The sequence below is a fragment of the Pseudarthrobacter sp. RHLT1-30-1 genome, from assembly GCF_059383415.1.
This window is the reverse complement of the sequence record NZ_JBWZCG010000013.1, coordinates 1-57,218: the sequence shown is the minus strand read 5'-3', so window position 1 is coordinate 57,218 and position 57,218 is coordinate 1. Positions and strand designations below refer to the sequence as shown.

Genomic DNA, 57,218 nt, shown 5'->3' with positions numbered 1-57,218 from the left:
AACGCCGAGCACCACACCGATGTCCGGGCGGACCATCTCCGCGAGGTAGCGGATGTGTCCGACGCCGGTGGCACCCATCTCGATCACGAGGTAGCGGGTGTCCGTGCCGGCTTTGAACACGGTCAGCGGGACGCCCACTTCACCGTTGTAGGAACCCTGCGGTGCGATGGTCGGGCCTTCCGCGGCCAGGATTCCGGCCAGCAGATCCTTGGTGGTGGTCTTGCCGGCCGAACCGGTAATGCCGATCACCGTCAGCGGCTCGCCGTTGGCGGCGCGTGCGGCGCGGATCCGCCGGACGGCTTCAGCGGCGAGGGCGCCCATCGCCAGGACCGAATCCTGGACGACGACGGCGGGATAGTTGCGCCCGGCGTCGTCGGCAACGTCGTGCTGGACCAGGGCCAGGACGGCGCCGCGCTCGAAGGCCGCGCCGACGAAGTCGTGGCCGTCGGCTGCCTCCCCGGGTTTGGCCACGTAGAGGGATCCCGGGGTGGCTTCGCGGGAGTCGGTCACCACGGAGCCGGGGGTGATCCCCGGTTCTGCGGCCAGCCGGCCGTTGGTTAGGTCGGCGATTTCCGCCGCGGTAAATGCAATCATCTCGGTTTAGGACTCTATCCGCTGGTCTTCGAGAACGGTGAATCCCCGAGCTGTCAAGGCCGAGCGGAGCTCCACCCTGTCGTCAAGGGCGAGGTTGACGCCCTTGACTTCCTGCCAAATTTCGTGGCCCCGCCCTGCGACGAGGATGGTGTCGGCCGGGCCGGCGAGTTCCACGGCCTTCCGGATGGCGGCATCCCGGGGGTAGACCTCGAGGATGCTGCAGCCCAGTCCCTCGTGGTCCCTGGCCTCGACCGCGCCGGCCAGGACGTCCGCACGGATCCCCGCGGCGTCCTCGTCGTGCGGGTCGTCGTCGGTGACAATGACGGTGTCGGCGAGGCGCGCGGCGATGGCGCCCATGGCCGGCCGCTTGCCCTGGTCACGCTGTCCGGTCGCGCCAAAGACGATGATCACGCGGGATCCCGGCTCCGGGGAGCGGACGGCTTCGAGGGCGCGGGCCAGCGCGTCCGGGTTGTGGGCAAAATCGACCACGGCCGCGGGGGCGGTGGAGACGAGTTGCATGCGGCCGGGGACGGCGACGGTGAAGGGGTCGCCCGCGTCCAGGGCGGCCTGGACGGCGCCGGCGTCGTGGCCGCCCGCGATCACCATGGCTGTGGCCAGCGCGGCGTTGGCCACATTGAAGCTTCCGGGCAGCCCGGTGTGGATCCGCAGTTCGGTGCCGTCCCGGTGGCTGAGGGTGAAGTCCGTGCCCAGCCCGCGCGGGGCCGGACTGCGGACCGTCCAGTCCGCGGTCGCGCCGGCGTCTGCGGCAGCGGCGGGGCTGGCGCCGTGCGTGGCCAGCGTCGCGACCGGGATTCCGGCGGTGCCGGCAAGCTGCACACCCCAGGCGTCGTCAACCGTCACGACGGCGCTGCGCGCCCTCCCGGGGCTGAACAGCCGCGCCTTCGTCTGGAAGTACTCCGCCATGCTGCCGTGCAGGTCCAGGTGGTCCTGGGTGAGGTTGGTGAAGCCGGCGACGTCGAACACGACGCCGTCGACGCGGTGGAACGAGATGGCGTGCGAGGAGACCTCCATGGAGGCAGCGTCGAGGCCGCGTTCGCGCATCAGGGCCAGCAGGGCGTGCACATCGGTGGACTCCGGTGTGGTGAGCAGGCTGGGAATGGCTTCGCCGCCGGCCAGGATTTCGATCGTGCCGATCAGTCCGGTCTTTTTCCCGAGGGCCTGCAGCAGGGCGTTGATGAAGTAGGTGGTGGTGGTCTTGCCGTTGGTGCCGGTTACACCGTAGAGGGCGGGAGCGGGCGCATCGTCCGGCCGGCTCCGGTAGATCAGGGCGGAGAGCCCGCCCACGAGGGTGCGCGGTTCACCGGCCAGCAGCACCGGGACGGCAATGTCGTGGGAGAAGGCCAGCAGGCGCGCGCCGGCGTCGTCGGTCAGCACCGCGGCCGCTCCCGCCTGCACGGCCTGGGAGACAAAGTCTGCCCCGTGCCGGCTCGCGCCGGGCAGGGCGACGTAGAGGTCGCCGGGCTGGACGGAGCGGGAGTTCAGTGAGATCCCGGTGACCGGGACGGAGGCGGACGCCCCGGGGACCACGACGCCGATGGCCTCACCGATGGTTGCCAGCGGCACCGGGGCGACCGCGGTGGGCCGGAATCCCTTGCTGGAACCCGGACCGGACGGCGCGGCGGAAGCGCCGGGGGCATTCTGATCTGACACGTGGGTCTCCGTTGGTGGTACTGGTGGATCCGGCGCTGCGCACGGAGTGATACTCCGGCCCGCAGGCTCAGGTTCCCGTTACAGGTTCGTGGTGGTGGTGCTGGTTCTCGGGCGCTACTTGGCGAACTGCGGCAGCCGGACGGGTTCGCCGCTGGACGGCTGGATGTTGAACGTCCGCAGCGCCTGGCTCATCACGGACCGGAACACCGGACCGTTCGAGATTCCGTAGATATCGCCTTTCGGCCGTTGCAGCACCACTTCAACAATAAACCGAGGATCGTCCATCGGCGCCATGCCCACCATCGATGCCGTGTAGCCGCAGAACCCGGCGGTGCCGTCGTCGCAGGGTGATTGCGAGGTGCCGGTCTTCGCGCCGACCCGGTAGCCGTCCAGCGCCGCTTCCTTGATCTGGCCCTCCGTGACGGCACTCTCGAGGATGTCCCGGACCTGTTTGGCGGTGTCCGGGGAAACGATCTGCCGCGGGTCCTTCACCGGCACCTTCTCCTCGGTGCCGTCGGGGTTGATGTAACTGTCGATCAGCCGCGGCTGGAGCATCACGCCGTTGTTCGCGACCGTTTGGAAGGCCCGCACCGTCTGGAGCGTGGACTGCGAGACGCCCTGGCCGAACAGCACGGTGTACTGCTGGCGGCCGTCCCACTCACTGGGCGGGGTCAGGATGCCCGCGGCCTGGGCGGGAAGCCCGATGTCCGGCGCCTCCCCGATGCCGAACTTCTTCAGCCAGTCGTAGCGCTGGTCCTTGCTGAGCCGTGAGCCGGCCATGACCGTGCCGGTGTTCATCGACCAGCCCAGGATGCCGGCCAGGGTCCGCTCCTCGGTGCCGTGGCTGAAGGCGTCGTTGAACGTCTGACCGTCCACGGTGTAGGACGACGGGATGGTGAACGTGTCCAGCGGGCTCGACTTGCCCTCCTCGATCAGGGCGGCGGCCACGACCATTTTTTGCACGGAGCCCGGTTCGTAGGCGGCCGTCACGGCCCGCACTCCGCGGTCCTTTGCGTCGACCTTGCCGGGGTCGTTGGGGTCCGGGGAGTTGGTGTCCGCCATGGCGACGATGTTGCCGGTCTTGATGTCCTCGACGATGACGACGCCCCACTCGGCGCTGAGTTTGTCCCGCTGGCTCTGGATGGCCTGCTGGGCGAAGTACTGCAGGTCGGAGTTCAGGGTGAGCTTGATGTCCTTGCCGTTAACGGCAGGCGTCAGCTGGTCCACGCCGACCGGGATGCGCAGCCCGTCGGCGCCGATTTCGAAGAGCCGTTTGCCGGGGGCGCCTTTGAGGATCTCGTTCTGGGTCTGTTCGAGGCCGGCCTGTCCGGTGGCGCCGTCCTGCAGGAAGCCGACGATCCCGCCGGCCACTGAACCGTTGGGGTAGACGCGTTTGCTGGTGCCCACGGTGACGATGCCTGGGATCTGCAGTTTGGAGATGCGGTCTTCAACGTCGGGCTTCAGGTCTTTGGCCACAATGTAGTAGGGCTGGTCCCCTGTGAGGGCCTGCCTGACGGTGGCCGTGTCCATGCCCAGCAGCGGGGCCAGCTCGGAGATGCCCTCGTCCCGGGAAACCTTGACCAGCTCCTCTTTCGCCTCGTCGAACCGGCGGAACGACTCGGTCTTGGTGTTCACGCGCTGGTCCACGACGACGTTGTAGCGGATCACGCTGCTGGCCAGGACGGTTCCGTTGGCATCCAGGATGCTGCCGCGTTCGGCCGGAAGCTCGATCGGCGTGAGCCGGTTCTGCAGGGCGGCTTCAGCCATGCCCCCGACGTCGAGGCCCTGGACCAGGAAGAGTTTTCCGCCGACCACAAGCAGCAGCGTCAGCATGACACCCAGGCCCAGCCGCAGCCGCCGGGTCGCGCTCGGCGCCTTCGGCTTGCGTGCCCTGCCGGTGTTCTTTGCCACGATGTTTCCTTGCTGCTTGCCTGGCTGGTGGTCCGTCCTGCGCTACTGTCCCGGGACCTTCTGTGCCGGCGCCGGAACCGAACCCCCGTGGAGTTCAACAGCCGGCGGCGCGGGAACCGCGGCCGGAGCTGCCGGGGCCGCCTCAGCGCCGGTGGCAGCAGTTGCGGCCCCGGGCGCGGTCCCGGCGCCGGGAGCAGCGTCCGCTGCGGCGGGAGCAGCGGCGGGCTTGCGGTTTGCGAGCGGCTCGTAGGCGGTGGCGGGAGGAACAACGCTGAGCTGGCCGGCAACGGCGGGCGCTGCGATGACGGCGCCCGGGGCGTCGCCCTTCACTGCGGGTTTGGCCTTGCCGGTGACAGTCAGGGTGGAGAGGTCGATCTGGCCCTTGGCGGTGGCTGCGACCATGCCCAGTTCGGTGGCTTTGGCTGCCAGGTTCTGCGGGGCGTCGAAGTTCTGCACCTGCTGGGTCAGGTCCTGGTTCTGCTTCGTCAGGGTGGACTGCTGGCCGCGGAGCTGCACGAGCTGGTACTGCGCGGTGGAGACGGAGATGTTAAGGACAAGCACCGCCATGAGCGCCACGGCCAGCAGGCCGAAGCAGAGCACGACGAACGGGGCACGGCGCTTGCGCGGGGCCGACCGGACCAGGGAGAGCGGCGTGCGCGTCTTCCGGGTGGGGCCGGTGCCGGGGGTCCCGGGCAGGGCGCGGGCCGTTGCGGTGGTGGCAATGGGGAATCTGCTGACAGCGGCGGTGCTCATGCGGCCCTCCTGGCTTTGATGCGTTCCACTGCGCGGAGCCTGGCGGAAGCGGCGCGTGGGTTCTCGGCGATTTCGGCTGCGGTGGGCACTTCGGTGCCCTTCGTCAGGGACTTCAGTTCGGGTTTGTGCTCTTCCAGCTCCACCGGGAATCCCAGGGGGGCGGAGGATTTGGATCCGGACTGGAAGAAGCCCTTCACGATTTTGTCCTCCAGCGAGTGGTAGGACATAACGACAACGCGGCCGCCGACGGCGATCGCGCGGATGGCGGCGGGGACGGCGCGTTCCAGGACGTCGAGTTCCTCGTTGACCTCGATCCGGAGCGCCTGGAAGGTGCGCTTGGCGGGGTGGCCGCCGGATTTTGCGGCTCCGGCCGGCACCACACCACGGATCTGTTCAACCAGCTCGCCGGTGGTGCTGAAGGGCTTCGCGGCGCGTGCGGTGACGATCCGGTTGGCGATGCGGCCGGCGAACTTCTCCTCGCCCCATTTCCGGATGATCCGGACCAGGTCCTCTTCGCTGTAGTTGTTCACGACGTCGGCGGCGGTCTGTCCGCGGCTGGTGTCCATGCGCATGTCCAGCGGAGCGTCGAAGGAGTAGGCGAATCCGCGCTCCCGCTCGTCGAGCTGGAGCGAGGACACCCCGAGGTCCATCAGGACACCGTGGACCTCCGCGAAACCGAGGTCCGCCAGGACTTCGGGGATCTCGTCGTACACCGCGTGGACCAGGTCGATCCGGTCGGCGAAGGGCTGGAGGCGGGCTCCGGCGAGGGCCAGGGCTTCCTCGTCGCGGTCGATGCCGATCAGGTGCAGGTCCGGGAAGCGCTGCAGCATGGCCTCGGAGTGACCGCCCATTCCGAGGGTGGCGTCAATGACCACGGGGGTCTCGCCGCGGAGCCGCGCCGCCTCGAACCCGGGCGCCAACAAATTGATGCACCGGTCCTTGAGGACCGGTACATGCCGTTCGGACGTGGGCTTTGACGGGTCAGGGTCTGTCATGCCTGCGTCCTTTCGTTGTCCGGCCGGTTCCTGGAGTGCGGTGCTGGCTGCGCGTGCCGCTTCTTGATCCAGATCCCCATCCGCGCCTATCCTGCGTCCGCCTGGCTCCGGGGAAGTGAGCCAGGAAAACAACCGGATGGGCGGCTGGAGATCTCGGTCAAGAATCGTGCAGTGCTGCCGGGGTGGGGCTCAAAAGATCCCCGGTATGGCGTCGTCGGTCTCCGAGAAGGCCGTTTCCTTTTCGGCGAGGTACTCGTTCCAGGCCTGGGCGTCCCAGATCTCAGCGCGGGTTCCTGCACCAATGACGGCGAGTTCCCGGCCGAGCCCTGCGTACTCCCGGAGCGCCGGCGGAATCGTCACGCGCCCCTGCTTGTCAGGTACCTCGTCGGAGGCTCCAGAGAGGAAAACCCGGATATAGTCCCGAGCCTGCTTGCTGGAGAGTGGAGCCTCCCGCATTTGCTCGTGAACCCGGCCGAATTCCGCCTCACTGAAGACGTAGATGCAACGTTCCTGGCCCCTCGTGAGGACCAGTCCCCCGGCAAGTTCCTCGCGGAACTTCGCGGGAAGGATGATTCGACCCTTTTCGTCCAGACGCGGCGAATGTGTGCCGAGAAACACGGCCCACCGCCTGTCTGTTCGTAGGAAAGCCCAACGTCCCCCGTGCTGCCACTACCCTCTTACGTCCTCCACATTACTCCACATCCCTCCACAGTCAACGACACGCCGAAGCTTTCTCCGCCGACTTCCGGGACCGGGACCGCCCGATTCGTTGTTCTGACGGGGAATCAGCCCTGGTGGTGCGCAGTGGAGGGATTGGGGAGGGCCGCGGCGTTCCGCCGTCCGGAGAGGCGCGAACCGGGGGCCGGTGCAGGCCCGGCGGGGGTGCGTGTCGGTCCGCGGGGGCTGTTGTGGGGCGTCAGATCGGTTGGCACTGCCGCGAGGAGCCGTGGTCAGCCGGGCTTAACGGCAAAAGACCCGCCGCAGCGGGTCTTTTGTGCCGCCGGCGTCGTGCCGGTGGTTGAAAGTGGAGGAACTCCAAGTGGGGTTCGGCAGGGGCCGGTCAGGACTCCCCGCGGTGCCTCTCGTCCCAGCGTTCCTCAAGGTTGCTCATGAACGAGCTCCTGGGCTTCCCGGACTTCCGGGCCGGACCGGCAGCGTTGGCTTTGCCGGCGGCGGCTCCGCGCATGGTCGCGTAGTAGACCCCGGCACCCATCACCACGAAGCCAAGGACGCCGACGAAGATGTTTTGGATCGTCACGCCAAAGAGCAGGAGAACGATGCCTGCCAGGGTGGCCAGGACGCCGATCACCAAGTGACGGGTTGACCATGAGCGTCCCGCGTCCGAGCCCATCGAGCTGGCGAACTTGGGATCGTCCTCATGCAGCTGCTTCTCAAGTTGCTCCAGCAACTTCTGTTCGTGCTCCGAGAGCGGCATCACGACCTCCTTAAGTCGGCCAACGTCCAGACTGACGCGGCCAGTGTCCCTAAACCCACAACGTGCGGGATTCCCGTGTGGTTCCCAATTCCCGTCGTTGGTCGAATTGGGTCTTCCACGGCCCCCACAGGGGAGTTCAACTGGTCCTGCATTAGTCCGAACGCTCGATCCAGTCGTTCTAAATCTACGTATAACTAAGGATAGTTTGTTGCGCCCTGTTCTGAAAGATGCCGAACGTCCCGTTGACTTCTCCAGGGACTCCGTTCACTTCTTCAACGGGTCCGGCTGCCCTCCATGGGAGGTCAGCCCGGGGTCAGCGGGAGTGTTCCCGGGGTCAGCCGGGAGGGTTCCCGGGGTCAGCCCGGAGGGTTCCCGGGGTCAGCCCGGAGGGTTCCGGGGTCAGCCCGGAGGGTTCCCGGGGTCAGCCCGGAGGGTTCCGGGGTCAGCCCGGAGGGTTCCGGGGTCAGCCCGGAGGGTTCCGGGGTCCAGCAGCCGCGCCGGCAGCACCGATTTGCTGCCGAACTTCCGGGTCACCTGGTCCAGAACCTGCTCGGCGGCACGCCAGTTGTCATCCCGTCGATCAAGGCTCAGCTGCAGCGGCGCCTCGGCTGCCTCCTCGAGCTGTTCGGCCCGGATCCCCACGAGCCGCACGGTCATGGGCCGGTCGCCGAGTGACTCCAGCAGCTGGACGGCGACGGCGTACAGCAGCTGGGCGCTGTCGATCGGGGTGCTGACGGTGCGGCTGCGTGTGATGGTGGAGAAATCCGCGTAGCGCAGCTTGAGGGCGACGGTGCGGGCGTGCATACCGGCGCCGCGGAGCCGCTCCGCGGTCCGGTGCGACAGGCGCAGCAGTTCCCGGTGCAGCAGCACCTCGTCCGCTGTGTCCACCGCGAAGGTCTCTTCCGCGCCGATGCTCTTCTCCAGCCGGACCGGGGTTACCGGGCGGGGATCGATGCCCCACGACAGGCGGTAGACATGTTCGCCGGAGGCGCCGAGCACCTTCCGGAGTGACGGCAGCGGGGACGCCGCGACGTCGGCGACGGTCCGGATACCCTTCCTCGACAGCACCTCAACGGTTTTGGCCCCGACACCCCAGAGGGCGCTGACCGGCAGGCTGTGCAGGTACGGGACCGTCTCCTCCGGAGAGATGAGCAGCAGTCCGTTCGGCTTGCACCGGGTGGAGGCAATCTTCGCCACAAACTTGCTGGCGGCAATCCCCACCGAGGCGGTGATGCCCAGTTCGCTGCGGACGCGGGTGCGGATGAGTTCGCCGATCTCCCGGGGCGGGCCCAGCCGCCTGATCGCCCCGCCGACGTCCAGGAACGCCTCGTCCACGCTGAGCGGTTCCACGAGATCGGTGATCGAACCGAAGATCTCCATGATCTGGCCCGAGACCTCGTAGTACAGCTTGTGCCTGGGCTCAATGACGACGGCGGAGGGGCACATCCGCATGGCAACCACCATCGGCATCGCGGACTTCACGCCGAAGCGCCGTGCTTCGTAGGAGGCCGAGAGAACGACGGAACGGTCGGCGGGGTAGCCCACGATGACGGGCTTTCCGACCAGCGCCGGGCGGCTGCGCAGTTCGACGGAGACAAAGAACGCATCCATGTCCACGTGCATGATGCTGCTCCGCCGGAGCTCGAGGAGTTGCGCTTCGCCGAGACGTTGGGCGGCGCCCCGCGGGGACTGCTCCCGCTGCTGTTTATTCTGGTCCGGCCCCACGACTTCAATCCTATGCCCCGGGACTGACTAAACTGGAGGCTGAATCCGGCGTCAACACCAGGAGGAAGTCCCTGTGAAGGTATTAGGACAGCGCGAACGCGCTGCGGCAGCTGTACTGGCGGCGGGAGCGCTGTTGGCTGGCCTGGCCGCGTGTACGCCCGCCAACCCCGGGACGGCCCCTTCCTCGGCGGCATCGTCCACCGCGGCTGACTCGGCTGCGCCGTCGGACCAGCCGTCCACGACGGCGTCGGCCAGCCCCTCGGCTGAACCCGGCACCTCGGCCACCGTCGGCGCCATGGTTCCCGGGTTCCCGGAACAGCTCCTGCCGGTGATGCCCGGAGCGAAGGTCGTCTCCAGCAGCTTTGACAAGACCACAACACCAGCGACCGTGGCGCTGGTGGGCAGCATCTCCGCCCCGTCGGCCCAGGTGCTCGCCTTCTATACCCAGCATCTGACGGGCCAGGGCTTCACGGCGGTTCCGGGGGAAACAGTGGGAGCAGTGCCGTCCAAGGACTTCCTCCGGGGTGACAACGAAACGGTCAATATCTCGGTGCTGGAAACCGCAGGGGTGTCCACGTTCACCATCGGCGCGAACGTCGCCGCCGAGTCCGTCAAGTGACCGTCGCGGAGCAGCTGCGGCTGGAGCAGGCTGCCTACGTGGCGGCCGTCGCCGGGAAGCTCACCGATTTCCTGACCACCCGGCAGTCGGTCATGTCCTCCATTTCCACTGACATCGACCCGCTGATGGGATCGATTTCAAACCTGGTCACCGGAGGAAAACGCCTGCGGGCTCTCATGTGCTACTGGGGCTGGCGCGGCGCCGGCGGTGAGGCCGGAGCCAACGAGATCGTGACAGCCGGTTCCGCACTGGAGCTCTTCCAGGCGGCGGCCCTGATCCACGACGACATCATTGACCGCTCCGACACCCGCCGGGGCGGCCCCAGCGTGCACCGGCGCTTCAGCGAGCTGCATCAGACGCAGGGCTGGGCGCTGGACAGCGAACGGTTCGGACACGCGGCCGCCATCCTGACCGGCGACCTCTGCCTGTCGTTCAGCGAGGAATCGTTTACCGAAATCGGGCCGAGTGCCGCAGCCGGGAGCCGCGCACGGCTGATCTTCAACCTGATGCGCGCCGAGGTCATGGCGGGCCAGTACCTCGATATCCTCGAGGAAGTCGCCGGACCCCGGCGGGACCGCGCCGGAGCTGTCAGCCGCGCCCAGTCCATCATCCGCTTCAAGTCCGCCAAGTACTCCACTGAACATCCGCTGGCGTTGGGTGGCGCCCTGGCCGGTGCCCACGACGAGCTGCTCCGGGGCTACTCGGCGTTTGCCCTGCCGCTGGGCGAGGCGTTCCAGCTCCGCGACGACGTCCTGGGTGTCTTCGGCGATCCCGTCACGACCGGCAAACCGGCGGGAGACGACCTCCGTGAAGGTAAGCGGACGGTGCTGATCGCCTTTGCCCTCGAACTGGCCGGTCCGGCCGAGTCAGCCTTCATTGACGCCAAGCTGGGCAGCCCCGGGCTGGGCGATGCCGACGTGGACGAGATCCGGCGCATCATCGCCGATTGCGGCGCTCTGAAGGCCACCGAAGTCCTGATCGAGGATTTTGGACAGTCCGCCTTCTCCGCCCTGGATCTCCTGCCGCTGGACGAACTGCCCAAGACGGCGCTGCGGAGGCTGGCCGAGGCCACGGTCAGCCGCGCAGCCTGAACCGCTGCCACAGCGGCCTGGAACCAGGGCAGGCCCCGCACCTTGTGGTCAAGGTGCGGGGCCTGCCTGGTTAAGAATGTGGATAAGGGGCCGGGTGCCCCGGTGAAGGCTACCAGGCCAGGGACTGCGCCCGGCGCCGGATTTCTGTTTTCCGCCCCTCGCGCAGGGCGTCAATCGGACGGCCGCGCAGGGATTCATCCGGCGTAAACAACCAGGTAATGAGTTCCTCGTCGGAATAGCCGGCGTCAGCAAGAACAACGATCGTTCCCTTAAGGCTCTCGACCGGATGGCCGTCCTGGATGAATTCTGCAGGAACGCAACGAATCCGGCGTTCACCAACGCGCAATGCGGCCAGGGCGCGTTCGTCAAGGAACGCATGAACCTTAGTAATCGAAACGTTCAGCAGCTGTGCGACATCGGGCAGGGGCAGCCATTCGCCCACAAGGCTTTCTACATTACTCACGGATCAAGATTGCCATGCCGGGAGCCTTGGCGCCTAGTCAGGGCCCGCCGGCACGGGGCAGACCGAGAAGCAGGTACCTGCTGCCAGAAGCAGACGAAGGCGGACAGGACGTAGCCAGCGGGCCGGGTGCCGGCCGAAAGGTCCGGACAGTGCTGCCCGTCTCCGCCCGGATACCGCGGCCGACACTCCCACAACGCCCGTTTGCTGAAGGTGAAACAGTTCTTGTGCTAAATCACAATTCGTGAGAGATTCTCATGGACCACATTTGTAACAGCAATAACATGAGTCACACTGTTAACATCACTAATGCCGGCCAGACCCGCAGCGTTCACGCGCTGAGAAGAGGACCTTTCCCCATGACGACCTCACGTTCGCCAAAGCACACTGCGAGGCCCAGCCTGCCGATGATTGCGGCAACGACGGCGGCCTTGCCCGCCGTCGTCCTTTCTTCTTTGGCGATCGCCCAGCCAGCCATGGCGGAATCGCGTCCGCGGGCCATTCCCGCCACCCTCGCTGCAGCCATGCAGGCCCAGGCCCAGAGCGCCGCGTCGCAGGCATCTGCGTTGATTCCGGCCGGCTCCGTCCCGGCGGCTGTCCCGTCCGCCTTCCGCCCCGCCCAGGTGACCGCCCCGGCCGAGTACACGATCGCCCGCGGGGACACGATCAGCGGCATTGCCGGCAAGTTTGGCCTGGATACCCGCGCCGTCCTGACGTTGAACGGACTGCAGGCGAACACGCTCATCTACCCCGGGCAAAAGATCAAGCTCGGCGGCCCCGACGCCGCCCCGCAGCCGGCTGCTCCGGCTCCGGCCGCGCCGGCTCCGTCGGCTTCTGCCGGCAGCGTCTACACCGTGAAGCCGGGAGACACCCTCAGCGCCATCGCGGCCCGCCACGGCGGCAAACTCTCCGAGGTCTTCGGCTGGAACGGGCTCAACATGGGCTCCATCATCCGCCCCGGCCAGCAGATCAAGATCGGCGGAGCGGCGGCACCTGCTCCAGCGGCACCCGCTCCGGCGGCTCCGGCCCCGGCCGCCCCCGCCCCGGCGGCGCCGGCGGCGACCCCGGTCGCCGCCTCCGGTTCCTACACCATCAAGTCCGGCGATACCCTCTCCGGAATTGCGGCCAGGAACGGCGTCAAGCTCGCCGACATCCTCTCCGCCAACCGCCTCACCATGAGCAGCATCATCTACCCCGGCCAGAAGCTGGCGCTTCCGGGTGGATCCATCGCACCGGCATCCACCCCGCCCGCCGCGACGGTGACGCCGCTGGTCCCGAGCAGCTTCCTCGGTTTCACCTACCCGGCGGCGGTCGTCAACTCGGCCAACCAGAACAAGGCCCTGCTGAACGCTTCACCGGTGCCCAGCCGGGACGAGATGAAAACGATTGTGGCGGACACCGCCCGCCGCATGGGGGTCGATCCGTCGCTGGCTCTGGCCTTCGCCTACCAGGAATCCGGCTTCAACCACCGCTCGGTCTCCCCGGCCAACGCGATCGGCACCATGCAGGTCATCCCGTCCTCGGGCGAGTGGGCCTCGGACCTCGTGGGCCGTCAGCTGAACCTGCTGGACCCCTACGACAACGTCACCGCCGGCGTCGCGATCATCCGCCAGCTCATCCGCACCAGCCCGGACCAGGACGCGGCCATCGCCGGCTACTACCAGGGCCAGTACTCGGTCAGCAAATACGGCATGTACGACGACACCAAGCAGTACGTGGAATCCATCAAGGCACACCAGAAAAACTTCGGCTAAAGCAGACCGGGACACCCGCAGCCGCGGTGTCCACCCGCTCCGGCGCAAGCCCCGGAGCATAACGATACGGGTCCGGATCGCATTTTGATTCGGGCCCGTTTCCGTGCAGCGATTAGGATCGTATAGTGCAGGATTATTCGTCGGACCCGCTCGTTGGCACCCTGGTGGATGGCCGGTACCTGATTCAGTCCAGGCTCGCCAGCGGGGGGATGTCCACCGTCTATGTGGCGACCGACCGGCGGCTGGAGCGTGATGTGGCGCTGAAGGTACTGCATCCGCACATGGCCGGCGACCCGCAGTTCCTTGACCGGCTGGGCCGCGAGGCCAAGGCCGCGGCCCGGCTGTCGCATCCGCACGTCGTCGGGGTCCTCGACCAGGGCGAGGATGACCGGTTGGCCTACCTGGTGATGGAGTACATCAAGGGCCACACCCTCCGCGACGTCCTCAAGGACCGGGGCGCCCTCCCGCCGCGCCTGGCCCTGGCGCTGATCGATCCCGTCGTCGAAGGACTCGGGGCCGCGCACGACGCCGGCCTCATCCACCGCGACATCAAACCTGAAAATGTCCTGATCGCCGAGGACGGGCGGATCAAGCTGGGCGACTTCGGACTGGCCCGCGCCATTTCGACGTCGACAAGCACCGGCGCGCTGATCGGCACGGTGGCATACCTGTCCCCCGAGCTCGTGCTGGGCCGGCAGGCCGACGCCCGGAGTGACATCTATTCGGTGGGGATCATGCTGTACGAGATGATCACCGGGCAACAGCCGTTCGACGGCGAGGTGCCCATCCAGATTGCCTACCAGCACGTCAACTCCGCCGTGGGCGCCCCCTCGGAGCTGGTGCCGGGACTGGCTGCGGAAGTCGACGAACTCGTCCAGTGGTGCACCGCCAACGATCCCGACAAACGCCCGGTCGACGGCAACGCGCTGCTGTCCGAACTCCGGCACATCCGGACGAACCTGAGCGACGCCGAACTCGACCTGCAGCCGCCGGCCGCGCGCTCCCACCTGCCTGCGGCACGTCCGCCGGTGCCGCCCACCCCACCGCCCCGCCTGCCCGCCGGTCTCCCGGATCCGCGCACCGGACACGGCGCCACCGAAGTTCTCGGCGGCCGCCAGCAGCCGACCGAGTTCATCACCCGCGGCAGCAACCCCACCACGGTGATGTCCGCGGCCCCGCGCCGCCCCGGCTACGGCCCGCTGGCCGCGCCGGATGAGGCACCGTACGCGGACTACCACCCCGGGAACGCCGCCGTGCCCAGCAAACGGGCGCAGCGCAAACACGACCGCGACGACGTGAAGGCGCGCCAGCGGGCCGCGGCCACCCCGGTCCGCAGCCTGCGCGATGGCAACCCCCGGCGCCGTGGTCTGCTCTGGATTCTGGTGCTGGTCATCGCGGCACTGCTGGCCGGCGGGGCCGGCTGGTTCTTCGGCATGGGACCGGGCTCCCCCGGCACGATTCCGGCCCTCGCAAACAAGACGGTGGCGGAGGCGCAGCAGCTGCTCCGCACGTCCGGTTTCCAGTCCACGATCAAGGACGTCTTCGACGACGACGTTGCCCCCGGGCTGGTGGTCGGGTCCGAACCCGCGGCCGGCGAGGTGATCCGGAAGTTCGTGCCGGTGTCCCTCGCGGTGTCCAAGGGCCCCGAGCTGTTTGCTCTGCCGGAGCTGGCAGGGAAGTCGCTGGATGAAGCCAAGAATGGCCTCAACGGTGCGGGCATGGCCCTGGGCAAGATCACCGAAACCTACGACGAAACGGCGCCCGCCGGCACCGTCCTGGCGCAGGCTCCGCGCCCCGGTAACCCGGTCCGGCACGGCACTCCGGTGGACCTTACCGTGTCGAAGGGACCGAAGCCCATCCCGGTACCGGACGTCCGCGGCCAGAAGCAGGCAGACGCGGTCGCTGCCATCGAAGCCGCCGGGCTGAACGCCGTGATCGCGGCTGAGAGCGTCAACGACCGGAAGGTGCCCAAGGGCGCTGTCGTGGCGCAGGATCCGGCCTCGGGGAACCTTACCCGGGGCGGCACCGTCACCCTGACTGTTTCCAAGGGGCCCAAACTCGTGGAGGTCCCCAGCTACATCGGCGAGCAGGCAGACAAGGCCCGCAAGGCCCTGGAGGAACTCGGTTTCGAAGTCCGGGTGAACAACATCCTCGGCGGCTTCTTCGGTACCGTACGGGACCAGGACCCGGTGAACAAGAAGGTTCCGGAGGGCTCCGTGGTCACCCTGACGGTGGTCTGACAGCCCTGGCTTCCGGTGTTGCCAGGCGGTGCCGGCCAACAAAAAAACTCCGCCCCGGCTGATCCAGCCGGGGCGGAGCTGTCTGCCGGCCGTTGCCCGGCAGCAGGTGTGTTTTAGTGCTTGGACAGCGCCCCGGCCACCAGGAAGGCCATCTCGAGGGACTGCATGTGGTTCAGGCGCGGATCGCAGACCGATTCGTAGCGGTCCAGGAAGGACTCCTGGTCCACCGGATCGGCACCGCCGAGGCACTCGGCAACGTCGTCGCCGGTCATCTCGACGTGCAGTCCGCCCGGGACGGTGCCCAGCCCGTGGTGGACCTCGAAGAAGCCACGCACCTCGTCAATGACGTCGTCGAAGTTCCGGGTCTTGTAGCCGTTCGGCGAGGTGACAGTGTTGCCGTGCATGGGGTCCGTGACCCAGAGGACCTGGGCGCCGGAAGCGGTGACCCGTTCCACGATCGGGGGCAGCTTCTCGCGGATGTTGCCGGCACCCATCCGGGTGATGAAGGTCAGGCGTCCGGGTTCGCGGTCCGGGTCCAGCTTGTCGATCAGGCGCAGCGCGTCGTCGCCGCTGGTGCCCGGCCCCAGCTTCACACCGATCGGGTTGCGGACCCTGGAGAGGAAGTCGACGTGGGCGTGGTCGAGTTCGCGTGTGCGCTCACCGATCCAGAGGAAGTGCGCGGACGTGTCGTACGGGAATCCGGTGCGGGAGTCGATCCGGGTCAGCGCGCGTTCGTAGTCGAGCAGCAGGGCTTCGTGGCTGGCGTAGAACTCGACCCGCTTGAGCGCCTCGAAGTCGGCCCCGCAGGAAGCCATGAACTTGATGGCGCGGTCGATATCGCGTGCCAGCGACTCGTACCGTGCGTGCGCCGGGTTCTCGGTGAAGCCCTTGTTCCACTGGTGCACCAGCCGCAGGTCAGCGAAGCCGCCCTGCGTGAAGGCGCGGATCAGGTTCAGGGTCGAGGCGGAGGTATGGTACGCCTTGAGCATCCGGCTGGCGTCGTGCGCGCGCGATTCCGGGGTGAAGTCGTAGCCGTTGACGATGTCGCCGCGGTACGCCGGCAGGGTGACGCCTTCGCGGGTCTCGTCATTGGAGGAGCGCGGCTTCGCGAACTGTCCGGCCATCCGGCCCATCTTGATGACCGGCATGGCCGCACCGTAGGTGAGGACGACGGCCATCTGCAGGATGGTGCGGACGCGGGCGCTGATCTTGTCCGCGGTAGCGGCTTCGAACGTCTCGGCACAGTCGCCGCCCTGGAGCAGGAACGCCTTGCCCTGCGCCGCGGCGGCAAGCCGCTCGCGAAGGATGTCCACTTCGCCGGCGAAGACGAGCGGCGGAAGCACCGACAATTCCTTGATGGAGGCGTCGAAGACGTCGTTATCGGACCAACTCGGCTGCTGGGACGCGGGCAGCCCGCGCCAGTGGTCCAGGCCGGGATAGTTCGCGGCACCGCTCTGGGCGGTGCTGGTCAGGGCAGAGCCCGCCAGCGGCGAACCACTCCGGGAACTGTTCAGGGGGAAGGCCGTAGCCGCAGATAGCTCAGTCACCCTCTTAGGATAGTTGCCCCGGCGGGGATCGACGGCCCGGAGCCGTCATTGACTGCGCGGGCGCCGTCACACGGTCCGCTCAGACACTCCCGGGTGCTGCCGGACCGGTGCCGGCGGAGCCGTCCTCCGGAACCTCGGTGACCTTCCCGGCGAGCCGGAGCTTCACGACGGCGGCGTACTCGTCGACGTATTCCTGGCCGGAGAGGCGCATCAGTTCGTACATGATCTCGTCGGTTACGGACCGCTGGATCAGCCGGTCGTCCTCCATGCCGTAGTAGCGGCTGAAATCCAGCGGCTCGCCGAAGATCATTCCGATGCGCCGGATGTTGGGCATCCGCTTGCCGATCGGCTGGACTTTGTCCGTCCCGATCATCGCGACCGGGATCACGGGGACGCGGGCCTGCAGCGCCAGCCGCGCCACCCCCACCTTGCCGCGGTACAGCCGGGAGTCAGGGCTGCGGGTGCCTTCGGGGTAGATGCCGAGGAGCGACCCGTTTTTCAGCACGTCCATGCCGGCATCGAGCGAGCGGGCTGACGCCGCCCCGCCGGACCGGTCCATCGGAAGCTGGTTGGTGAGCCGGAAGAACGTGGCCGTCAGCCTGCCTTTGATCCCCTTGCCGGTGAAGTACTCGGATTTGGCGAGGAACACCACCGGCCGGGGCACCATCAGGGGCATAAAGATGGAGTCGGAAAACGAGAGGTGGTTGGAGGCCAGAATCGCGGCGCCTTCGGCGGGGACGTTGTCCAGGCCCTTGACCCAGGGCCTGAACAGTGTTTTCAGGACAGGTCCGAGAACGAACGTCTTCATGAACCAATAAAACACGTGGCGAACCTCTCCGGAAGGCGTCTGGCGGGCCCCGCAGCGGAACCGGCCAGCACTGCAATGACACCCTACTCTAGTGAGTTTCGTCCGGAACAGTGACACGATGGGCTCATGACCGGAAGCAGCCCTCCCCTGGCGCCCGCAGCGTTTCGATCCCCCGGCCACGGCGCCAACGCGGGCATCGGCGTGGCGATCTGCCATGGCTTCACCGGCAGCCCCCTGAGCGTCCTCCCGTGGGCGGAGCATCTGGCCCGGCAGGGCTTTGCGGTGTCGGTCCCGCTGCTGCCCGGGCACGGCACGGACTGGCGCGATCTGGCCCGCCATGGCTGGCAGGACTGGTACCGGGCCTTCGAGACCTCCTATCTGGAGCTCGCCGCCGATACCCGGCACTGCTACGTCGCGGGTCTCTCCATGGGCGGCACCATCGCCTTGCGCACCGCGGCGCGCCATTCCGTCACCGGCGTCGCCGTCGTTAATCCGGGACTGAGCTTCTACGACCGCCGGGTGCGCTATATCGGGCTGCTGAAGCGCGTCCAGCGCACTACCGTTCCGGTCCAGGAGCCGAATCCGACGGCGGCCGTGACAGAGGACGGCGACTACTCGCTCACCCCGCTGGAATCCGTCCACCAGCTCAGCCGCCTTTTCAAGGCGGCGCTGCGCGAGCTTCCCAATGTCGCCGCCCCGGCGCTCGTGTTCAAGTCGGATACCGATATCGTGGTACCGCCCACCTCGGTCGAGCTGCTGCGGAAGCGGCTTGGGTCGCGGGAGCTGTCCGTGGTGAGGCTGCCGGACAGCGGGCATGTGGCCACCCTCGACGTCGACGCCCCGCTGATCTTCGAGCAGTCCGTCCAGTTCTTCCTGCAACACTCAGCCGCCGCGGGCCAGCCCACGACGCCACCAGGCACGCCCGCCACCCCAGCCCCGGAGAAGCCATGACCATCCCCCTGGACCACACGCCGTTCAGCAGCCCGTTCACCGGAAGCGGCCCGCGCACCGGAGTCCTGCTGTCGCACGGTTTCACCGGCAGCCCGCACGGCGTCAGGGACTGGGCCAGGTCGCTGGCCGGGGAAGGCTTCGCCGTGCGGATGCCGCTGCTTCCGGGGCACGGCACCAGCTGGCAGGAGCTGGCCCGGACGCGCTGGCCGGAGTGGCACGCGGCGCTCGACGCCGCCTACCTTGAACTTGCCGCGGACTGTGAGCAGGTGGTCGTGGCCGGGCTGTCCATGGGCGGGGCCCTGGCCCTGCGGATTGCCGCCACCCGCCCGGTTGCCGGCGCCGTGCTGGTAAACCCGGGCCTCGTCATTGACGATCCCCGCGCTCCGCTGGCCGGCATCCTGAAATTCGTGCTCAAGAGCACCCCTGCGATCGCCAACGACATCCTCAAGGAGGGCATCGACGAGGGGGCGTACTCCCGGACGCCGGTCGCCGCGGCGCACGAGCTGAACAAGATGTTCAAGGACACCTTGCGGCTGCTCCCGCGGATCACCGCTCCGGTGCGGGTGTACCGCTCCGCGGTGGACCATGTTGTCTCCGACGCGAGCATAGTGGCCCTGCGCAGAGGCCTCACCCACGCCCCGCTGGAGCTGATCCGGCTGGAAAACAGCTACCACGTGGCTACGATGGACAACGACGCGCCCATGATCTTCCGCGGCTCGGCCGAATTCATCCGGTCGCTGGTTGTGGGAGGCACCCCGGACGCCCACGCGAGCCAAAAGGACACGGCAGATGAATAGACCGGACGCCAACTCTCCGGACCCGGATTCCAGCGCCAACCAGGACGACGCCGTCTGGCTGGATCTGGTCGCCCGGCTGGAAGGCCGGGACGACGCCGCAGGCGCCGGGGCCGGTGACGGGGCCGGGGCCGGGGCCGCAGAAGGCCGGGAAGCCACAGACAGCCCAGGAGGCCCGGACGGCTCAGCCGGCACCGGCGGCACCGACGCCCCATCCGGGACAGCCGGCACCACCGCCGGGACGGATGGAGCCGCCCCGGCCGGCCGGGCCGCAGCGCCCCGTCCCTTCAGCGACTTCGACCCGCTGGGACTTTCCGTCGGGGCGCCGGTTGAACTCTCCGCCAAGGAGCGGCTGGCGCGGAGCCAGGCTGCCGCATCCGCCGCAGACGGCCCGGACGCTGTGGGTGCCCAGGCTGCGCCGGGGCCGCGGGACTACGAGGCCGCGGATGAGGACCAGTCGGCGCCGGGCGAATTCGTGCCGGAGGAACCGCCCAGCCTGGCCGGGACCGACCCGTTGACCGTGCTGGCGTGGCTGGGGGCAGTCGGCGGTCCGGTCGCGCTGCTGATGTCGGCGATGTTCTGGCGTTCGGCCCCGCTGTTGGCGATCCTCGGAATGGTGGCCGCCTTTGCGGCCTCGCTGGTGTTCCTGATCATGCAGCTGCCGGGTGAAAAGGACGAGCACGACGACGGTGCACGCATCTAGGCGCACACATCCAGCTGCGCGCCTCCCGACGCACACATCCAGGGGCACGCAGCCGGACGCACCTCAGCTGCACCCACTAAGGTGCACGCCGCCAGGTGCACGCCGCCAGGTGCACGCCGCTAACTGTGCATGCGGCTGCTGACCCGGGACAGGTCCGCAGCGCCGATCAGGCCGGCGTTCGGACCGAGCGCCGCGAGGTCGATCTCCGCCGCGGGCCGGAAGCCGCGGCCGGTCAGGTTCCGGGCGAACGCCCTCCGGGCCGGGCCGACCAGCAGTTCGCCGGCGTCGCAGAGTCCCCCGCCGATCACGAACATGCCCGGATCCAGGGCGGCGGCCAGGTTTGCCAGGCCGAGTCCGAGCCATTCCCCCACGTCCTCGAGCAGCTCCCGCGAGGTAGGGTCGCCGGCCTTGGCCAGCTCGGTGACAATTACGCCGGTGATGCGGTCCACGTGGCCGTCGACCGCCTTGAGCAGTTCCTGGGCCACCGGTGAGTTGGCGGCGGCGAGTTCCCGGGCTTCCCGGCCGAGCGCGTTGCCGGAAGCGTATTGCTCCCAGCAGCCCCGGTTGCCGCACTCGCAGCGGTGCCCGCCGGGCATGATTATCTGGTGGCCGAACTCCCCTGCCACGCCGAAGCGCCCACGTTCGAGCCGGCCGTCCATCACCATCGCACCACCGATTCCGGTTCCGAGCGTGATGCACACCAGTCGGCTCTGGCCCTGCCCGGCTCCGAAACGCCATTCCGCCCAGCCGGCCGCGTCGGCGTCGTTGGTCAACAGCACCGGCCGGCGGAGCAGCCGCTGCAGATTGTCCCGGAGCGGTTCGTTGCGCCAGGCCAGATGCGGGCTGAACAGCACCGTGCCGCCGTCGAGGTCCATCCAGCCGGCCGCACCAATCCCGACCGACCAGATCCGGTGGCCGTCGCCCAGTTCCTCGACCAGCTCCACGATCACCTGTTCGACCGCGCGGGGATCATTGCCGGGCGTGGACCGCTTGGCCTGGGCCAGGATCCTGCCCTCCGCGTCGACCACACCGGCCGCAACCTTGGTCCCGCCAATGTCGACGCCGATAGCGAGGCCCTTGCGGCCCAGCCGCAGGTGCTCGCGCAAACCCTGGCCGGCCGGCGCGGCGGCCGCGCCTGCCAGCCCCCTGCGCCGCCAGGCGGCAGTCCTGCGGTACGGTCCGGGCTGCTGGCCGGGTGGAGGTGTGTGCATGGTTCACTATCCTATTCCGCGTAAAGTTACTCGCCGGTAGGTGTGGTGGAAAACACCTGCCTTGGACCGCATACTAGTGTTAGTCGTACCCCTCGCGGGTCCATGGATATCAAAGGAGCTAACGTGCGAGAAATCATTGTCCCGCCCCTGGTCAACGTCCCCCCGGAAACGAACGTCACCGATCTGGTGCTGCGCCAGGCGGCGAAGGCTACCAACCCGGCTTTGTTCTCCCGGCTTGACGCCGCCGGAGCGTGGCAGGACATCCGCGCCACCGAGTTCCTGGCCGATGTGTCACTGCTCGCCAAGGGCCTGATGGCCAGCGGCGTCGGGGCCGGCGACCGCGTGGGCATTATGTCCCGCACCCGGTACGAGTGGGCTCTCATCGACTTCGCCATCTGGTTCGCCGGTGCCGTCTCGGTGCCGATCTATGAGACGTCCTCCCCCTCGCAGGTCGCCTGGAACCTGAGCGATTCCGGCGCGGTCGCCGCGTTCGGCGAGTCCGCCCACCACGAGGCCATCATCCGGCAGGCTGCCACCTCAGAGGGCCTCACCGAACTGGCCCACGTCTGGCAGCTTGAGGGCGCCGGCCTCGACGAGGTCCGCGCCGCCGGTGCGACGGTCAGCAACGAGGAGCTTGAGGCCCGTCGCAGCCTCGCAACCCTCGACGACCTCGCCACGGTCATCTACACCTCCGGCACCACCGGCCGGCCCAAGGGCTGCGAACTGACCCACGGGAACTTCGTCTGTCTGTCCGAAAACGCACTGGCCACCTCGCTGAACAAGATCGTCCACGAGCAGGCCCGGACCATCATGTTCCTGCCGCTCGCCCACGTGTTCGCGCGCTTCATCTCGGTACTGGCGGTCGCCGGCGGCGTCACGGTGGCACACACACCGGACATCAAGAACCTCCTGCCGGACCTGCAGAGCTACAAGCCAACCTTCATCCTCGCGGTCCCGAGGGTCTTCGAGAAGGTCTACAACTCGGCGCTGACCAAGGCCGAGGACGGCGGCAAGGGCGCCATCTTCCACCGCGCTGCGGACACCGCCATCGAATTTTCCCGCGCCCGCCAGGCCGGGAAGGTCGGCCTCGGCCTCAAACTCAAGCACACCGTCTTCGACAAGCTGGTCTACGGCAAGCTCCGCGCCGCGATGGGCGGCGAGGTCGCCCACGCCGTCTCCGGCGGCGGCCCGCTGGGCGAACGGCTGGGTCACTTCTTCCAGGGCATCGGCATGCAGATCCTGGAAGGCTACGGTCTCACCGAAACGACGGCCCCCGTTACGGTGAACACGCCCGATCTGATCAAGATCGGCACCGTCGGCGCCCCGATTCCCGGGAACGCCGTCAGGATCGCCGACGACGGCGAGATCCTCGCCAAGGGTGTGTGCGTCATGCGCGGCTACTACCAGCGCGAGGACCTCTCCGGGGAGTCCTTCACCGACGGCTGGTTCCGCACCGGCGACATCGGACACCTCGACGAGCAGGGTTTCCTGACCATCACCGGGCGCAAAAAGGAAATCATTGTCACGGCCAGCGGCAAGAATGTGGTGCCGGCCCTGCTGGAGGACCAGATCCGCGCGGACGCGCTGGTCTCCCAGGTGCTTGTCGTGGGCGACAACCGCCCCTTCATCGGCGCGCTGGTCACCCTCGACGAGGAGGCCCTGCCCGGCTGGCTGCACCGCCACGGGCTGCCCGCGTCCACGACCGTTGCCGAAGCCACCGACAACACCGCGGTCCGGGCCGCCGTGCAGGAGCTCATCAACGCCGCCAACCAGTCGGTGTCCCAGGCTGAGGCGATCAAGTCCTTCCGGATTGTGCCGGCGGACTTCACCGAGGCCTCCGGGCACCTGACGCCCTCGATGAAGGTCAAGCGCGCCCAGGTGATGAAGGACTTCGAGAACGTCATCGAGGAGATGTACGGCACCCCGCGTCCCACCGAGGTCTAACCTTCACCCGCCCCAGTGCAACGCGGGGCCACTCCAACGCGGGGTCACCTCCAGCCCGTCCCGGGCCCGCCGATGGGCCGGAAGTGACCCCGCGTTGCTTGTAGAAGAAGGGTCCTTCCAGCTTTGGCCGGAAGGACCCTTCTTCGTTGTCCTGGATGTCGTTGTTGTCCTGTGCTGCTGCCGCGGCTATTCCACGACGAGGAGCAGGTCCCCGCCCTGGACCTGTTCGATCGCGCCGACGGCGAGCCGCGCGACCGTGCCGGCCACCGGCGTCGTGATGGACGCCTCCATCTTCATGGCTTCGATCGTGGCGACCGTGTCGCCGGCCTTGACTGACTCGCCGGCCTTGACAGTCAAGGTGACGGCCCCTGCGAACGGTGCGGCCACCTGGCCCGGCTGCGAGGTGTCGGCGCGCTCGGCGGCCTTGACGTTGCTGACCACGGAACGGTCCCGGACCACGACCGGGCGGGACTGCCCGTTGAGCGTGCACATCACGGTTCGCATGCCCTTCTCGTCCGGTTCGGAGACCGCTTCGAGCGAGGCGATCAGGCGGACGCCCTTCTCGAGTTCGATCTCGTGCTCCGCGCCGCGCTGCAGGCCGAAGAGGTAGTCGCGGGTGTCCAGCACCGAGAGGTTGCCATAGGACTCCACGCTCTTCTGGTAGTCCTTGGTGGGGCCGGCGAAGAGCAGCCGGTTGAGCGTCTGCTGCACGGTCCGGGAGTCCGAGTTGAGTGCGGCGCTGTCCTCGGCGCTGAGCTCGACGTCGCGGACCTTCACCTTGCGGCCCTGCAGGGCCTTGGTGCGGAACGGTTCCGGCCAGCCTCCGGGCGGGTCGCCCAGTTCACCGGACAGGAAGCCGATCACGGAGTCCGGGATGTCGTATTTCTGCGGGTTCTCGTTGAAGTCCGCGGGATCGGCGTTGAGGCCGACCAGATGCAGGGCCAGGTCGCCGACGACCTTGGAGGACGGGGTGACCTTCACGAGCCGGCCGAGGATCCGGTCGGCCGCGGTGTACATGTCCTCGATGGCCTCGAACCGCTCCCCGAGGCCCAGCGCGATCGCCTGCTGGCGCAGGTTGGAGAGCTGGCCGCCGGGGATTTCGTGCTGGTAGACCCGTCCGGTGGGGCCCGGGAGGCCCGATTCGAACGGTGCGTAGACGCGGCGGACGGCTTCCCAGTACGGTTCCAGGGCACACACGTTCGCCAGGCTCAGCCCGGTGTCCCGCGGTGTGTGGGCCAGGGCGGCGACGAGCGCGGAGGCCGATGGCTGGCTGGTGGTGCCGGCCAGCGAGGCCGAGGCCACGTCCACGGCGTCGACTCCGGCGTCGACGGCCGCCAGCAGGGTGGCCAGCTGTCCGCCCGCGGTATCGTGCGTGTGCAGGTGGACCGGGAGGTCGAAGCGTTCGCGCAGGGCACTCACGAGGCGGGCAGCGGCGGCGGGGCGCAGCAGGCCCGCCATGTCCTTGATCGCCAGGATGTGCGCGCCGGCGTCGACGATCTTCTGCGCCAGCTCCAGGTAGTAGTCCAGCGTGTAGAGCGTCTCGTCGGGGTCCAGCATGTCGGCGGTGTAGCAGAGGGCGACTTCCGCGACGGCGGTGCCGGTCTCGCGGACGGCGCGGATCGCCGGTGCCATCTGGTTGACGTCGTTGAGCGCGTCGAAGATGCGGAAGATGTCGATGCCGGTGGCGGCCGCCTCGTTGACGAACGCGACCGTGACTTCTTCCGGGTACGGGGTGTAGCCGACCGTGTTGCGGCCGCGCAGGAGCATCTGCAGGCAGACGTTCGGCAGCGCCTTGCGCAGCGCAGCGAGCCGGTGCCAGGGATCCTCACCGAGGAACCGCAGCGAAACGTCGTAGGTGGCGCCGCCCCAGGCCTCGACGGAGAGCAGTTCCGGCAGGAGCTTGGTGACGGCCGGGCCGGCCGCCACGAGGTCGCGCGTGCGGACCCTGGTGGCGAGCAGGGACTGGTGCGCGTCACGGAAGGTGGTGTCGGTGACGGCCACGGCGTTCTGCGCGCGGAGGGCCTTCGCGAAACCGTCCGGGCCCAGTTCCTGCAGCCGCTGGCGGGAGCCGGGCCGGGCAGCGGCGTCGTCCAGGGCCGGGAGTTTGGCTGCGGGATCGCTGTGCACGGTGAGCTCGCCGTTGGGCTTGTTCACGGTGACTTCGGCCAGCCAGGTCAGCAGCTTGGTGCCGCGGTCCGCGGAGACCCGGGCCTTGAGCAGTTCGGGGCGTTCGTCGATGAAGGAGGTGGCGACGTTGCCGGCAATGAAGTCGGCGTCGTCCAGCACGGCCTGCAGGAACGAGATATTGGTGGAGACGCCGCGGATGCGGAACTCGGCGAGGGCACGGCGGGCACGGGCCACGGCAGCCGGGTACTCGCGGCCGCGGCAGGTCAGCTTGACCAGCATGGAGTCGAAGTGCGGGCTGATCTCGGCACCCGAGTAGACCGTGCCGCCGTCGAGCCGGACCCCGGCGCCACCGGCTGAACGGTAACCGGTGATCTTGCCGACGTCGGGCCGGAAGCCGTTGGCCGGGTCCTCCGTGGTGATGCGGCACTGCAGGGCGGCACCCCGGAGCTTGACGGTCTCCTGCGACAGGCCAAGGTCGGCGAGGGTCTCGCCGGCGGCGATGCGCAGCTGGGCCTGGACCAGGTCGACGTCGGTGACTTCCTCAGTGACGGTGTGCTCGACCTGGATGCGCGGGTTCATTTCGATGAACACGTGCTGGCCGGCCCGTTCCCCGACGGTGTCGACGAGGAATTCCACGGTGCCGGCGTTGACGTAGTTCAGCGCCTTGGCAAACTTCACGGCGTCGCGGTAAAGGGCCTGCCGGATGCCTTCGTCCAGGTTCGGTGCCGGGGCGATCTCGATGACCTTCTGGTGGCGGCGCTGGATGGAGCAGTCACGCTCGAAGAGGTGCATCACGTTGCCCTCGGCGTCGGCCAGGATCTGCACCTCGATGTGGCGGGGGCGCAGCACTGCCTGTTCCAGGAACATGGTCGGGTCGCCGAAGGCCGCGTCGGCTTCGCGCATGGCGGCCTGCAGCGCCTCGGGCAGGGCATCGCGGGTGTCGACGCGGCGCATCCCGCGTCCGCCGCCACCGGCGACGGCCTTGGCAAAGATGGGGAAGCCGATTACGTCGGCGGCTGCGATGAGCTCGTCAACGTCTTTGGAGGGCTGGCTGGATTTCAGTACCGGGACGCCGGCTTTGCGGGCCGCTTCAAGGGCTGCGACCTTGTTGCCGGCCAGTTCCAGGACCTCCGCCGGCGGCCCGACGAAGGTGATGCCGGCCTCCGCGGCGGCCCGGGCCAGGCGCGGGTTCTCCGAGAGGAAGCCGTACCCGGGGTAAATGGCGTCGGCCCCGGATTCCTTGGCCACGCGCACCACCTCATCGACGTCGAGGTAGGCCCGCACCGGGTGGCCTTCTTCGCCGATCAAATATGCTTCATCCGCCTTCTGGCGGTGGATCGAGTTGCGGTCCTCGTGCGGGAAGACGGCGACAGTCTTGGCGCCCAGTTCATAACCGGCACGGAAGGCACGGATCGCGATTTCGCCGCGATTGGCCACCAGAATTTTCGAAAACATACTTCTCCTGCATCATCGCGGGTGTATCGGTAATTGGTCACAGTGTCTAAGAGGTGGCCGGGCAAACACAAATTATTGTGTCGACCGTCACAGCGACGCACGTCACGTGCGCCGGTTTAGGCGCAGGCGGCTTCCGGTCCCGGCAGAAGCATATCTGTGATCTGCCCGCCCCGGCACCCGATAAGGCAGGTTTCGGCGGGGCGGCAACATATGATGAGGGGTGGGTGGCGCAGCACGCCCCGGTTCCGGAGAACGCAGGAGCCGGCAGGACCCCGTCCCGGCAACCGGCGTTAGGTATTGGTTTTTCAAGTGCAAGTAGTCAGCATCAGCAGCCTCAAAGGCGGTGTCGGCAAGACATCGGTGACCACCGGATTGGCGTCCGCGGCATTGGCCGCCGGCATCCCCACCCTCGTCGTCGACCTTGATCCGCACGCGGATGCGAGTACGGCACTTGGCGTCCGGCCGGGTGACCAGTTGGACATCGGCCGGATGCTCAAGACTCCCCGGCGTGCCCGCCTGGCCGAAAACGTGGTCCCCAGCGGATGGGTGGAGCGCGCGTCCGCCAACGGCGGAGCTCCTGCCGGCCGGTCAGCCCCTGTCCTTGATGTGGCCGTCGGTTCCGCCTACACCGGCATCTACGACCGCCCCGACCTGGGCCGCCGCGACCTGCGCCGGCTTTCCACCGTGCTGGCCGGCGCGTCCAAGTACCAGCTGGTCCTCGTGGACTGCCCGCCGTCCCTGAACGGACTGACCAGGATGGCCTGGTCTGCCAGCGACAAGGTCGTCCTTGTCGCCGAACCCGGTCTCTTCTCTGTCGCCGGCACGGAACGCACCATGCGGGCGATCCAGATGTTCCGCCAGGAATTCGCCCCGAACCTCTCCCCCGCCGGCATCGTCGCCAACCGGGTGCGCAGCGGTTCCGCCGAGCACACCTTCCGGCTCGCCGAGATGGAGTCCATGTTCGGCACGCTGCTGCTGTCCCCGCATATCCCCGAGCAGGCCAACTGGCAGCAGATCCAGGGCGCGGCGCACTCCATCCACCACTGGCCGGGAGATTCGGCCAAGAACGCCGCCGCCCTGTTCGACGCCCTGCTGGCGAACCTGGTCGGCAGCGGCGCGGGCGCCGGGGATCCGGCCGCCGCCGGCCTGGTCCGCAACCGCAGCCAGCGCTAGCGGTTTCCGCGCCCGGGCCCAGACACCGGCGCCGCGCGGCACCGCACCGCGACTCTGCGCGGAACAACACCCAAAACGACAGCAACGCGGGGTCACTAAACGCCCATCCGGCAGGCCGGAATGGGCGTTTAGTGACCCCGTGTTGCTGTTGGGGGCGGTGTTGTTAGGGCTGTGGGTGGCCTGCTGCGCTAGCTGATCTTGCGGGCGGCGCGGCGCTTGCTGAGTTCGTCGCCGGGGAAGGACTGGTCGCTGGCGTGTTCGCTGGGAAGGGCTGCGAGGCTGCCTTCCACTTCGCGCCAGACGCGGCCGACGGCGATTCCGAAGACGCCCTGCCCACCCTGGACGAGATCAATCACTTCGTCCGCCGAGGTGCATTCGTACACGCTGGCGCCGTCACTCATGAGGGTGATCTGGGCGAGATCCTCGACGCCGCGCTCCCGGAGGTGCTCAACGGCGGTACGGATCTGCTGCAGGGACACGCCGGTGTCGAGGAGGCGTTTGACGACTTTCAGGACCAGGATGTCGCGGAAACCGTAGAGTCGCTGGGAGCCCGAACCGGCGGCGCCGCGGACGGCGGGTTCGACCAGCCCGGTGCGTGCCCAGTAGTCCAGCTGGCGGTAGGTGATGCCGGCCGCCTTGCAGGCGGTCGGACCGCGGTAGCCCGCATCCTCATCCAGAACGGGGAGGTCCTCGGTGAACAGCAGGCCCTGGGCACCGCTGGCGGGCACGGCAATACCAGCCGTCGGGGGCTGCTTGAGCTCGCCCGCTTCGCCTTTCGGACTCACGTGGATCCTCCTCGTCTTGGCTCCCCTGCGAAAAATGCAGCAACAACCAGTTGTTACTAGCTAAACAAAACACGGGTGGATAAAATTCATCCGTGTAATTCTGCCGGGTCTGCACTCTCCAGTGTGACCTGAGCGGCTGTTGCGTGCAATGGGAACTTGTACTTCTGACGTTAGGCCTGCCGGGGCCCAAGGTCAAAGACGTTAGCGGTATTGCCAAGGCGTGTCGAAACTTTCATCCTCGACTTTAACCTTTGCCGGTCCCGGGGGCGTGCCCTCAGCCGGCAAAGTCCTCCGGTTCGACGTCGTCGAGGAACTCGCGGAACCGGCGCAGCTCCCCCTCTTCATCGACGGCGGGACCGGGGTGGGTGTCCTCACCCTCGTCATGTTCGGTGATCCGGACGCCTGCCTCTTCCATCACGGCGTCGGCGCACCAGATGCGGCATTTGGCCCGGAGGCCCAGGGCAAGGGCATCGGAGGCCCGGGAACTGACCGTGGTTCCGTTGTCGAACTGGAGCTGGCCGTAGAAGATGTTGTCCTCCACGGCGACGATGTTGACGCTGACGATGGCGTGGCCGAGCGCTTCGACGACGTCGATCAGCAGGTCGTGGGTCATCGGCCGCGGCGGCACCACCCCCTGCTGGGCGAGCGCGATGGCGCTTGCTTCCGGAGTGCCGATCCAGATCGGCACGTGCCGCTCGCCGTGGATCTCCTTGAGCAGGACGAGCGGCTGGTTGGACGGAAGTTCAATCCGTACGCCTACAATCTCCACCTCAATCATCACATGTCCATCCTCGAGATGCGGTCCAGGACCAGGGCCCGGTGCAGCGTGAGGCACAACTCGCTGATTTCCCGGGCTGCTTCTGCGGCGCGGGCGTGGGAAGCGGCATCCTTGCGCGAGGTCAGGGTCGCCACGGCACGCTCCACCAGGCCGAACTCGCGTTCGGCGGCGGCCTGGAACGGCCGCAGGTGCCGGGGTTCCAGGCCGTGGCCCTCCAGCTGGACGCAGGCGCGCGCGACCTGGAGGGCGTGCTCATCGAATTTTCCGTTGACGTGGCCGATCAGGCCGTAGCTCAGCAGCGACTCGACCAGCGGCACGCTGGCGCCGGACTCGGCGCGGAGCTGTTCCTCGCTGAGCCGGCGGACCCGGCTGTGCAGTTCGGACGCCAGATCCTCGGAGACGATCCGCGGCGAGACCGTAACCCCGGGCGGCAGGTTCTCCGGGCGTTCCCCGCGGTCGATGGCATCGAGGTAGTCCTTGATGACCTTCAGCGGCAGGTACTGGTCGCGCTGGAGGGACAGCACGAATCGCAGCCGCTCGACGTCGTTCTCGGCGTACTGCCGGTATCCGGCCGGGGTCCGCCGGGGGTTGATCAGGCCCTTTTCCTCGAGGAACCGGATTTTTGACGCGGTCATGCTGGGGAAGTCGTCGCTCAGCTGAGCCAGGACTTCCCCGATGTTCAGAACCTGGGGTCCGCGCCGTTCCGCTTGTGCCATGGCCACAGGCAGCTACCCCGGAATCAGACGTTGCCTGCTGCGCGGGCAGGGCTCAGGTAGAAGGTGAGGCGGAACTTCCCGATCTGCACTTCGCTGCCGGACTTCAGTTCGACACTGTCGACGCGGTCGTTGTTAACGTAGGTGCCGTTCAGGCTTCCGGTGTCCACGACTTCAAAGCTGCGCGCCGTGCGGCGGAACTCGACGTGCCGGCGGGAAACCGTCACGTCGTCGAGGAAGATGTCGGCGTCCGGGTGCCGGCCCGCCGTCGTGATGTCCGAATCCAGCAGGAAGCGGGCGCCGATGTTCGGCCCGCTGTGTGCAACCAGCAGCGCAGAACCGTATGGCAGCGCCTCAACCGCGGTCCGCTCCTCGGCCGTGAGCTTCGGAACGAAGGTCGGTTCGTCGCGGACCGGCGTGAGGTTAATCGACGTGGTCTCCGAAGCCTTCACTCCACCCGTGCCATGACCGTCACCGGTGTTGTTGCGTTCGTGCCCAAACATTGATTCCTCCATTCGCTGCAGGTGTCCCCCCGCAAACAACGCATGCCGTCCGGAAAAGCCTGGCAGATCCGGGATTCACCCTCGGAGGGGCGTTGTTTCGTTGGTTTCCCAACGGCTTAGCCAACGGCTTAGCGAACGACCCGGCCCGAATGGGCTTTAGCTTTAGCCTACCTGTTGTTCGTACTCCGATGCACTGAGCAATGACTCGACCGCGTCGGCCTCTGCCAGCCTGATTTCCATCAGCCAGCCCTCCCCGTACGGATCGGAATTGATCAGCGCGGAGTCGGTGTCCAGCGCCTCATTGCGCGAGACAATTTCCCCGGAAACGGGGGCGTAGATGTCGCTGACGCTTTTGGTGGACTCGACCTCGCCGACGACGTCGTTTGCCTTGATGGTGGTGCCGACCTCCGGCATCTGGGCATAGACCACGTCGCCAAGCGCGTCCTGGGCAAAATCGGTGATGCCCACGCGCACAACACCCTCGGCGTTCGGGGCAGTCACCCACTCGTGCTCTGCGGTGTAGGACAGCTCTTCGGGAATATTGCTCATGACGGGCCTTTCCTCGGGTCAATCACCAATGTCGTCGGCGGTCAATGGAACTGTCCGCCGGTGAAAGTATAGGCATATCCGGCCGGGCCCGGGGAGGACTCTGACATGATGGGGCGATGACAGATCAAGCCGGTAACGGCTAGGCAATGCCTGAGCTTCCAGAAGTCGCGGCGCTGACGGATTTTCTCGCCGGGCAGCTGCGCGGGGCCGTTGTCACGAAGATCCAGCTCGTCTCCTTTGCGGTGCTCAAAACGGCCGATCCGCCCTTCTCCGAGCTGGAGGGCAGGACCGTGACCGGCGTGCGCCGCTATGGGAAGTTCGTCAGCCTGGAGGCCGACGGCCTGCATTTGGTCTTCCACCTGGCCAGGGCCGGCTGGGTCCGCTTCACGGACGCGCCGCACGACATTCCGCTGAAAATGGGCAAGGGATACCTCGCGGCGCGGTTGTTGTTTTCCGGTCGGTCCGGGCCGCTGGGCCTGGACCTGACGGAGGCGGGCACCAAAAAGAGCCTGGCCGTCTATGTGGTCCGGGATCCGCACGACGTTCCCGGAATCGCCGCCCTCGGCCCCGACCCGTTCAGTCCGGGGTTCGACGTCGATACCCTCGCGGGGATCCTCGGCGGCAGTTCCCAGCAGATCAAGGGCGTGCTGCGGAGCCAGAGCGTGATGGCGGGCATCGGGAACGCCTACAGCGATGAGATCCTGCATGCCGCCAGGATCTCACCCTTCGCCGCTGCCAAGTCCCTGGGCCCGCAGGAGGTCCAGGTCCTCTACGACGCCATCCACAGCATTCTGGGCACAGCCCTGCGGGAGGCCGCCGGCAAACCGCCGCACGAGCTCAAGGACGCCAAACGGAGCCACATGAGAGTGCACGGACGGACCGGCGAGGCGTGCCCGGTGTGCGGGGACATCGTCCGCGAGGTGTCCTTTGCGGATACCTCGCTGCAGTACTGTCCGGGCTGCCAGACGAAGGGGAAGATCCTGGCCGACCGGCGCACCTCCCGCTTCCTGAAATAGGCGCAGCTGGAATTCAACGAAAGCGGCAGGCCGCAGCCTGCAGCGGCCAGGCCCGGTGGAGAGCCGATGCCTGCCGGGGGTGTTTAGGGCAGACTGGTGGCGTGAGCGGAATCCGGTGGGTGCTGCACGTCGATCTCGACCAGTTCATCGCGGCGGTCGAGGTGCTCCGGCGGCCGGAGCTTGCGGGCAAGCCGATCATTGTCGGCGGCCGGGGCGACCCCACCGAACGAGCCGTGGTGTCGACCGCATCCTACGAAGCCAGGGCGTTCGGCGTGGGTTCCGGAATGCCCCTGCGCGTTGCGGCCCGGAAAGTGCCCGACGCCGTGATCCTGCCCGTCGACCAGGAGGCCTACCTCGCAGCGTCTGAAACGGTGATGGCTACCCTGCGCGCGCAGCCCGGCGCCACCGTGCAGGTGCTGGGTTGGGATGAAGCCTTTGTCGGCATTGAGTCAGAGAATCCGGAGGCCTACGCCCGGCAGGTGCAGGCCGCTGTCCTGGCGCGAACGCAGCTGCATTGCAGCGTGGGCATCGGCGACACCCTGGTCCGCGCCAAGGTCGCCACCGGTTTCGGCAAGCCGGCAGGCGTTTTCCGTCTCACTGCCGGGAACTGGCTCGACGTCATGGGCAGCCGGCCCACCAGGGACCTGTGGGGCGTCGGAACCAAAGTGTCGGGCCGGCTGGCCAAACTCGGCATCAACACAGTCGCGGAGCTCGCCGCGTCCGACCCCCAGGACCTGGTCCCGGAGTTCGGCCCCAGGATGGGTCCTTGGTACGCGGAGCTCGGACGCGGGGACGGCGCCAGCGTAGTGGACGACACCCCGTGGATTGCCCGCGGGCACAGCCGGGAGACCACGTTCCAGCGGGACCTGACTGAACCCGCCCAGGTGGACGACGCCGTCAGGGAGCTGACAGCGCATGTCCTTGAGGATGTTGTGGCCGAAGGACGGCCCGTGGTTGGGCTGACGCTCAAGGTTCGGTACGCACCGTTCGTCACCACGACCCACGCGAAGAAGATTCCCGGGACATTCGACCGGAACGAAATCCTCGCGCGGGCCCTGGACCTCGCAGCCGTCATCGAGGCGGGCCGTCCGATCCGGCTCCTGGGCCTGCGGGCCGAAATGGCCATGCCCGACGACGCCCGAAAGGGACACACACCGACGCGCGGTGGTTGGTGACGGCGTCGGTCCCGGGCTCACCAGCGCGGATGAACCGCTTCGCGGAGAGTAGCGGTTACGGGCGGGCGCACGACTTTTGGACGTGCCCCGGCACAGTGGAGGGAGTGAGGGGGTTCCCGTAACCGCGATAGGTCGTCAAACCCCGACCCGCGGCCATCCCGGCTGCCTTCAGTCCGATAAAGGCACTTCGAACGACGTGCCCTGATCGGGAAAGGGGTGCACGATAAGAGGTACCGCAAATGGGTATCGAAACTCTTGAGGAGAGAGAAATGACGGTCATCCAAACAATTCCGGAGGGAGAGGCGTTCGGCGAAACTGCTGCCTTCTATGCCGAGGACATCCGTGACCTAGGCTATGTCGCCAGCCAGACCAAGGTTATGTCCCTGCACCCCCAGGCCTACAAAGCATGGAATTCCTTGCTCGAGGCGGTGGCGGGCCCAATGGACAAACGCCGCTACGAACTTGTTACGCTCGCCGCATCCCAAGGTGTCGGGTCCCGGCACTGTCGGCTGGCACATGGGGCAAAGTCTTTGAACTACATCGACGAAACGACCCTCATCAAGATTGCCCGCGACTACAAGAACGCGGGATTATCGGCCGCGGAAGTGGCAATGATGGAGTTCGCTGAGAAACTCAGCCGACACTCAGCCTCCATGACCGACCAAGACAGCAGACACCTGCAGGATCTGGGATTCAGCGATGCGGACATCCTGGAAATTGCCCTTGCCGCTGCCATGAGGAACTTTATCGCCCGTACGGTGCAAGCGCTCGCGGTCGACGTCGACGTTCCACCGCAACTCAGCCTGGGTCTTCAGCAAGCCCTGCTTGACCCCCTAAACCCAATCGCTGGCTGAGTGACGGCCGCACAACGATTTCAGCAAAGAAGCAACAACGGCGAGGAAGAGCTCTCGGGTGAGCATGCGCTGTGACAAACCATCGACCGGATGTCTGACGGCTACCCCAGCGCTGCTACAGCCGTTGCGGCATTCCGATTGTTAAGCAGCAAAGGCCGCCTCCGGATTTCTCCGGAAACGGCCTCTGACCTGCTGTTTCCATGGTCGGGCTGACAGGATTTGAACCTGCGACCCCTTGACCCCCAGTCAAGTGCGCTACCAAGCTGCGCTACAGCCCGCTGGTCCTACCGTTCTCCGCTCATGATGATCTTCCCTTGGATATCCAAACGATTTCATCTGAGCAGTCCGGCCGAACCACCTCCAAAAGCTTACACGATTCCGGAGGCTGCCCGTGACACTTTCAGCATGTCACGGGCAGCTGTGACGGAATTAACGCTTCTTGCCGCGCTTTTCACGCACCCGCATGTTGACCTCGATCGGCGTGCCCTCGAACCCGAAGGTTTCGCGGAGCCGGCGGGTGATGAAGCGGCGGTATCCCGGGTCCAGGAACCCGGTGGTGAAGAGCACGAACTTCGGCGGACGGCTGGACGCCTGGGTGCCGAAGAGGATACGGGGCTGCTTGCCGCCGCGGACCGGGTGCGGGTGCGCGGCCACGAGTTCGCCCAGGAAGGCGTTGAGCCGGCCGGTGGCGATGCGCTTGTCCCAGCTTTCCAGCGCGATGTCGAGGGCCGGGACCAGCCTGTCCTTGTGCCACCCGGTCAGCGCGGAGATGTTGACGCGCGGCGCCCACGCCACGTGGGCCAGGTCCTGCTCGATTTCACGCTCCAGGTAGGTGCGGCGCTCGTCGTCCAGCAGGTCCCACTTGTTGAAGGCCAGAACCAGCGCACGGCCGGATTCGATGGCCAGCTGCAGGATCCGGACGTCCTGCTCGCTGAGCACTTCGTCCACGGCGAGGAGCACGACGGCGACCTCCGCCTTTTCGAGCGCGCTCTGGGTGCGCAGCGAGGCGTAGAAGTCGGCGCCCTGTGCCATGTGCTGGCGGCGGCGGATGCCGGCGGTGTCGACGAAACGCCAGGTGCGGCCGCCGAGTTCAATGAACTCATCGACCGGGTCACGGGTGGTGCCGGCGGTGTTGTCCACGACAACACGCTCGGAGCCGGCCAGCTTGTTCAGCAGCGAGGACTTGCCGACGTTCGGGCGCCCGATCAGGGCGATGCGGCGCGGACCGCCGGAGCGCTCCAGGCCCTCGATCGTGGAGAACTCGGGCAGCGTATCCATCACGTGGTCGAGCAGGTCGGCGACGCCGCGGCCATGCAGGGCGGAGACGGGGTACGGCTCGCCGAAGCCGAGGCCCCAGAGCCTGGCCGAGTCGGCTTCCTGCGCGAAGTCGTCGACCTTGTTGGCCACCATGATGACCGGCTTCTTGGACTTGCGCAGCATCCTGACGACGGCTTCATCCGTGGCGGTGGCGCCGACGGCGGAGTCGACGACGAACAACACCGCGTCGGCGAGTTCCACGGCCATCTCGGCTTGTTCGGCGACGCGGGCGTGGATGCCGCGGGCGTCGTGCTCCCAGCCGCCGGTGTCGACGACGGTGAAGTTCCGGCCGTTCCAGGTCGCCGAGTACATCACGCGGTCACGCGTGACGCCGGGGGTGTCTTCCACCACGGCTTCGCGGCGGCCAAGGATCCGGTTCACCAGGGTGGACTTGCCCACGTTGGGCCGGCCGATGATGGCCAGGACGGGATCAAGCTTGACCGGGCCGTCGAAGTCCTCGTCGTCGTACTCACCGCTCAGGAGGGCAGCGTCGTCTTCGTCCAGTTCGTAGTCGTCCAGGCCGGCCCGGAGGGAGGCCGCGCGGACCTCTGCTTCCTCATCGTCCAGGGCGGCAAGGTGCTCGGCCACCTGGTCCGTGCCGGTGGGCGTGTATTCGTCTTCGCCGGCGCCGAACTGGCCGGAGGTTTGAGTCGTATCGCTCATTGCACATTCCTTATGGGGTGATCTGCCGGCGTCCCGGCTACTGCTTCATGACGTTCTTGCGGGGAATCCGCGTCGGGCAGGGGCTGCCCGGTTTGTTGGATCGAGTCCTGGACATGGCGGGCCAGCGCGGCGCGGATCTCGGTTCCAGCCCTGTCCATTGAAACACGCCCGGTCTCGCCGGGCCTGCGGCTGACGTTGAGGGCTCCGCCGAAGCTGACGTGCAGCCGGCGGCGGAACCGCGGAACGGTGTCGAGGTGTTCGCCGGCCCGGCGGGTGCCGAGGATGGCGACGGGAACCACGGTCGCGCCGGAGTTCAGCGCGAGCCAGGCGACCCCGTTGTTGATGGCGGCGGCTTCGCCGCTCCCCCGCGTCCCTTCGGGAAGGATCCCGACGCACCGTCCGGCGTCGAGAACGCCCTTGGCCGCAAGGAGGGCCGCCCGGTCGCCCGAACGGTCAACGGCAAGTTGGCCGGAAGCCCGGAGGACCCGGCCGAGGAAGCCGGAGAACATCTCCTTCTTGACCAGGATGTGCATGGCCCGCGGCGAGGCCCCGAACATCACCGGCCCGTCCAGGAAACTGATGTGGTTGCCGGCGAAGATCACCGGCCCGGTGGCCGGGACGTTTGACCGGCCGGTCACCGAGGTCCGGTAGAGGACATGGTCCAGGGTCCAGCCCACGGGCCGGCTCCAGAGGGTCGTCCACGGGGAAGGGATCTGGGACGGCACCTGGACCGGCGCCGGGGTCCGGACCCGCTCCCGCTGCCCGGCGTCAGCCACGGCTGAGGGACCGGTGGTTGACGATGCCGTGCACGATGCCGAGGGCGGCGTCGACGGTCTCGGCGAAGTCGAGCTCCGAGGAGTCCAGCGTCACCACCCCGTCAGCGGCCTGGGTGAAGTTCACGACGGTCGAGTCCTTCGCGTCGCGCTGGGTGACCTGCGCTGCGAGCTGTTCGGCGTTCTGGCTGCCGCCGAGCTGGATGCCGCGGCGGCGCAGGCGCGCCTCCTCGCTGGCCGTGAGCAGCATCCGCACTTCGGCACGGGGCGCGACGACGGTGGTGATGTCCCGGCCCTCGACCACCATGCGGTGGTGGTGCTTTTCGATCAGTTCGCGCTGCCGGCGGATCAGTTCGGTGCGGGCGCCGAGGGTCGTGGCAACGGCGCTGACAGCGGCTGAGATGGACGGCTCGCGGATCGCGAGCGTGACATCGGTCCCGCCGACCCGGACGTAGTCCTCCAGCGGGCTCGTGCTGATTTCCAGCGGGAGGGTCTCGGCCGCGGCCTCCACGGCGGCTGCGTCCGCCAGGTCGGTGCCACTGTGCAGGCAGAACCAGGTCACGGCGCGGTACATGGCACCGGTGTCGAGGTAGGCCAGCTTGAGCCGGCGTGCCACCTCTTTGCTGACGCTGGACTTGCCCGATCCGGAGGGCCCGTCGATCGCAACGACGAGGCTCTTGCCGGGGCGGAGAATTTCCACGGTTTCGATCAGTTCCTGGGTCATTACTGGAGTACCCGCCATCCACGGTCGTTGAGGGCTTCGATTAACATTTCGTGCTTGTTTGGCAGCACGGAGATTTCCACCATGCCCACATTCTGTCCCGAAGAGTGGTCCAGCCGGAGGTCCTCGAGGTTGACGCCGATTTCGCCGATCTCGGTCAGGAGTTTGGCGATCTGTCCGGGGGTGTCATCCACCAGGACCGTCAGCCAGGAGTAGGCCTGCGGGGGTCCACCGTGCTTGCCCGGGATGCGGGACTGGCCGGCGTTGCCTTCGCTGATCAGCTGGGCAAGGTCCAGCCGGGCACCGGGCGCGGTGGGCTGCTCGAGCGTTCCGATCACCCGGTTGAGGTCCTCGCGGATACCATGCAGGATCTCCACGACCTTTTCCGCGTTCGCGCCCAGGATCTGCACCCACAGGGTCGGATCGCTCGCCGCGATCCGGGTCACGTCCCGCAGTCCGTTGCCGGCGAGGGAGAGCGCGTGCAGCGGCGTCCCCTGCAGCCGGCTGGCCACCAGTGAGGACACGACCTGGGGCACGTGCGAGACGAGTGCCACGGCCTCGTCGTGTTCCTCGGCGCCGAATTCGGAGACAATGGCGCCGAGGTCCACGGCCAGCGCCCGCGCCGTCTGCAGGGCCTGCGGCAGGGTCTCCGCCGACGGGCACAGGACCCACGGCATGGAGGTGAAGAGCTCGCCGCGGGCAGCGACGGGGCCGGACTTTTCCCGGCCGGCCATCGGGTGGGTGCCCACGTAGCGGCCGAGGTCGGCGCCGCGGCTGCGGAGCTCGGCCTGGATTCCGGCCTTCACGCTGGCGATGTCCACGACCGTTGCGCCGGGGTAGTCCGCGAGGGCGCGTTCCACCACATCCGCGGTGACGTCCGGCGGCGCTGCGACCACAACGAGTTCCGGCTGGTCCCCGTCAAGGCGCGCCAAGGGCAGGCCCGCGCCGATGTCGACGGCGACGGCCTGGTTGGTCGGCGAGGGGTCGGAGAGGAAGACTGCCACGCCGCGGCCCCGCAGCCCCAGCCCGATGCTGGTGCCCAGAAGACCGGTGCCCACGACCACCACCGGACCGTTGAGGTGGCCGCGGCCGTGGGTGCGAAAAGCAGACATGCCTACAGCCCTACGGATGCCAGCAGGTGGCCGACTTCCTGCCTGCCGAGGTTGCGGATGCTGCCCTGGCGCTGGTCGCCCAGGCCGATGGGACCGACCTTGACGCGGACCAGGCGCAGCACGGGGAACCCGACAGCGTCGAAAAGACGCCGGACGATCCGGTTCTTGCCCGAGTGCAGCACGACCTCGATCAGCACGTGGCCCGGGGTGGAGTCCACCAGCTTGAAGGAATCGACGGACGCGATGCCGTCCTCGAGTTCGACGCCGGCCTTGAGCTCGGCGCCGATGCCCTGCGGGAACGGCCCGCGGACCTGCACGAGGTAGGTCTTGGGGACTTCGTAGGAGGGGTGGGTGAGCCGGTTGGCGAGTTCGCCGTCGTTCGTCAGCAGCAGTAGCCCCTCAGTGGCGACGTCGAGGCGTCCGACGTGGAACAGCCGTTCGCCGTGGCTGTTGCGGACGAAGTCGCTGATGCAGGGACGGCCGTCCGGGTCTTCCATCGTGGAGACAACGCCCTTGGGCTTGTTGAACACCATGTAGACCATGTTCTCGTCCAGCTGGATGCGGAGACCGTCGACATGGATCACGGCGGACTTCGGGTCGACGCGGACGCCGAGCTCGGTGACGACCTGGCCGTCGACTTCGACCCGGCCCTCGGCGATCATTTCCTCGCAGACACGCCGGGAGGCGACGCCGGCCGAGGCCATGACCTTCTGCAGCCGGGTGCCGTCCTGGTCGTGCACTTCTGACTGGGGCACGTCGGCGCGGGGTCCGCGTTTGCGGGCGGGCTTGCGCACGGGCCCGAGGTTCTGGCCAAAGCGTTCACTGCCGAAGGCGCGGGCGCCGGTGGTCCTGGGGGCGCCGGTGCGCGGTTTGGGCTTGAGCGCTCCGGGGGTGCCGGGGGCCTTGCCGAAGCCGGGCTTGCGGGCGGCCGCCTTGCGGGCCGCTTCCTTGCCGGAGGGCGCCTTGGACTTCCAGTCGCCGGAGGCAGGCCTGGCGGCGGGCGCGCCGTCGGGTCCCTGCAGGTCCGGATCAATGAAGGCCTCTTCGCGGGGCTTGGGGTGCTTGAAGGGGCGGTCTCCGCCGCCCTTGAAGCCGGCTCCCCCGCCGCGGCCCGCTGCGCCGCGGCCAGCGCCGCCCTGTGCGCTGCGGCCGGAGCCCTGCGCTGAATTTTGTCCGGCACTGTTGCGTCCCGAACTGTTACGTGGTGAACCCTGGCGTCCCGCCTGTGTCATGACCCGTCCTTCGTTTGTTGGCCAACGGCCGCTGTCTCCCGACAGCCCCCGCCGGCTGGGGCAAAAAGCCTCTGCCCAGTGAATAACCGTGCGCAGGCAGCTGGTACTGCCTACATTCTTCCTGCGTCGTAGAACTCTTCGATGCCTTCCAGCCCCGGAAGATGGGGTGAAAGGTGCGGTAATTCCGCCACCGAGCCGATTCCCATGCGTTCCAGGAAATACGACGTCGTGCGGTACAGGATGGCCCCGGACTCAGGATCAGTTCCCGAGTCCTCGATCAGCCCCCGCTGCGTCAGCGTCCGCACGACAGAGTCAACGTTGACTCCTCGAATTGCAGACACCCGCGCCCGTGATACGGGCTGGCGGTAGGCGATGACGGCGAGCGTTTCGAGCGCCGCCTGCGTCAGCCTGGCTGTCTGTCCCTCCAGCACGAAGCTGCCGACGATATCGGCGAACTCAGTGCGCGAGTAGATGCGCCAGCCTCCGGCGATATTCCGCAATTCAAAGCCCCGGGGCGTGGCGCCGAAACCGTTGAAACTGGCATCGAGCACATCCGGGGCATTAACAGTATAGCCGTTATACTCCCGCTGCAGGTCCATGAGCAGCCCCTCGACGACGTCGACGGTCAGGTTCAGGCCCGCGGCGAGCTCGGCCGCCGTCGCCGGCTGGTCGATCACCATCAGGACGGCTTCGAGGGCTGCCCGGCCTCCCCCGGGAAGGCCGCCGACGTCAGTGCCGCCCTCGTCGGGGATGCCATCGGCAGCCTCTGCCGCGCGGGCTTGACCGGCTGCCCGTGTGGTCCGGGTTTCGTTCACGGCTGCTCCTCATATTCTTCACTCAGGTTTTCGCTGTTCCAGCTGTCCCGGTCCGCGGTCCAGCGGACCGTCAGGTCCCCCAGCGGGAGCAGTTGTTCGAAGGCCACGGCCTTGTCCCGGAACAGCTCCAGCAGGGCCAGGAAGCGGGCCACGACCACGAGGGTGGACCCGGCGTCGGCGATCAGGGCGCGGAAGGTGAGCGGCCGGCCAAGCCGCAGCCGGCGGCCCAGCAGTTCGGCCTGTTCCTTGACGCTGACGGGGCTGGCGTGCAGGTGGGCGAGGCCGATTTCGGTGGGCGCGGCTTCCCTGGGCTTGAGCGCGGCCTCGGCCAGGCCGGCGAACTGCTGCGGGGTGTGCCGCCAGAGGAGTTCCGGCAGCAGGGCCGCGAAGTGGCCTTCCAGTGCGACCTGCCGCGGGTACCGGCGCGCCTCCAGCTCGAGGGTGGATCCCATCATGCCCGCCACGTGCTTGAACGCCTTGTACTGCAGGAGCCGCGCGAAGAGCAGATCGCGGGCTTCGAGCAGCGCGATGTCTTCCTCGTCTTCAACCTCGCCGGCGGGCAACAGCCGGGCCGCCTTGAGGTCGAGCAGGGTGGCTGCGATGACCAGGAATTCACTGGCTTCGTCGAGGGCCCACTCCTCGCCGAGGTTCTGCAGGCCCTTGATGTATTTGATGAATTCGTCGGTGACCGTGGACAGCGCGACTTCGGTGATGTCCAGCTGGTGCTTGGAGATCAGCCCGAGGAGGAGGTCGAAGGGGCCGGTGAAGTTCGCGAGCCGGACCTCGAAGCCGGGCTTTTTCCCGGCCGGCGCCTGCGGCTCCACCGCGGGAGCGCCCGGATCTGCCACGGTCCTGACTAGGGCGCGCCGCCGCGCGAAATGAGCTCTTTGGCCAGGTTGCGGTACGCGTCGGCGCCGACGTGGTTGCCGGCGTAGCTGGTGATGGGCTCGGCCGCGACGCTGGCGTCCGCAAACTTGATTGACCGCTTGATGACCGTCTCGAAGACCTTGTCGCCGAAGGCCTCCACGAGGCGGGAGATCACCTCGCGGCTGTGCAGCGTGCGGGCGTCATACATGGTGGCGAGGACGCCGTCGACCTGGAGCCTCGGGTTCAGGCGGTCCTGGACCTTGTCGATGGTCTCCACCAGCAGCGCGACGGCGCGCAGGGCGAAGAACTCGCAGATCAGCGGGATGATGACGCCGTGGGAGGCGGTCAGCGCGTTCACGGTGAGCAGGCCGAGCGAGGGCTGGCAGTCGATCAGGACGACGTCGTAGTCGTCCTCGACCTTCTTCAGGGCCCGGTCCAGCACCTGTTCGCGGGCCACTTCGTTGACCAGCTGGACTTCCGCGGCGGAGAGGTCGATGTTGGCCGGGAGCAGGTCCAGGTTTTCCACACCGGTCTTGTGGATGGCATCGCGGATGTCGACCTTGCGGTCCATCAGGACGTTGTAGACCGTGAGGTCCAGTTCGTGCGGGTTGATGCCAAGGCCGGCGGAGAGGGCACCCTGCGGGTCGAAATCAACGACGAGCACGCGGCGGCCGTATTCAGCGAGTGCGGCCGCAAGGTTGATGGTGGAGGTGGTTTTACCCACTCCGCCCTTCTGGTTGACCATGGCGATGACCCGCGCGGGTCCGTGGGATGACAGCGGTGCGGGCTCCGGAAAGTCGCGTTGAGGGCGCCCGGTGGGGCCCACGACGGCGTCTTCCAGATCGAGTTCGGTGCCTTCCAGAGTTGCTGAACCCTGTTCGCTGCTCACGTATCTATCCACACTTTCGATGACGTTGATTGTGGTGCCTGATGTTCCTGCCGCTGGTCTTCCAGCGCCGATCTTATTCTTCCCAAGGTTACAGCGCCCGACACGGTATTCGAGGGAACCTTGACAGCCGCCATTGTTTGAGCCTCAACCTTCTGGTAGAAGTCGAAGGTTGCGCTGCCGGCACGAAAAACCGCCCGGACGCTGGCGGGCGTCCGGGCGGTTTTGAGCAGATCTGGCGGTCCGGAACGGCTCAGGCGTTGGCCAGGACCGGCTTTTCCGTAGCCGGCTCAGCTGCCTGCTCGACGTGGTGGCTGGCGATCATGGTCTGCTCGTCGAACGGCTCGTGTCCGGCGAGGACCCGCTCGACCTGCTCGCCGTCGATCTCCTTGACCCAGGTGCCGACCAGCACGGTGGCCACGGCGTTTCCGGTGAAGTTGGTCAGGGCACGGGCCTCGGACATAAAGCGGTCGATTCCGACGATCATGCCGACCCCGCCGAGCAGTTCCGGCTTGTGCGCCTGGAGTCCGGCAGCCAGGGTGGCGAGGCCGGCGCCGGTGACGCCGGCGGCGCCCTTGGACGCGATGATCATGAAGATCAGCAGCGACACCTGGGCACCGAGGTCCAGCGGGGTGCCCATCGCGTTGGCGACGAACAGCGAAGCCATGGTCAGGTAAATGGCGGTGCCGTCAAGGTTGAAGGAGTAACCGGTGGGGACGGTGACGCCGACAACCGGCTTGGACACGCCCAGGTGTTCCATTTTCGCGATCAGGCGCGGCAGTGCGGCTTCGGAAGACGAGGTGGAGAAGATCAGCAGGTATTCCCGGCCGAGGTACTTCATCAGGCGGAAGATATTGACGCCGGCGACGACCTTGAGCAGGCCGCCGAGGATCACGACGATGAACAGGGCACAGGTGATGTAGAAGGCGATCATCAGGGTGGCCATGCTCACGATCGCCTGGACACCCGTGGCGCCGACGACGGCGGCGATCGCACCGAAGGCGCCGACCGGCGCGAGCCACATAACCATGATGAGGATGCGGAAGACGAGGGCCTGGCCGTAGCCGATGGCCTTGAGGATCGGAGCACCCTGCGGTCCCATTTTCTGCAGCGCGAAGCCGACCAGGATGGCGGCGAGCAGCGTCGGCAGGACCGGGATGTCGCCCGGGATGATGCCCAGCAGGAAGTCGACCGTGCTGTCCGTGGCCGCCTTCTTTGTCGGGTCGTAGGGGGCAAGCTTGAGGCCCTCGCCCGGGTGGATCAGGTTGCCGACGACCAGGCCGATGGCCAGTGCGAAGGTGGACATCACCATGAAGTAGCCCAGGGCCAGTCCGCCGACCTTGCCGACCGTGGCTGCCTTGGCGATGGAACCGATGCCGAGGACGATGGTGCAGAAGATGACCGGGCCGATCATCATCTTGATGAGTTTGATGAAGCCGTCCCCCAGCGGCTTCAGGGACTTGCCGACCTCGGGGAACATCAGCCCGACCAGGGCGCCGAGGATGACGGCCGCGATGACCGCAATGTAGAGATAATGGGATTTGTCGAGTCCCTTGCGCTTCTTGACCGGCGTTTCGGCCGACTCTCCTCGTTGAGAGGTCATGGAGTTCTCCTTGGATAGGCTGGACGTCGGTGCGGCACAGGCTGTGGGCCCATCACGTCCGTTCTGCGTGTTCCACCATCATTGGTGATGGAGTGACGCGCATCACCGTTGCGTTCATATTGGTCATGGAAGGTTGTTGATGATCCACCGCTGGAGCATCGCCCGTCGGCTGTTTGTGGCCCATCTGCTGTTCATCCTGACCCTGACGGCAGTCGTGGGCACAGCCACGTTCGTTGATGCGCGCGACCAGGCCTATCACGAGGCCGGGCGCCGGATGGCCGCCGTCGCGACCTCGGTGGCCGACAGCCCCCTGGTGCTGGACGCCGCAGGCAGCGCGGATCCCTCGGCCCGGCTGCAGCCCTACGCGCTGAAGGTCATGGCGGATGCCGATGCGGATTTCCTGACGATCATGGCTCCGGACCGGACCCGGTGGACCCACCCACGGGATGAGGAGCTGGGCAAACCCTACATCGGCTCCATCGAGGCGGCCCTGAACGGCCAGGTCTTCACCGAGATCACCGCCGGCACCCTCGGGCCCTCCGTCCGCACCATCGTCCCGGTGCAGGACGCGGACGGCACCGTCCGGGCCCTGGTCGCCGCCGGGGTGACCGTCCGCACCGTGGACATCGCCGTCTCCGGCCGGCTGCCGGCGCTGGTGGCCATCGCGCTGGCACTGCTGATGGCCGGATCGCTGGCATCCTGGCTGCTGGGGCGGTATCTGCGGGACGTGACCCGCGGCTGGGGCCCGGAGCAGCTCGCCCAGCTCTTCGCCTACTACGAATCGGTCCTGCACTCGGTCCGCGAGGGTGTCATCCTGATCGATCCCAGGGGCAAGGTGGTGATGTACAACGACCAGGCCGCCGAGCTGCTGGGACTCACCCCGCACTCGCCCGACGGCGAAGGTACACCTGCCCACGTCGAACGTACGGCCGTTCGCGGCTCCGTTCGCGGCTCCGTTCGGCGCGGCGGGTCCGTCCGCAGGTCCGTCCGCTGGTCCGCCCGGCGCGGCGGGTCCGGCGCCGGGCAACAGGACGCGCCGTCGCTCAAGACGCTCCCGCTGGCTCCCAGCCTCCGGGATCTGTTCGAATCGGGCCGGACCGCCCTGGACGAGATCCACCTGACCGGCTCCCGGATCCTGGTGGTGAACCAGGGCCCGGCCGTCGGTCCCGGTTCCACCGGCGGGCGGACGAATGCGGCTGTGTACGGAACGGTGGCCACGATCCGCGACCGCACCGAAATCGAGTCCCTTGGCAGCGAGCTGGAAACCATGCGCACCCTCTCCGACGCCCTTCGCGCCCAGACCCACGAGCATGCCAACCGGCTTCATACCATCGTCTCCCTGATGGAACTCGGACGCGGGGTGGAAGCCCTGGACTTCGCCACCCAGGACCTTGAACTCAGCCAGCGGCTGACCGACGACGTCGTGAGTTCCGTCGACGAGCCCGTACTCGGGGCACTGATCATGGGCAAGGCGGCCGAGGCCCACGAGCGGGGCGTCGAGCTGACCCTCAACACGTCCGGGGACGGGCAGCGTCCCACCGCCGTGGCCGGGCTGGCCGTGCAGGACCTCGTGGCGATCCTCGGCAACCTTTTGGACAACGCCATCGACGCCGCCGCCGAGGCGCCCGCACCGAAGCTTGTGGAGCTCACCGTGGAGACGTCCCCCGGGTCGCTGGCAATCACCGTGGAGGACAGCGGTCCCGGGATTGATCCGCAGGATGTGGAGGAGATCTTCCGGCACGGCTTCAGCACCAAATCCCCGGGCCCGTTCGGACGGGGCCTCGGCCTGGCCCTGGTCCGCCAGGCCGTCCAGCGGCTCGGCGGTACGATGACAATCTCGAGCCCGGCCGGGGCGCTGTTCCGTGTCACCCTGCCAACATCACCGCCCGCGGCACCGCTGACATCATCTGCTCCGGCGCCGCCGGCACCTCCTGCAGTATCGCCGCCGGCACCACTGACTACCGAGGGAAGCCAATGAGCGACATCCGCGTCCTCGTCGTCGAAGATGAGCCGATCGCGGCGGCCGCGCACGCCGCCTATGTGGGCCGGCTGGAAGGGTTCAGCGTGGCCGGATCGGCCCTGGATGGACAGTCCGCGCTCCGGCTGATGACGGAATTCGCGGCTGCAGGCGCCCCGGTGGACCTGGTGCTGCTGGACATGAACCTTCCGGACCTGCACGGCCTCGACATCGCCCGCCGGATGCGTGCCGCCGGGCTGTTCGCCGACATTATCGCCATCACCGCCGTCCGGGAACTGAACATTGTCCGCAGCGCGGTGGCCATCGGGGTGGTCCAGTACCTGATCAAGCCCTTCACCTATGCCACGTTCGCGGACAAGCTCACCAGCTACCGGCACTTCCGGGAGCAGCTGGCCTCCCCCGCCGCCGGGCCGGCCGGTCCCGGGGCATCCCAAAGCGACGTGGACCAGGCCTTCGCGAGCCTGCGGACGCCGTCGGATCTGCCGCTGCCCAAGGGGCTGGCAGCGTCCACGCTGGATGCCGTGCGGGACTTCATGAAGCTGCAGTCCGGGGCCGTATCCGCCAGCGAAGTGATGGACGCCCTCGGCATGTCGAGGGTGACGGCACGCCGCTACCTGGAGTACCTCGCCGACGCCGGCACGCTCACCCGGACGGCCCGTTACGGCGCGCCCGGCCGGCCGGAGAACGAATACCGCTGGGCCCGGCCCCGGCCATAGGGGCTCGCGCCAGCGCAGGCTGCATCCACCACCCGTTGCTTCACAAGAGGATCGTATGGCAACCTCAAAGCGATCCCGCCGCCGGGCGACGACGGGCGACAGCGAAGGAGCACGGCATGGGACTCATCCATATCGACCTGTTCACCACGCTCGACGGCGTCGCGCAGGCGCCCGGCGGGCCGGACGAGGACACTGACAACGGTTTCGCATTTGGCGGCTGGCAGGCGCCCCTCCTGGACGATGTGGTCGGCGGGCAAATCGACTCCGGGATGGCGGGAATGGACGCGCTGCTGCTGGGGCGCCGGACCTACGACATTTTCGCCGCGTACTGGCCGCACGCGGACGGCGGCATCGCGCGGCTGTTCAACCGGATCCCGAAATACGTGGCCTCGCGCCAGACGCCGGCCCTTGAGTGGGCCGGCTCCACACTGCTCGGTCCCGATGCCGCCGCCGCGGTGCGCGGACTGCGCGACCGGCACGCGAACATCCACGTCATCGGCAGTCTCAACTTCGTGCAGACCCTGTTCGCCGAGCGGCTCTTCGACCGGCTCAACCTCTGGGTGTATCCGATCCTCCTCGGCGGGGGAAAGAAGGTCTTCGCCGACGGCGTGGTTCCCACGAACCTCAGACTCATCGAACCGGTCGTCGCCTCACCGAAGGGCGCCGTGATGCAGCGCTACGCGCTGGCCGAGGGCACGCCGGGCGTCGGCGACATGTCCGCGGGCATGCCGGCCGACACGCCGGCCGAAATACCGGCCGACATACCGCCGGGTGACACCCCGGCGCGCTAAGGCATCATCGACGGTCCGGAGCCCACAGCACCGGGGCGCAGGCTTCCGATCAGCTGGTCGATCACCCCGGCGTCCTCAATCGTCGAGGGCACCACGTAGTCCTCGCCATCGGCAATCTGGCGCATCGTCTTGCGCAGGATCTTTCCGGAGCGGGTCTTCGGGAGTGCCTCCACCACGGTGACATGCTTGAAGTCGGCCACGGCGCCGATGTCGCGCCGGACCAGCGCGATCAGGTCCTTGACCAGGATGTCCTCGGGCACGTCGACGCCAGACTTGAGCACCACGTAGCCGCTGGGGCGCTGGCCCTTCAGCGGGTCCGCGAGACCGATCACGGCGCACTCGGCAACGGCCGGGTGCTGGCCGATCACCTGTTCCATGGCCCCGGTGGAGAGCCGGTGGCCGGCAACATTGATGATGTCGTCGGTGCGGCCCATCACAAAGAGGTAGCCGTCCTCATCCCGGTAGCCGGAATCGCCGGTGGCGTAGTAGCCCTCGAACGCCCGCAGGTAGGAGGAGATGTAGCGCTCGTCGTTGCCCCAGAGCGTCGTCAGGGTCCCGGGCGGCAGCGGGAGTGCCAGGACAATGTTGCCCTCCGTTCCCGCCTCGACGGCCTCCCCCGTTCCGTCGACGATGTTCAGCTTGAAGCCGGGCATCGGCACACTCGGCGAGCCGGCCTTGATCGGGAGTCCGTCCAGCCCGCGGGGGTTGGCGCAGATGGCCCAGCCGGTCTCGGTCTGCCACCAGTGGTCCACCACCGGGACGCCCAGGATCCGCGAGGCCCAGTGGAAGGTGTCCGTGTCCAGCCGCTCGCCGGCGGCAAACAGGGTGCGCAGGCTCGAGATGTCGTAGTCCGCGAGGAGCGTTGCCTCGGGGTCGGCCTTTCGGATGGCGCGCAGGGCGGTGGGGGCGGTGAACAGCACGTTGACCTTGTGGTCCTGGATGACCCGCCAGAAGGCGCCGGCGTCGGGCGTGCCGACGGGCTTGCCTTCATAGATGACGGTGGTGGCGCCGGCCAGCAGCGGCCCGTACACGATGTAGGAATGTCCCACGACCCAGCCGACGTCGGAGGCGGTCCACATCACGTCGCCCGGGCCAATGTCGTAGATGTTCTCGAGGGTCCAGCTGAGCGCCACCGCGTGGCCGCCGTTGTCCCGCACGACGCCCTTCGGGGCGCCGGTGGTTCCCGAGGTGTACAGGATGTAGAGCGGGTCCGTGGCCCTGACGTGGACCGGAGCGGCGGGCACGGCGGTGGCCATCGCGGTGTCCCAGTCCAGCCAGCCGGCGTGGTCGGCCGCCGAGGAGGCGAAGCCCTCCCTGGCTTTGACGAGGACCGGGGTGTCGGGCGCGCTGGCCAGGCCGAGGGCCTCCTCGACGGCGGGGAGGTATTCGATCCGGCGCGAGGGTTCGATGCCGCCGGAGGCCGTGACCACGGCCGCGGGGGCCGCGTCGCGGATCCGGGCGGCGAGTTCCTTGGGGGCGAAGCCGCCAAAGACGACGGAGTGCACAGCGCCGAGCCGGGCCGTGGCGAGCATGGCGATGGCCGCCTCGGGGATCATCGGCATGTAGATCACCACGCGGTCGCCCTTGCCCACGCCCTGGCTGCGCAGCACTCCGGCGAACCGGGCGACGAGGTCGGTCAGCTCCGCATAGCTGTAGCGCTGCTGGGTGCCGAGCATGGCGGAGTCATAGATCAGGGCGTCCTGTTCGCCGCGCCCCTCCGCCACGTGGCGGTCCAGGGCGTTGTAGCAGGTGTTGAGGACGCCGTCCGGGAACCAGCCGTAGAGCGGCGCCCGGCTGGAATCGAGGGCGTGCTGCGGAGGGGTGGTCCACGAGATTCCCCCTGCGGCCTCCAGCCAGAATTCTTCGGGCGTCTCCAGGCTGCGTGTGTAGCTGTCCCGGTAGTTCTTGGTAACCATGAAAATGAGTCCCGTCCACGACGATGTGATGGTGCTCATGGTAGCCCCGCCCGGGCTTCCGGCACAAGGCTTCTGTATACACAGATGGGGTAAAAGAGGTGAAATGCCGGAAGAATACCGTAAATACTGGGCAAATACCCTTGGCGTGTATACACTGGAGATCGTCAGCCAATGAAGGAGGCAGGATGCGCGCCAGCGACAAGGCCTATGCGGCCCTGCGTGAGGACATCATTGAATGGCGCCTCCTGCCCGGGACGGTGCTCGCGGAGGTGGAGCAGTCCGAGCGGCTCGGCATCTCCCGCACCCCGCTGCGGGAGGCCCTCAGCCGGCTCAGCGCGGAGGGCCTGACGACGACGGCCGGCGGGCGCGGCGTCGTCGTCACCGACATCTCGCTGGAGGACATCGACGAACTCTTTGAACTGCGCGAAACCCTGGAGGGCAAGGCCGCGGCGCTGGCCGCCGAGCGTGGCGACGCCGCCACCTTCGAGCAGCTCCGCAACGAACTGCGCCGGGCGCCCGAGCTGATCAGCGCCGGGGACCCTGCCCGGCACGACTACTACCGCCTGGTCGGACGGCTGGACGCCGAGATCGACGCCGCGATCCACAACTCCTACCTCGCCCAGGCGATGCGCAGCCTGCGCGTCCACCTGGTCCGGGTGCGCCGGCTGGCAGCCGACGACGCCGAACGGCTCACCGCCGCGGCCGCCGAGCACGCCGCCATCGCCGAGGCGATCGCAGCCGGCAATCCCCGGCTGGCAGAGGCCGCCACCACGCTTCATCTGCACCGCAGTCTTTCCCACGTCAAAGCCACACATACACCTCACTAAGAAGGAGCACCATGGTCAAGGAACACCACGTCCGCGTTTACAAGAGCGAGGAAAACCTGCCCCGCGAGGACCAGCTTGCGTTCAAAATCGCGCAGGTCGCCGCGGATCCCGTCGCCGTCTCCGCGGAGGTCACCGACATGGTGATCAACCGGGTGATCGACAACGCCTCAGTGGCGATCGCCTCGCTGAACCGCGCCCCGATCGTCGCGGCCCGCGCCCAGGCACTGACCCACGGCCCCACCACGGGCGGCAAGGGCTCGAAGGTCTTCGGCATCGAGGAACGGGTGGCCCCCGAATGGGCTGCCTGGGCCAACGGCGTCGCCGTCCGTGAGCTCGACTACCACGACACGTTCCTCGCCGCGGAGTACTCCCACCCGGGCGACAACATCCCGCCGATCCTCGCCGTGGCACAGCACGTGGGTTCCAGCGGCCAGGACCTGATCCGCGGCATCGCCACCGGCTACGAGATCCAGGTCAACCTGGTCAAGGCCATCTGCCTGCACAAACACAAGATCGACCATGTCGCGCACCTCGGCCCCTCCGCCGCCGCCGGCATCGGCACCCTGCTCGGACTCGACGTCGAGACGATCTTCCAGTCCATCGGCCAGGCCCTGCACACCACCACCGCCACCCGGCAGTCCCGCAAGGGCGAAATCTCCACCTGGAAAGCCCACGCCCCGGCGTTCGCAGGCAAGATGGCCGTCGAATCCGCCGACCGCGCCATGCGCGGCCAGACCTCACCGGTGCCGATCTACGAAGGCGAGGACGGCGTCATCGCCTGGATGCTGGACGGCCCCGACGCCTCCTACACCGTGCCGCTGCCGACCCCGGGCGAAACCAAGCGCGCCATCATGGACACCTACACCAAGGAGCACTCGGCCGAGTACCAAGCCCAGGCGTGGATCGACCTCGCGCGCAAGCTCCACGGCGAGCACCCGGAGGTCACCGACCCGGCGAACGTGGCGTCCGTGCTGATCAAGACCAGCCACCACACCCACTTCGTGATCGGCTCCGGCGCCAACGACCCGCAGAAGTACAGCCCCACGGCCAGCCGCGAGACGCTGGACCACTCCATCCCGTACATCTTCACCGTGGCCCTGCAGGACGGTGCCTGGCACCACGTCGATTCCTACGCACCGGAACGCGCGGCACGCCCGGACACGGTGGAACTCTGGCACAAGGTCAGCACCGTGGAGGATCCGGAATGGACCCGTCGCTACCACTCCCTGGACATTGCCGAGAAGGCCTTCGGCGGTACCGTGGTCATCACGCTTAACGACGGCACGGTCATCACCGACGAGATCGCCGTCGCCGACGCCCACCCGCTGGGCGCCCGGCCGTTCGCACGGGAACAGTACGTGAACAAGTTCCGCTCGCTCGCCGCCGGCCTGGTCGCCGAGGAGGAAATCGAACGTTTCCTCGCCGCCGCCGCCCGGCTGCCCGAACTGGCCGCCGGCGAACTGGACCAGCTCAACATCCAGGCCGCGGCCGGCGTGATCGACCTGGCCGCCGCACCGAAGGGACTCTTCTGATGCTGTACTCGAAGGTCACCCCGGAGCAGAAGCGCCTCCGCTTCCGCGAACTGCTGGCCTCCGGCACGATCCAGCAGTTCCCGGGCGCGTTCAACCCGCTCTCGGCCCGCCTGATCGAGGAAAAAGGCTTCGCCGGGGTCTACATTTCCGGTGCGGTGCTGGCCAATGACCTGGGCCTGCCGGACATCGGCCTGACCACGCTCACCGAGGTGGCCACCCGCGCCGGACAGATCGCCCGGATGACGGACCTGCCCAGCATTGTCGACGCCGACACCGGCTTCGGCGAGCCGATGAACGTGGCCCGCTCGGTCCAGGAACTCGAGAACGCCGGCCTCGCCGGACTGCATATCGAGGACCAGTTCAACCCCAAGCGCTGCGGCCACCTCGACGGCAAGAACGTGGTGGACCTGGACACGGCGACCAAGCGCATCCGCGCGGCGGCCGATGCCCGGCGTGACCCGAACTTCCTGATCATGGCGCGGACCGACATCCGTGCCACGGACGGTCTGAAGGCCACCCAGGACCGCGCGAAGGCACTTGTGGAGGCCGGGGCCGACGCCATCTTCCCGGAGGCCATGAAGGACCTCAGCGAGTTCCAGGCCATTCGGGACGCCGTCGATGTGCCGATCCTGGCCAACATGACCGAGTTCGGCCAGAGCGCGCTGTTTACGGTCGAACAGCTCGCCGGCGTCGGGGTCAATATGATCATCTACCCGGTGACCCTGCTCCGTAGTGCCATGGGCGCTGCGGAGCGTACGCTGGAAGCAATTAAGGCTGATGGCACCCAGGAGGCCCAGGTCGGTAACATGCTGACCCGGGCGCGATTGTACGACCTCGTCGATTACCAGGCGTACAACAGCTTCGACACCGGGGTTTTCAATTTCCAGATCCCGGGTCAGTAAGCCCCGCATCGGACGTCCGGCTCCGGCCGGTTTCAACAGGCGACAGGAACAAAGGAGTTTCAGCATGGCTGAACAAGAGATCAAAAAGGGCCTCGCCGGCGTCGTGGTGGACTACACCGCGGTCTCCAAGGTAAACCCGGACACCAATTCGCTGCTCTACCGCGGCTACCCTGTGCAGGAGCTGGCCGCCAAGTGCAGCTTCGAGGAAGTCGCGTACCTGCTCTGGAACGGCGAGCTGCCGACGGCGGAGCAGCTGGCGGAGTTCACGGCGCGGGAACGCGCCGGACGCACGCTGGACCCCGTGGTCAAGCAGGTCATCGACGCGTTGCCGACCACGTCCCATCCGATGGACGTCTGCCGCACGGCAGCCTCCGTGATGGGCGCCCGGCACCCGCTCGCCGAGGATTCGTCCCGTGAGGCCAACCTGGCCAAGGCCGTGGACCTGTTCGCCGCGATGCCGGCAGTGGTTTCCTACGACCAGCGCCGCCGGCACGGCCAGGACGTCGTGGAACCGCGCGACGACCTGGGCTACTCCGCCAACTTCCTCTGGATGGCCTTCGGCGAGGAGCCGGTCCAGGAGGTCGTCGAGGCCTTCAACGTCTCGATGATCCTGTACGCGGAGCACTCGTTCAACGCCTCCACGTTCACGGCACGCGTCATCACGTCGACGCTCTCGGACCTGCACTCGGCTGTGACCGGGGCGATCGGCGCACTCAAGGGTCCGCTGCACGGCGGCGCGAACGAGGCCGTCATGCACACCTTCGACGAGATCGGCATCCGTCCGGAGGAGTCGCTGGAGGAGGCCCACACCCGCGCGAAGGCGTGGATGGAGGACGCCCTGGCGCACAAGAAGAAGGTCATGGGCTTCGGCCACCGCGTCTACAAGCACGGCGATTCCCGCGTGCCCACCATGAAGGCCGCCCTGGACAAAATGATCGCGCACTACGGCCGGCCGGAACTGCTGGGGCTGTACAACGGCCTGGAAACGGCGATGGACGAGGCCAAGGCGATCAAGCCGAACCTCGACTACCCGGCCGGGCCCACGTACCACCTGATGGGCTTCGACACCCCGACGTTCACTCCCCTGTTCGTTGCCAGCCGCATCACGGGCTGGACCGCGCACATCATGGAGCAGCTCGACTCGAACTCCCTGATCCGGCCGCTGAGCGAATACAACGGCGTCGAGGAACGGCACATGGACTAGTTTCCAGACCGTACGACGGCGGGCCGGTCACCTCTCGGAGGTGGCCGGCCCGTTTTTTGTGCCGCGGTGATTGCGCCAGGGTGATTGAGCCAGGGAGATTCAGCTGCGGTGTTTGAGCCAGGGGGCCCTTAGCCCGCGGTAATCTTCAGCGAGGTGATCATGCGCTTCGCGTTCAGGTACTCGGGGGTCTGCATGTAGGCCCGGGCCGCGTCCAGCGAAGCGAACGTCTTGGCTCCCCGTCGGTTGGCGACCTCCTCCGCGCCTCCGGCGTTGACCTGGAACGCATCGGCGAACGAGTACATCGGCGTCTCGGCAGGGCCGTTGACCACGTTGTAGAACATGCAGGTGGTGCCGTCCTGCCCGGCAAGGGTGCTGGTCAGCCCGTAGGACGCGGTGACGCGGTCCGTTTCCTGCAGTGCCCGGAAGGCGAATCTTGGCGTGACCGACCCTTTCGAGGGCTGGTACGGAAGGTCGACTTCGACCACATCCAGCACCGTGTAGGGAACCGCGCCCTGGCACGCGCCGCCGAGCCCGCCGTACGGGCCGAGGTGCAGCGACGCCACCACCACACCGGATTCGTTCGCGACGTCAACATCCACGGCCCCGGCACCGAACGCGCCGGCGGGAGTGGAGACAGTCCAGGTGGCCGGGTGCTCGAAGCTGACCTTGGCGTCGGCGCTGGTGAAAGTCCGCCATGCTCCGGTGGATGGTGTGGGGGCGGGTTTTGCTGCCTCGGACGGTGCGGGCGCAGCAGCGGGCGGAGGTACGGGGGCCGACGTCGCGAGCGTTGGCGACGGCGACGTCGTCGCCGCTGCGGACGCTGTCGGCGCCACCACTCCGACCGTCGCAGCGGGGGCGAGGGCGGCGGACCCCAGGTTGCCGGCCACGGCAATGCCCCCGGCGGCCGCCATTGCGGCCAGAGCTACGAGGGCAACAACCCAGGGCCAGCGCCGTCGCGTCCGGGGGTCGTTCGTCGTCCCTTTGTCCTCCGGGTCCCTGCTGAGAAAGTCGTGATCCTTGGAGTCCATGCCGTGCTCCCAAAATGGTTCGTGTGACGCTTGCCGGTGGGCCACCGGGAAGTGCCAGGATCGGCGCGGTGCCCTGTTCGAGCCCTAGGCTACCGGCCCGGCCGCGGCATTCTCTGCAACACTATTCGAGTCCCGGAATGTTTTTCGTGGGGGCTTGGCTCACCGCGGCGCGGAGGGATACCGGACGGAGGCCACCGTTTCGTTGTCCTCGTTCAGGACCACGACGACGTCGATGCTTTCCCCAGCCAGCGCGGGAGGCAGCCAGTGTTCCGCGTCCTGCCACATCCGGGCCAGCGGAAGCGCCCCAACTTCGAACCACTCCGGCGTTATTTCCGGGCTCTCGGCGGGTTCGCCGTCCCACTGCCGGGTGGTGAAGAGGCGGCACGACATGTTCCATTCGGGCCGGGCGGGAAAGATGAACTCGACGACGCCGGCGTGGGCCAGGTCCTCCTGCAGCACCACGACGCCGGCTTCCTCCCGGACTTCACGGACCACGGCCTCGGCGTCGCTCTCCCCCGGCTCGACGTGGCCGCCGATGCCCACGATCTTGCCGATCCCGAAGCCGGTCCGTTTCAGGCCCAGCAGTACTTCGGTGCTGGCGCCCGTTTCGCGGAGCAGGAAGCAGAGAGTGACTGGTGTGAGCTTCATGGGATCCACCCTATAGCTGCCGCAGGAGACCCCAGTTATCCGGCTGGCGGGCCTTCGCCCACGAGCCGGGGCCGCAGTTCGACCGGAATCCCCTTTTCTGCGAACTCTTTGTCCATCGCCTGCTGCGGCGTGAGCTGCTGGTTGTTCAGCGCCTGGAACTCCCAGTTGAACACGCTGGCCCACTCCTGCCGGAAGTCGGAGAGGAAACGCCCGTTCTGCAGTCTGGCGAGCTGGTACCAGGCGTTGCCGCCGTCGAGCTGGAGCGCCCGGACCCCCTCATCGGAAATTGAGTAAGCGATCCAGCCGTCGGCACAGCCCAGCACTGTGTAATAGGCCTGCTCGCCGGCGGGAACCGCTGTGATGGCCCGTTTCTGGTCATTGCGCTGCTGGTCGACGTTTGCCATGGTGCACTCGACACCGCCGGTGCTCAGGACTGCCCCTGCGGTGCCGGAGGGATTTCTGGTGGGGGCACTCGGGGAGCTCAGCGCGGGGCTGACGGAGTCCGTGGGCGTCGGGGTGCCGGTTTGGGCCGGCCCGGGCGCTGGTTGCGGCATCAGATTGCCGCCGACAAGAATGGCGCCAACGACGGCGGCACCGGCCAGGACGGCCGCGGCCGCAGTCCGTGCGGCACTGCGCCGTGCCGGGGCGCGCCCGGGACGGCGGACAACGTCCGGGTCCGTGGAAAATACGATCGAGCGGGCAGAATCACTTCCCGGCGCCGCTCCCGGCACTCCCGCCCGCGGTTTGGCGGCTTTCATGAGCTGTTCGATGCGGTCCATGGCTAGTCCTTCCGTGCGGTCATGAGCTGAGCGGGTGCGGCATTCGCGAATGCCCGCCGTGCCCGGTGCAGGCGGACCGCCGCGGCCGAAGGGGAACATCCCAGCGTCTGGGCCAGTTCGGCGGTGGTCAGCTCGTCCCAATAGCTCAGCATCAGGACCTCGCGGTCCCGCTCCCTGAGCTTCACCAGCACCCCTGCCACGGCAGTCCGTTCTTCAGAGTTCGACTCGGAGACCTGGCTCCGGGCCTCATCTTTCAGCCGGTCAGCAAGTTCCTGGCGGCGCCGGCGGCCCTTGTACTCATTGCCGATCACATTCCGTGCGGTCGCCAGCAGCCAGCCAATGCCGGGCGGCTCCGCCGGCTGCTTCTGCCATGCGATCCTAAAAACATCCGCCGCAAGTTCCTCGGCCCGGTGCCGGTCATTGATTCGGCAGGCAATGTACTGGTAGACCCGCGCGGAATGCTGGTTACGTCCCGTGGAGTGGTGTAGATCTCAGCAGTTGCGCGTTGCTCCGGTGACGTAGTGAGCCATCGTGCGATGGTCAGTGAGAACCGATCAAAGAACTCACAAAGGAC

At 67.6% G+C, this 57,218-nt stretch carries 49 protein-coding genes, 1 tRNA gene and 2 pseudogenes (1 of these 52 running past the window's edge); 19 read left to right on the top strand and 33 right to left on the bottom strand.

Going from position 1 to position 57,218, the window contains the following annotated elements:
* The 8 genes from AC50YM_RS11245 to dinB all read right to left on the bottom strand — a co-directional run.
* A protein-coding gene (locus AC50YM_RS11245) for a UDP-N-acetylmuramoyl-tripeptide--D-alanyl-D-alanine ligase (RefSeq protein ID WP_494957028.1) crosses the window boundary here: on the bottom strand, window positions 1-594 show its 5' portion. It extends 948 nt beyond the left edge of the window; the window shows 594 of its 1,542 coding nt (coding positions 1-594); the start codon lies at window positions 592-594; its stop codon lies off the left edge, out of view.
* 6 nt (window positions 595-600) lie between these two features.
* Window positions 601-2,265: a UDP-N-acetylmuramoyl-L-alanyl-D-glutamate--2,6-diaminopimelate ligase gene (locus AC50YM_RS11240; RefSeq protein ID WP_494957027.1), complete on the bottom strand. Its 1,665-nt coding sequence runs from the start codon at window positions 2,263-2,265 to the stop codon at window positions 601-603.
* 114 nt (window positions 2,266-2,379) lie between these two features.
* A complete protein-coding gene (locus tag AC50YM_RS11235) occupies window positions 2,380-4,176 on the bottom strand; it encodes a peptidoglycan D,D-transpeptidase FtsI family protein (RefSeq protein WP_494957026.1) in 1,797 nt (598 codons plus the stop codon).
* A gap of 42 nt (window positions 4,177-4,218) precedes the next feature.
* Entirely contained in the window at window positions 4,219-4,929 is a 711-nt protein-coding gene (gene ftsL, locus AC50YM_RS11230; protein WP_494957025.1) for a cell division protein FtsL, read from the bottom strand.
* A complete protein-coding gene (gene rsmH / locus AC50YM_RS11225; RefSeq protein WP_494957024.1) occupies window positions 4,926-5,924 on the bottom strand; it encodes a 16S rRNA (cytosine(1402)-N(4))-methyltransferase RsmH in 999 nt (332 codons plus the stop codon). Before rsmH ends, ftsL begins: the two co-directional genes overlap by 4 nt.
* Before the next feature lie 189 nt (window positions 5,925-6,113).
* Entirely contained in the window at window positions 6,114-6,542 is a 429-nt protein-coding gene (mraZ, locus tag AC50YM_RS11220) for a division/cell wall cluster transcriptional repressor MraZ (protein WP_226761014.1), read from the bottom strand.
* Window positions 6,543-6,984: 442 nt separating this feature from the next.
* Window positions 6,985-7,359 carry an SCO2097 family morphological protein gene (locus tag AC50YM_RS11215; RefSeq protein WP_494957023.1) on the bottom strand — a complete coding sequence of 125 codons (375 nt, stop codon included), beginning with the start codon at window positions 7,357-7,359 and terminating at the stop codon, window positions 6,985-6,987.
* Window positions 7,360-7,758: 399 nt separating this feature from the next.
* On the bottom strand, window positions 7,759-9,084 hold the full coding sequence (dinB, locus tag AC50YM_RS11210) for a DNA polymerase IV (protein ID WP_494957022.1): 1,326 nt from the start codon (window positions 9,082-9,084) through the stop codon (window positions 7,759-7,761).
* 73 nt (window positions 9,085-9,157) lie between these two features.
* On the opposite strand from dinB, the gene AC50YM_RS11205 reads away from it, so the two are divergent.
* Together AC50YM_RS11205 and AC50YM_RS11200 are read left to right on the top strand one after the other, a co-directional pair.
* Window positions 9,158-9,703 carry a hypothetical protein gene (locus AC50YM_RS11205; RefSeq protein WP_494957021.1) on the top strand — a complete coding sequence of 182 codons (546 nt, stop codon included), beginning with the start codon at window positions 9,158-9,160 and terminating at the stop codon, window positions 9,701-9,703.
* On the top strand, window positions 9,700-10,794 hold the full coding sequence (locus AC50YM_RS11200; RefSeq protein WP_494957020.1) for a polyprenyl synthetase family protein: 1,095 nt from the start codon (window positions 9,700-9,702) through the stop codon (window positions 10,792-10,794). Before AC50YM_RS11205 ends, AC50YM_RS11200 begins: the two co-directional genes overlap by 4 nt.
* 109 nt (window positions 10,795-10,903) lie before the next feature.
* Here AC50YM_RS11200 and AC50YM_RS11195 read toward each other — a convergent pair whose 3' ends face one another.
* Window positions 10,904-11,257: an Rv2175c family DNA-binding protein gene (locus AC50YM_RS11195; RefSeq protein WP_494957019.1), complete on the bottom strand. Its 354-nt coding sequence runs from the start codon at window positions 11,255-11,257 to the stop codon at window positions 10,904-10,906.
* A gap of 356 nt (window positions 11,258-11,613) precedes the next feature.
* Between AC50YM_RS11195 and AC50YM_RS11190 the strand changes: the two genes are divergently transcribed.
* Window positions 11,614-13,008, top strand: coding sequence for a lytic transglycosylase (locus AC50YM_RS11190; protein WP_494957018.1), 1,395 nt, complete (start codon window positions 11,614-11,616; stop codon window positions 13,006-13,008).
* A 125-nt stretch (window positions 13,009-13,133) separates the two neighbouring features.
* Entirely contained in the window at window positions 13,134-15,248 is a 2,115-nt protein-coding gene (locus AC50YM_RS11185) for a Stk1 family PASTA domain-containing Ser/Thr kinase (RefSeq protein WP_494957017.1), read from the top strand.
* 113 nt (window positions 15,249-15,361) lie between these two features.
* On the opposite strand, the gene AC50YM_RS11180 is transcribed toward AC50YM_RS11185, so the two are convergent.
* Window positions 15,362-16,795, bottom strand: a complete 1,434-nt coding sequence (locus AC50YM_RS11180; protein WP_494957016.1) for a class II 3-deoxy-7-phosphoheptulonate synthase — start codon at window positions 16,793-16,795, stop codon at window positions 15,362-15,364.
* Between the two features lie 79 nt (window positions 16,796-16,874).
* Complete coding sequence (locus AC50YM_RS11175) at window positions 16,875-17,618, bottom strand: lysophospholipid acyltransferase family protein (RefSeq protein WP_494957015.1); 744 nt, start codon at window positions 17,616-17,618, stop codon at window positions 16,875-16,877.
* 111 nt (window positions 17,619-17,729) lie between these two features.
* Between AC50YM_RS11175 and AC50YM_RS11170 the strand changes: the two genes are divergently transcribed.
* The 3 genes from AC50YM_RS11170 to AC50YM_RS11160 are packed head-to-tail and all read left to right on the top strand — an operon-like array spanning window position 17,730 to window position 20,051.
* Window positions 17,730-18,554, top strand: a complete 825-nt coding sequence (locus AC50YM_RS11170; protein ID WP_494957014.1) for an alpha/beta hydrolase — start codon at window positions 17,730-17,732, stop codon at window positions 18,552-18,554.
* Window positions 18,551-19,351: an alpha/beta hydrolase gene (locus AC50YM_RS11165; protein ID WP_494957013.1), complete on the top strand. Its 801-nt coding sequence runs from the start codon at window positions 18,551-18,553 to the stop codon at window positions 19,349-19,351. The genes AC50YM_RS11170 and AC50YM_RS11165 overlap by 4 nt, the downstream gene beginning before the upstream one ends.
* The gene (locus tag AC50YM_RS11160) at window positions 19,344-20,051 is read left to right on the top strand and encodes a hypothetical protein (protein ID WP_494957012.1); all 708 of its coding nucleotides are present in this window, start codon (window positions 19,344-19,346) and stop codon (window positions 20,049-20,051) included. Before AC50YM_RS11165 ends, AC50YM_RS11160 begins: the two co-directional genes overlap by 8 nt.
* Window positions 20,052-20,170: 119 nt before the next feature.
* Here the strand turns inward: AC50YM_RS11160 and AC50YM_RS11155 are convergent, their stop codons facing one another.
* Window positions 20,171-21,262 (bottom strand): ROK family glucokinase, encoded by a 1,092-nt coding sequence (locus AC50YM_RS11155; RefSeq protein WP_494957011.1) that lies wholly within the window; start codon window positions 21,260-21,262, stop codon window positions 20,171-20,173.
* 123 nt (window positions 21,263-21,385) lie between these two features.
* Here AC50YM_RS11155 and AC50YM_RS11150 point away from each other — a divergent pair, with 123 nt between their 5' ends.
* A complete protein-coding gene (locus AC50YM_RS11150; protein WP_494957010.1) occupies window positions 21,386-23,206 on the top strand; it encodes an AMP-dependent synthetase/ligase in 1,821 nt (606 codons plus the stop codon).
* A gap of 186 nt (window positions 23,207-23,392) precedes the next feature.
* Here AC50YM_RS11150 and AC50YM_RS11145 read toward each other — a convergent pair whose 3' ends face one another.
* A complete protein-coding gene (locus AC50YM_RS11145; RefSeq protein ID WP_494957009.1) occupies window positions 23,393-26,788 on the bottom strand; it encodes a pyruvate carboxylase in 3,396 nt (1,131 codons plus the stop codon).
* Between the two features lie 309 nt (window positions 26,789-27,097).
* Between AC50YM_RS11145 and AC50YM_RS11140 the strand changes: the two genes are divergently transcribed.
* Window positions 27,098-27,961 (top strand): ParA family protein, encoded by an 864-nt coding sequence (locus AC50YM_RS11140; protein ID WP_494957008.1) that lies wholly within the window; start codon window positions 27,098-27,100, stop codon window positions 27,959-27,961.
* A 188-nt stretch (window positions 27,962-28,149) separates the two neighbouring features.
* Here AC50YM_RS11140 and AC50YM_RS11135 read toward each other — a convergent pair whose 3' ends face one another.
* The 5 genes from AC50YM_RS11135 to gcvH all read right to left on the bottom strand — a co-directional run bounded on the left by AC50YM_RS11135 (window position 28,150) and on the right by gcvH (window position 31,289).
* Window positions 28,150-28,746, bottom strand: coding sequence for a MerR family transcriptional regulator (locus AC50YM_RS11135; protein WP_494957007.1), 597 nt, complete (start codon window positions 28,744-28,746; stop codon window positions 28,150-28,152).
* Window positions 28,747-29,020: 274 nt separating this feature from the next.
* Complete coding sequence (locus AC50YM_RS11130; protein ID WP_494957081.1) at window positions 29,021-29,524, bottom strand: bifunctional nuclease family protein; 504 nt, start codon at window positions 29,522-29,524, stop codon at window positions 29,021-29,023.
* Window positions 29,524-30,240 carry a transcriptional regulator FtsR gene (ftsR, locus tag AC50YM_RS11125; protein WP_494957006.1) on the bottom strand — a complete coding sequence of 239 codons (717 nt, stop codon included), beginning with the start codon at window positions 30,238-30,240 and terminating at the stop codon, window positions 29,524-29,526. The genes AC50YM_RS11130 and ftsR overlap by 1 nt, the downstream gene beginning before the upstream one ends.
* 23 nt (window positions 30,241-30,263) lie before the next feature.
* On the bottom strand, window positions 30,264-30,740 hold the full coding sequence (locus tag AC50YM_RS11120; protein ID WP_494957005.1) for an FHA domain-containing protein: 477 nt from the start codon (window positions 30,738-30,740) through the stop codon (window positions 30,264-30,266).
* Between the two features lie 162 nt (window positions 30,741-30,902).
* Window positions 30,903-31,289, bottom strand: coding sequence for a glycine cleavage system protein GcvH (gcvH, locus tag AC50YM_RS11115; protein WP_494957004.1), 387 nt, complete (start codon window positions 31,287-31,289; stop codon window positions 30,903-30,905).
* Window positions 31,290-31,435: 146 nt separating this feature from the next.
* Between gcvH and AC50YM_RS11110 the strand changes: the two genes are divergently transcribed.
* From AC50YM_RS11110 to AC50YM_RS11100, 3 genes are all read left to right on the top strand, one after another.
* Window positions 31,436-32,305: an Fpg/Nei family DNA glycosylase gene (locus tag AC50YM_RS11110; protein ID WP_494957003.1), complete on the top strand. Its 870-nt coding sequence runs from the start codon at window positions 31,436-31,438 to the stop codon at window positions 32,303-32,305.
* Between the two features lie 101 nt (window positions 32,306-32,406).
* The gene (locus AC50YM_RS11105; RefSeq protein ID WP_494957002.1) at window positions 32,407-33,480 is read left to right on the top strand and encodes a DNA polymerase IV; all 1,074 of its coding nucleotides are present in this window, start codon (window positions 32,407-32,409) and stop codon (window positions 33,478-33,480) included.
* Between the two features lie 239 nt (window positions 33,481-33,719).
* Window positions 33,720-34,334 (top strand): carboxymuconolactone decarboxylase family protein, encoded by a 615-nt coding sequence (locus AC50YM_RS11100; RefSeq protein ID WP_494957001.1) that lies wholly within the window; start codon window positions 33,720-33,722, stop codon window positions 34,332-34,334.
* Between the two features lie 201 nt (window positions 34,335-34,535).
* Here AC50YM_RS11100 and AC50YM_RS11095 read toward each other — a convergent pair.
* From AC50YM_RS11095 to AC50YM_RS11050, 10 genes are all read right to left on the bottom strand, one after another.
* Window positions 34,536-34,612: transfer RNA gene (locus AC50YM_RS11095), tRNA-Pro, on the bottom strand.
* A 151-nt stretch (window positions 34,613-34,763) separates the two neighbouring features.
* Window positions 34,764-36,314, bottom strand: a complete 1,551-nt coding sequence (gene der, locus AC50YM_RS11090; RefSeq protein ID WP_494957000.1) for a ribosome biogenesis GTPase Der — start codon at window positions 36,312-36,314, stop codon at window positions 34,764-34,766.
* Complete coding sequence (locus AC50YM_RS11085; protein ID WP_494957080.1) at window positions 36,311-36,991, bottom strand: lysophospholipid acyltransferase family protein; 681 nt, start codon at window positions 36,989-36,991, stop codon at window positions 36,311-36,313. Before AC50YM_RS11085 ends, der begins: the two co-directional genes overlap by 4 nt.
* A gap of 91 nt (window positions 36,992-37,082) precedes the next feature.
* Window positions 37,083-37,811, bottom strand: a complete 729-nt coding sequence (gene cmk / locus AC50YM_RS11080) for a (d)CMP kinase (protein WP_494956999.1) — start codon at window positions 37,809-37,811, stop codon at window positions 37,083-37,085.
* Window positions 37,811-38,920, bottom strand: a complete 1,110-nt coding sequence (locus AC50YM_RS11075; protein WP_494956998.1) for a prephenate dehydrogenase — start codon at window positions 38,918-38,920, stop codon at window positions 37,811-37,813. The genes cmk and AC50YM_RS11075 overlap by 1 nt, the downstream gene beginning before the upstream one ends.
* Before the next feature lie 2 nt (window positions 38,921-38,922).
* Window positions 38,923-40,152 (bottom strand): pseudouridine synthase, encoded by a 1,230-nt coding sequence (locus AC50YM_RS11070; RefSeq protein WP_494956997.1) that lies wholly within the window; start codon window positions 40,150-40,152, stop codon window positions 38,923-38,925.
* Between the two features lie 110 nt (window positions 40,153-40,262).
* Window positions 40,263-40,904, bottom strand: a complete 642-nt coding sequence (scpB, locus tag AC50YM_RS11065; RefSeq protein WP_494957079.1) for an SMC-Scp complex subunit ScpB — start codon at window positions 40,902-40,904, stop codon at window positions 40,263-40,265.
* A 59-nt stretch (window positions 40,905-40,963) separates the two neighbouring features.
* Complete coding sequence (locus AC50YM_RS11060) at window positions 40,964-41,815, bottom strand: segregation and condensation protein A (protein ID WP_494956996.1); 852 nt, start codon at window positions 41,813-41,815, stop codon at window positions 40,964-40,966.
* An 8-nt stretch (window positions 41,816-41,823) separates the two neighbouring features.
* A complete protein-coding gene (locus tag AC50YM_RS11055; protein WP_494956995.1) occupies window positions 41,824-42,723 on the bottom strand; it encodes a ParA family protein in 900 nt (299 codons plus the stop codon).
* Window positions 42,724-42,973: 250 nt separating this feature from the next.
* On the bottom strand, window positions 42,974-44,323 hold the full coding sequence (locus AC50YM_RS11050; RefSeq protein ID WP_494956994.1) for a cation:dicarboxylate symporter family transporter: 1,350 nt from the start codon (window positions 44,321-44,323) through the stop codon (window positions 42,974-42,976).
* A gap of 139 nt (window positions 44,324-44,462) precedes the next feature.
* Here AC50YM_RS11050 and AC50YM_RS11045 point away from each other — a divergent pair, with 139 nt between their 5' ends.
* The 3 genes from AC50YM_RS11045 to AC50YM_RS11035 all read left to right on the top strand — a co-directional run bounded on the left by AC50YM_RS11045 (window position 44,463) and on the right by AC50YM_RS11035 (window position 47,808).
* Window positions 44,463-46,301 carry an ATP-binding protein gene (locus AC50YM_RS11045; RefSeq protein WP_494956993.1) on the top strand — a complete coding sequence of 613 codons (1,839 nt, stop codon included), beginning with the start codon at window positions 44,463-44,465 and terminating at the stop codon, window positions 46,299-46,301.
* Window positions 46,298-47,017: a response regulator gene (locus tag AC50YM_RS11040; RefSeq protein WP_494956992.1), complete on the top strand. Its 720-nt coding sequence runs from the start codon at window positions 46,298-46,300 to the stop codon at window positions 47,015-47,017. The genes AC50YM_RS11045 and AC50YM_RS11040 overlap by 4 nt, the downstream gene beginning before the upstream one ends.
* A 116-nt stretch (window positions 47,018-47,133) precedes the next feature.
* On the top strand, window positions 47,134-47,808 hold the full coding sequence (locus AC50YM_RS11035; RefSeq protein WP_494956991.1) for a dihydrofolate reductase family protein: 675 nt from the start codon (window positions 47,134-47,136) through the stop codon (window positions 47,806-47,808).
* Here AC50YM_RS11035 and AC50YM_RS11030 read toward each other — a convergent pair.
* On the bottom strand, window positions 47,805-49,724 hold the full coding sequence (locus AC50YM_RS11030) for a propionyl-CoA synthetase (RefSeq protein ID WP_494957078.1): 1,920 nt from the start codon (window positions 49,722-49,724) through the stop codon (window positions 47,805-47,807). The genes AC50YM_RS11035 and AC50YM_RS11030 overlap by 4 nt on opposite strands.
* A gap of 185 nt (window positions 49,725-49,909) precedes the next feature.
* Here AC50YM_RS11030 and AC50YM_RS11025 point away from each other — a divergent pair.
* The 4 genes and pseudogenes from AC50YM_RS11025 to AC50YM_RS11010 form a co-directional block, all read left to right on the top strand.
* Window positions 49,910-50,567: pseudogene (locus tag AC50YM_RS11025) on the top strand (GntR family transcriptional regulator); the annotation flags it as partial.
* The gene (locus AC50YM_RS11020) at window positions 50,563-52,083 is read left to right on the top strand and encodes an MmgE/PrpD family protein (RefSeq protein WP_494956990.1); all 1,521 of its coding nucleotides are present in this window, start codon (window positions 50,563-50,565) and stop codon (window positions 52,081-52,083) included. The pseudogene AC50YM_RS11025 and the gene AC50YM_RS11020, both read left to right, overlap by 5 nt.
* Entirely contained in the window at window positions 52,083-52,985 is a 903-nt protein-coding gene (gene prpB, locus AC50YM_RS11015; protein WP_494956989.1) for a methylisocitrate lyase, read from the top strand. Before AC50YM_RS11020 ends, prpB begins: the two co-directional genes overlap by 1 nt.
* Before the next feature lie 64 nt (window positions 52,986-53,049).
* A complete protein-coding gene (locus tag AC50YM_RS11010) occupies window positions 53,050-54,189 on the top strand; it encodes a bifunctional 2-methylcitrate synthase/citrate synthase (RefSeq protein WP_494956988.1) in 1,140 nt (379 codons plus the stop codon).
* 128 nt (window positions 54,190-54,317) lie between these two features.
* Here the strand turns inward: AC50YM_RS11010 and AC50YM_RS11005 are convergent, their stop codons facing one another.
* From AC50YM_RS11005 to AC50YM_RS10990, 4 genes and pseudogenes are all read right to left on the bottom strand, one after another.
* The gene (locus AC50YM_RS11005) at window positions 54,318-55,217 is read right to left on the bottom strand and encodes a hypothetical protein (RefSeq protein ID WP_494956987.1); all 900 of its coding nucleotides are present in this window, start codon (window positions 55,215-55,217) and stop codon (window positions 54,318-54,320) included.
* A gap of 159 nt (window positions 55,218-55,376) precedes the next feature.
* Window positions 55,377-55,865, bottom strand: a complete 489-nt coding sequence (locus tag AC50YM_RS11000) for an 8-oxo-dGTP diphosphatase (protein ID WP_494956986.1) — start codon at window positions 55,863-55,865, stop codon at window positions 55,377-55,379.
* Window positions 55,866-55,900: 35 nt separating this feature from the next.
* Window positions 55,901-56,644, bottom strand: a complete 744-nt coding sequence (locus AC50YM_RS10995; RefSeq protein ID WP_494956985.1) for a hypothetical protein — start codon at window positions 56,642-56,644, stop codon at window positions 55,901-55,903.
* Between the two features lie 2 nt (window positions 56,645-56,646).
* Window positions 56,647-57,096, bottom strand: a pseudogene (locus tag AC50YM_RS10990) (RNA polymerase sigma factor); the annotation flags it as partial.
* Window positions 57,097-57,218 lie beyond the last annotated feature (122 nt).

Excerpts from the sequence above, each read along its gene's own strand:
- ftsL (WP_494957025.1), bottom strand. The coding sequence starts at position 4,929 with ATGAGCACCGCCGCTGTCAGCAGATTCCCCATTGCCACCACCGCAACG.
- rsmH (WP_494957024.1), bottom strand. The coding sequence starts at position 5,924 with ATGACAGACCCTGACCCGTCAAAGCCCACGTCCGAACGGCATGTACCG.
- AC50YM_RS11215 (WP_494957023.1), bottom strand. The coding sequence starts at position 7,359 with ATGCCGCTCTCGGAGCACGAACAGAAGTTGCTGGAGCAACTTGAGAAG.
- AC50YM_RS11190 (WP_494957018.1), top strand. The coding sequence starts at position 11,614 with ATGACGACCTCACGTTCGCCAAAGCACACTGCGAGGCCCAGCCTGCCG.
- AC50YM_RS11170 (WP_494957014.1), top strand. The coding sequence starts at position 17,730 with ATGACCGGAAGCAGCCCTCCCCTGGCGCCCGCAGCGTTTCGATCCCCC.
- AC50YM_RS11165 (WP_494957013.1), top strand. The coding sequence starts at position 18,551 with ATGACCATCCCCCTGGACCACACGCCGTTCAGCAGCCCGTTCACCGGA.
- AC50YM_RS11160 (WP_494957012.1), top strand. The coding sequence starts at position 19,344 with ATGAATAGACCGGACGCCAACTCTCCGGACCCGGATTCCAGCGCCAAC.
- AC50YM_RS11155 (WP_494957011.1), bottom strand. The coding sequence starts at position 21,262 with ATGCACACACCTCCACCCGGCCAGCAGCCCGGACCGTACCGCAGGACT.
- AC50YM_RS11145 (WP_494957009.1), bottom strand. The coding sequence starts at position 26,788 with ATGTTTTCGAAAATTCTGGTGGCCAATCGCGGCGAAATCGCGATCCGT.
- AC50YM_RS11130 (WP_494957081.1), bottom strand. The coding sequence starts at position 29,524 with ATGATTGAGGTGGAGATTGTAGGCGTACGGATTGAACTTCCGTCCAAC.
- ftsR (WP_494957006.1), bottom strand. The coding sequence starts at position 30,240 with ATGGCACAAGCGGAACGGCGCGGACCCCAGGTTCTGAACATCGGGGAA.
- AC50YM_RS11120 (WP_494957005.1), bottom strand. The coding sequence starts at position 30,740 with ATGTTTGGGCACGAACGCAACAACACCGGTGACGGTCATGGCACGGGT.
- gcvH (WP_494957004.1), bottom strand. The coding sequence starts at position 31,289 with ATGAGCAATATTCCCGAAGAGCTGTCCTACACCGCAGAGCACGAGTGG.
- AC50YM_RS11110 (WP_494957003.1), top strand. The coding sequence starts at position 31,436 with ATGCCTGAGCTTCCAGAAGTCGCGGCGCTGACGGATTTTCTCGCCGGG.
- AC50YM_RS11100 (WP_494957001.1), top strand. The coding sequence starts at position 33,720 with ATGGGTATCGAAACTCTTGAGGAGAGAGAAATGACGGTCATCCAAACA.
- der (WP_494957000.1), bottom strand. The coding sequence starts at position 36,314 with ATGAGCGATACGACTCAAACCTCCGGCCAGTTCGGCGCCGGCGAAGAC.
- cmk (WP_494956999.1), bottom strand. The coding sequence starts at position 37,811 with ATGACCCAGGAACTGATCGAAACCGTGGAAATTCTCCGCCCCGGCAAG.
- AC50YM_RS11075 (WP_494956998.1), bottom strand. The coding sequence starts at position 38,920 with ATGTCTGCTTTTCGCACCCACGGCCGCGGCCACCTCAACGGTCCGGTG.
- AC50YM_RS11070 (WP_494956997.1), bottom strand. The coding sequence starts at position 40,152 with ATGACACAGGCGGGACGCCAGGGTTCACCACGTAACAGTTCGGGACGC.
- AC50YM_RS11050 (WP_494956994.1), bottom strand. The coding sequence starts at position 44,323 with ATGACCTCTCAACGAGGAGAGTCGGCCGAAACGCCGGTCAAGAAGCGC.
- AC50YM_RS11045 (WP_494956993.1), top strand. The coding sequence starts at position 44,463 with ATGATCCACCGCTGGAGCATCGCCCGTCGGCTGTTTGTGGCCCATCTG.
- AC50YM_RS11040 (WP_494956992.1), top strand. The coding sequence starts at position 46,298 with ATGAGCGACATCCGCGTCCTCGTCGTCGAAGATGAGCCGATCGCGGCG.
- AC50YM_RS11035 (WP_494956991.1), top strand. The coding sequence starts at position 47,134 with ATGGGACTCATCCATATCGACCTGTTCACCACGCTCGACGGCGTCGCG.
- AC50YM_RS11030 (WP_494957078.1), bottom strand. The coding sequence starts at position 49,724 with ATGGTTACCAAGAACTACCGGGACAGCTACACACGCAGCCTGGAGACG.
- AC50YM_RS11020 (WP_494956990.1), top strand. The coding sequence starts at position 50,563 with ATGGTCAAGGAACACCACGTCCGCGTTTACAAGAGCGAGGAAAACCTG.
- prpB (WP_494956989.1), top strand. The coding sequence starts at position 52,083 with ATGCTGTACTCGAAGGTCACCCCGGAGCAGAAGCGCCTCCGCTTCCGC.
- AC50YM_RS11010 (WP_494956988.1), top strand. The coding sequence starts at position 53,050 with ATGGCTGAACAAGAGATCAAAAAGGGCCTCGCCGGCGTCGTGGTGGAC.
- AC50YM_RS11005 (WP_494956987.1), bottom strand. The coding sequence starts at position 55,217 with ATGGACTCCAAGGATCACGACTTTCTCAGCAGGGACCCGGAGGACAAA.
- AC50YM_RS11000 (WP_494956986.1), bottom strand. The coding sequence starts at position 55,865 with ATGAAGCTCACACCAGTCACTCTCTGCTTCCTGCTCCGCGAAACGGGC.
- AC50YM_RS10995 (WP_494956985.1), bottom strand. The coding sequence starts at position 56,644 with ATGGACCGCATCGAACAGCTCATGAAAGCCGCCAAACCGCGGGCGGGA.